53 protein-coding genes, 7 tRNA genes and 1 pseudogene (2 of these 61 running past the window's edge) are annotated in these 56596 nt (G+C 66.3%); 33 read left to right on the top strand and 28 right to left on the bottom strand.

The genetic code is table 11. From position 1 onward, the window contains the following. Window positions 1–809, bottom strand: partial view of a cytochrome bc1 complex diheme cytochrome c subunit gene (gene qcrC, locus ACR81A_RS08240; protein ID WP_202382816.1) — the 5' portion only. Its footprint begins 1 nt before the window's first position; 809 of the gene's 810 nt are visible here — the first part of the coding sequence; its start codon is at window positions 807–809; only part of the stop codon is in view: it crosses the left edge, with 2 bases visible at window positions 1–2. Between the two features lie 16 nt (window positions 810–825). Continuing rightward, window positions 826–1455: an aa3-type cytochrome oxidase subunit III gene (ctaE, locus tag ACR81A_RS08235; protein WP_202382815.1), complete on the bottom strand. Its 630-nt coding sequence runs from the start codon at window positions 1453–1455 to the stop codon at window positions 826–828. Between the two features lie 235 nt (window positions 1456–1690). Between ctaE and trpD the strand changes: the two genes are divergently transcribed. After that, on the top strand, window positions 1691–2755 hold the full coding sequence (gene trpD / locus ACR81A_RS08230; protein WP_440311569.1) for an anthranilate phosphoribosyltransferase: 1065 nt from the start codon (window positions 1691–1693) through the stop codon (window positions 2753–2755). A gap of 79 nt (window positions 2756–2834) precedes the next feature. Here the strand turns inward: trpD and ACR81A_RS08225 are convergent, their stop codons facing one another. The 6 genes from ACR81A_RS08225 to fdxA all read right to left on the bottom strand — a co-directional run bounded on the left by ACR81A_RS08225 (window position 2835) and on the right by fdxA (window position 8431). Next, window positions 2835–3854: a M23 family metallopeptidase gene (locus tag ACR81A_RS08225; protein ID WP_440311568.1), complete on the bottom strand. Its 1020-nt coding sequence runs from the start codon at window positions 3852–3854 to the stop codon at window positions 2835–2837. A gap of 103 nt (window positions 3855–3957) precedes the next feature. After that, the gene (locus ACR81A_RS08220) at window positions 3958–5913 is read right to left on the bottom strand and encodes a BCCT family transporter (RefSeq protein ID WP_237462801.1); all 1956 of its coding nucleotides are present in this window, start codon (window positions 5911–5913) and stop codon (window positions 3958–3960) included. 184 nt (window positions 5914–6097) lie between these two features. Beyond that, window positions 6098–6736 carry a phosphoribosylanthranilate isomerase gene (locus tag ACR81A_RS08215; RefSeq protein ID WP_202382811.1) on the bottom strand — a complete coding sequence of 213 codons (639 nt, stop codon included), beginning with the start codon at window positions 6734–6736 and terminating at the stop codon, window positions 6098–6100. 134 nt (window positions 6737–6870) lie between these two features. Beyond that, complete coding sequence (locus tag ACR81A_RS08210) at window positions 6871–7503, bottom strand: superoxide dismutase (protein WP_202382810.1); 633 nt, start codon at window positions 7501–7503, stop codon at window positions 6871–6873. Window positions 7504–7563: 60 nt separating this feature from the next. Beyond that, the gene (locus ACR81A_RS08205) at window positions 7564–8085 is read right to left on the bottom strand and encodes a flavin reductase family protein (protein ID WP_440311567.1); all 522 of its coding nucleotides are present in this window, start codon (window positions 8083–8085) and stop codon (window positions 7564–7566) included. A gap of 19 nt (window positions 8086–8104) precedes the next feature. Continuing rightward, on the bottom strand, window positions 8105–8431 hold the full coding sequence (gene fdxA, locus ACR81A_RS08200) for a ferredoxin (protein WP_202382808.1): 327 nt from the start codon (window positions 8429–8431) through the stop codon (window positions 8105–8107). Window positions 8432–8508: 77 nt separating this feature from the next. Between fdxA and soxR the strand changes: the two genes are divergently transcribed. After that, window positions 8509–9003, top strand: coding sequence for a redox-sensitive transcriptional activator SoxR (gene soxR, locus ACR81A_RS08195; protein WP_440311566.1), 495 nt, complete (start codon window positions 8509–8511; stop codon window positions 9001–9003). 1 nt (window position 9004) lies between these two features. Here the strand turns inward: soxR and ACR81A_RS08190 are convergent, their stop codons facing one another. Further along, window positions 9005–10513: a SulP family inorganic anion transporter gene (locus ACR81A_RS08190; protein ID WP_440311565.1), complete on the bottom strand. Its 1509-nt coding sequence runs from the start codon at window positions 10511–10513 to the stop codon at window positions 9005–9007. 96 nt (window positions 10514–10609) lie between these two features. Between ACR81A_RS08190 and ACR81A_RS08185 the strand changes: the two genes are divergently transcribed. From ACR81A_RS08185 to ACR81A_RS08175, 3 genes are all read left to right on the top strand, one after another. After that, a complete protein-coding gene (locus ACR81A_RS08185; RefSeq protein WP_440311564.1) occupies window positions 10610–10912 on the top strand; it encodes a hypothetical protein in 303 nt (100 codons plus the stop codon). 144 nt (window positions 10913–11056) lie between these two features. Further along, a complete protein-coding gene (gene chrA / locus ACR81A_RS08180) occupies window positions 11057–12301 on the top strand; it encodes a chromate efflux transporter (RefSeq protein WP_440311563.1) in 1245 nt (414 codons plus the stop codon). 50 nt (window positions 12302–12351) lie between these two features. Next, on the top strand, window positions 12352–12726 hold the full coding sequence (locus tag ACR81A_RS08175; RefSeq protein WP_202382803.1) for an HNH endonuclease: 375 nt from the start codon (window positions 12352–12354) through the stop codon (window positions 12724–12726). On the opposite strand, the gene ACR81A_RS08170 is transcribed toward ACR81A_RS08175, so the two are convergent. The 5 genes from ACR81A_RS08170 to ACR81A_RS08150 all read right to left on the bottom strand — a co-directional run bounded on the left by ACR81A_RS08170 (window position 12695) and on the right by ACR81A_RS08150 (window position 13629). Then, a complete protein-coding gene (locus tag ACR81A_RS08170) occupies window positions 12695–12973 on the bottom strand; it encodes a hypothetical protein (RefSeq protein WP_440311562.1) in 279 nt (92 codons plus the stop codon). The genes ACR81A_RS08175 and ACR81A_RS08170 overlap by 32 nt on opposite strands. Continuing rightward, window positions 12960–13277: a chorismate mutase gene (locus ACR81A_RS08165; RefSeq protein ID WP_440311561.1), complete on the bottom strand. Its 318-nt coding sequence runs from the start codon at window positions 13275–13277 to the stop codon at window positions 12960–12962. The genes ACR81A_RS08170 and ACR81A_RS08165 overlap by 14 nt, the downstream gene beginning before the upstream one ends. Before the next feature lie 59 nt (window positions 13278–13336). Then, window positions 13337–13408: transfer RNA gene (locus tag ACR81A_RS08160), tRNA-Val, on the bottom strand. 24 nt (window positions 13409–13432) lie between these two features. Then, window positions 13433–13503 (bottom strand) — tRNA-Cys (locus ACR81A_RS08155). A 53-nt stretch (window positions 13504–13556) separates the two neighbouring features. Continuing rightward, window positions 13557–13629, bottom strand: a tRNA-Gly gene (locus tag ACR81A_RS08150). 189 nt (window positions 13630–13818) lie between these two features. On the opposite strand from ACR81A_RS08150, the gene ACR81A_RS08145 reads away from it, so the two are divergent. The 4 genes from ACR81A_RS08145 to ACR81A_RS08130 all read left to right on the top strand — a co-directional run bounded on the left by ACR81A_RS08145 (window position 13819) and on the right by ACR81A_RS08130 (window position 15865). Then, the gene (locus ACR81A_RS08145) at window positions 13819–14841 is read left to right on the top strand and encodes a hypothetical protein (RefSeq protein ID WP_440311560.1); all 1023 of its coding nucleotides are present in this window, start codon (window positions 13819–13821) and stop codon (window positions 14839–14841) included. A gap of 103 nt (window positions 14842–14944) precedes the next feature. Beyond that, window positions 14945–15020: transfer RNA gene (locus ACR81A_RS08140), tRNA-Val, on the top strand. A gap of 339 nt (window positions 15021–15359) precedes the next feature. After that, the gene (locus tag ACR81A_RS08135) at window positions 15360–15491 is read left to right on the top strand and encodes a hypothetical protein (RefSeq protein ID WP_440311559.1); all 132 of its coding nucleotides are present in this window, start codon (window positions 15360–15362) and stop codon (window positions 15489–15491) included. Window positions 15492–15574: 83 nt separating this feature from the next. Then, entirely contained in the window at window positions 15575–15865 is a 291-nt protein-coding gene (locus tag ACR81A_RS08130; protein WP_440311558.1) for a putative quinol monooxygenase, read from the top strand. Here ACR81A_RS08130 and ACR81A_RS08125 read toward each other — a convergent pair. Next, a complete protein-coding gene (locus tag ACR81A_RS08125) occupies window positions 15841–17283 on the bottom strand; it encodes a PLP-dependent aminotransferase family protein (protein ID WP_440311557.1) in 1443 nt (480 codons plus the stop codon). The two genes, ACR81A_RS08130 and ACR81A_RS08125, sit on opposite strands and share 25 nt — an antisense overlap. A gap of 145 nt (window positions 17284–17428) precedes the next feature. Between ACR81A_RS08125 and ACR81A_RS08120 the strand changes: the two genes are divergently transcribed. The 5 genes from ACR81A_RS08120 (at window position 17429) to ruvC (ending at window position 22041) form a co-directional block, all read left to right on the top strand. Then, window positions 17429–17902 (top strand): GNAT family N-acetyltransferase, encoded by a 474-nt coding sequence (locus ACR81A_RS08120; protein WP_202382797.1) that lies wholly within the window; start codon window positions 17429–17431, stop codon window positions 17900–17902. Window positions 17903–18034: 132 nt separating this feature from the next. Next, complete coding sequence (gene thrS / locus ACR81A_RS08115; RefSeq protein ID WP_440311556.1) at window positions 18035–20002, top strand: threonine--tRNA ligase; 1968 nt, start codon at window positions 18035–18037, stop codon at window positions 20000–20002. Beyond that, window positions 19990–20553 carry an HIT family protein gene (locus tag ACR81A_RS08110; protein ID WP_440311555.1) on the top strand — a complete coding sequence of 188 codons (564 nt, stop codon included), beginning with the start codon at window positions 19990–19992 and terminating at the stop codon, window positions 20551–20553. Before thrS ends, ACR81A_RS08110 begins: the two co-directional genes overlap by 13 nt. A gap of 101 nt (window positions 20554–20654) precedes the next feature. After that, window positions 20655–21419 carry a YebC/PmpR family DNA-binding transcriptional regulator gene (locus ACR81A_RS08105; RefSeq protein WP_202382795.1) on the top strand — a complete coding sequence of 255 codons (765 nt, stop codon included), beginning with the start codon at window positions 20655–20657 and terminating at the stop codon, window positions 21417–21419. A gap of 28 nt (window positions 21420–21447) precedes the next feature. Continuing rightward, window positions 21448–22041, top strand: coding sequence for a crossover junction endodeoxyribonuclease RuvC (ruvC, locus tag ACR81A_RS08100; protein ID WP_202382794.1), 594 nt, complete (start codon window positions 21448–21450; stop codon window positions 22039–22041). An 18-nt stretch (window positions 22042–22059) separates the two neighbouring features. Here the strand turns inward: ruvC and ACR81A_RS08095 are convergent, their stop codons facing one another. From ACR81A_RS08095 to cmtR, 3 genes are all read right to left on the bottom strand, one after another. Next, a complete protein-coding gene (locus tag ACR81A_RS08095; RefSeq protein ID WP_337248985.1) occupies window positions 22060–22953 on the bottom strand; it encodes a trimeric intracellular cation channel family protein in 894 nt (297 codons plus the stop codon). 4 nt (window positions 22954–22957) lie between these two features. Then, window positions 22958–24799 carry a heavy metal translocating P-type ATPase gene (locus tag ACR81A_RS08090; RefSeq protein ID WP_440311554.1) on the bottom strand — a complete coding sequence of 614 codons (1842 nt, stop codon included), beginning with the start codon at window positions 24797–24799 and terminating at the stop codon, window positions 22958–22960. Window positions 24800–24882: 83 nt separating this feature from the next. Further along, window positions 24883–25245 (bottom strand): Cd(II)/Pb(II)-sensing metalloregulatory transcriptional regulator CmtR, encoded by a 363-nt coding sequence (gene cmtR / locus ACR81A_RS08085; protein WP_440311553.1) that lies wholly within the window; start codon window positions 25243–25245, stop codon window positions 24883–24885. Window positions 25246–25336: 91 nt separating this feature from the next. Between cmtR and recO the strand changes: the two genes are divergently transcribed. From recO to clpX, 14 genes are all read left to right on the top strand, one after another. Beyond that, entirely contained in the window at window positions 25337–26059 is a 723-nt protein-coding gene (gene recO, locus ACR81A_RS08080; RefSeq protein WP_202382791.1) for a DNA repair protein RecO, read from the top strand. Between the two features lie 10 nt (window positions 26060–26069). Continuing rightward, complete coding sequence (locus ACR81A_RS08075) at window positions 26070–26858, top strand: isoprenyl transferase (RefSeq protein WP_440311552.1); 789 nt, start codon at window positions 26070–26072, stop codon at window positions 26856–26858. Between the two features lie 21 nt (window positions 26859–26879). Beyond that, a complete protein-coding gene (gene dusB / locus ACR81A_RS08070) occupies window positions 26880–28067 on the top strand; it encodes a tRNA dihydrouridine synthase DusB (protein ID WP_440311551.1) in 1188 nt (395 codons plus the stop codon). Next, entirely contained in the window at window positions 28060–29316 is a 1257-nt protein-coding gene (locus ACR81A_RS08065; RefSeq protein WP_202382983.1) for a deoxyguanosinetriphosphate triphosphohydrolase, read from the top strand. The genes dusB and ACR81A_RS08065 overlap by 8 nt, the downstream gene beginning before the upstream one ends. A 97-nt stretch (window positions 29317–29413) precedes the next feature. Further along, window positions 29414–31291: a DNA primase gene (dnaG, locus tag ACR81A_RS08060; RefSeq protein ID WP_202382788.1), complete on the top strand. Its 1878-nt coding sequence runs from the start codon at window positions 29414–29416 to the stop codon at window positions 31289–31291. 124 nt (window positions 31292–31415) lie between these two features. Next, complete coding sequence (locus ACR81A_RS08055; RefSeq protein WP_202382787.1) at window positions 31416–32264, top strand: ATP-binding cassette domain-containing protein; 849 nt, start codon at window positions 31416–31418, stop codon at window positions 32262–32264. Between the two features lie 93 nt (window positions 32265–32357). Then, window positions 32358–32430 (top strand) — tRNA-Asn (locus ACR81A_RS08050). A 127-nt stretch (window positions 32431–32557) separates the two neighbouring features. Next, entirely contained in the window at window positions 32558–33103 is a 546-nt protein-coding gene (locus ACR81A_RS08045) for a gamma carbonic anhydrase family protein (protein ID WP_420029101.1), read from the top strand. A 46-nt stretch (window positions 33104–33149) separates the two neighbouring features. Next, window positions 33150–33223, top strand: a tRNA-Gly gene (locus ACR81A_RS08040). 130 nt (window positions 33224–33353) lie between these two features. Further along, window positions 33354–33431: transfer RNA gene (locus tag ACR81A_RS08035), tRNA-Pro, on the top strand. Window positions 33432–33492: 61 nt separating this feature from the next. Beyond that, complete coding sequence (gene tig, locus ACR81A_RS08030; protein WP_202382786.1) at window positions 33493–35007, top strand: trigger factor; 1515 nt, start codon at window positions 33493–33495, stop codon at window positions 35005–35007. Between the two features lie 34 nt (window positions 35008–35041). After that, window positions 35042–35749, top strand: coding sequence for an ATP-dependent Clp protease proteolytic subunit (locus ACR81A_RS08025; RefSeq protein ID WP_420029100.1), 708 nt, complete (start codon window positions 35042–35044; stop codon window positions 35747–35749). Window positions 35750–35776: 27 nt separating this feature from the next. Continuing rightward, window positions 35777–36448, top strand: coding sequence for an ATP-dependent Clp protease proteolytic subunit (locus tag ACR81A_RS08020; RefSeq protein WP_202382784.1), 672 nt, complete (start codon window positions 35777–35779; stop codon window positions 36446–36448). Between the two features lie 113 nt (window positions 36449–36561). Continuing rightward, entirely contained in the window at window positions 36562–37833 is a 1272-nt protein-coding gene (clpX, locus tag ACR81A_RS08015) for an ATP-dependent Clp protease ATP-binding subunit ClpX (protein WP_202382783.1), read from the top strand. A gap of 70 nt (window positions 37834–37903) precedes the next feature. Here clpX and ACR81A_RS08010 read toward each other — a convergent pair whose 3' ends face one another. From ACR81A_RS08010 to ACR81A_RS07970, 9 genes and pseudogenes are all read right to left on the bottom strand, one after another. Continuing rightward, window positions 37904–38446, bottom strand: coding sequence for a hypothetical protein (locus tag ACR81A_RS08010; RefSeq protein WP_202382782.1), 543 nt, complete (start codon window positions 38444–38446; stop codon window positions 37904–37906). A 19-nt stretch (window positions 38447–38465) separates the two neighbouring features. After that, complete coding sequence (locus ACR81A_RS08005) at window positions 38466–38714, bottom strand: Fe-S oxidoreductase (RefSeq protein ID WP_202382781.1); 249 nt, start codon at window positions 38712–38714, stop codon at window positions 38466–38468. 2 nt (window positions 38715–38716) lie between these two features. Next, window positions 38717–41320 (bottom strand): valine--tRNA ligase, encoded by a 2604-nt coding sequence (valS, locus tag ACR81A_RS08000; protein ID WP_202382780.1) that lies wholly within the window; start codon window positions 41318–41320, stop codon window positions 38717–38719. Between the two features lie 149 nt (window positions 41321–41469). Further along, window positions 41470–41955, bottom strand: coding sequence for a GyrI-like domain-containing protein (locus ACR81A_RS07995; RefSeq protein ID WP_440311550.1), 486 nt, complete (start codon window positions 41953–41955; stop codon window positions 41470–41472). Next, window positions 41952–43631 (bottom strand): ATP-binding cassette domain-containing protein, encoded by a 1680-nt coding sequence (locus tag ACR81A_RS07990; protein WP_440311549.1) that lies wholly within the window; start codon window positions 43629–43631, stop codon window positions 41952–41954. Before ACR81A_RS07990 ends, ACR81A_RS07995 begins: the two co-directional genes overlap by 4 nt. A gap of 124 nt (window positions 43632–43755) precedes the next feature. Beyond that, a pseudogene (locus tag ACR81A_RS07985) lies at window positions 43756–44187 on the bottom strand (ATP-binding cassette domain-containing protein); the annotation flags it as partial. A gap of 260 nt (window positions 44188–44447) precedes the next feature. After that, a complete protein-coding gene (locus tag ACR81A_RS07980) occupies window positions 44448–45353 on the bottom strand; it encodes a glycine betaine ABC transporter substrate-binding protein (protein ID WP_202382981.1) in 906 nt (301 codons plus the stop codon). Between the two features lie 92 nt (window positions 45354–45445). Continuing rightward, a complete protein-coding gene (locus ACR81A_RS07975; protein ID WP_337248983.1) occupies window positions 45446–46426 on the bottom strand; it encodes an ABC transporter permease in 981 nt (326 codons plus the stop codon). Next, a complete protein-coding gene (locus tag ACR81A_RS07970) occupies window positions 46423–47778 on the bottom strand; it encodes a quaternary amine ABC transporter ATP-binding protein (RefSeq protein WP_202382775.1) in 1356 nt (451 codons plus the stop codon). Before ACR81A_RS07970 ends, ACR81A_RS07975 begins: the two co-directional genes overlap by 4 nt. Before the next feature lie 651 nt (window positions 47779–48429). Here ACR81A_RS07970 and ileS point away from each other — a divergent pair. The 5 genes from ileS (at window position 48430) to ACR81A_RS07945 (ending at window position 54837) form a co-directional block, all read left to right on the top strand. Next, on the top strand, window positions 48430–51813 hold the full coding sequence (gene ileS / locus ACR81A_RS07965; RefSeq protein ID WP_440311548.1) for an isoleucine--tRNA ligase: 3384 nt from the start codon (window positions 48430–48432) through the stop codon (window positions 51811–51813). After that, window positions 51810–53150: a bifunctional folylpolyglutamate synthase/dihydrofolate synthase gene (locus tag ACR81A_RS07960; protein ID WP_440311547.1), complete on the top strand. Its 1341-nt coding sequence runs from the start codon at window positions 51810–51812 to the stop codon at window positions 53148–53150. Before ileS ends, ACR81A_RS07960 begins: the two co-directional genes overlap by 4 nt. Then, on the top strand, window positions 53147–53623 hold the full coding sequence (locus ACR81A_RS07955) for a DUF4233 domain-containing protein (protein WP_202382769.1): 477 nt from the start codon (window positions 53147–53149) through the stop codon (window positions 53621–53623). Before ACR81A_RS07960 ends, ACR81A_RS07955 begins: the two co-directional genes overlap by 4 nt. 73 nt (window positions 53624–53696) lie before the next feature. Continuing rightward, on the top strand, window positions 53697–54113 hold the full coding sequence (gene ndk / locus ACR81A_RS07950) for a nucleoside-diphosphate kinase (protein WP_202382767.1): 417 nt from the start codon (window positions 53697–53699) through the stop codon (window positions 54111–54113). Window positions 54114–54213: 100 nt separating this feature from the next. Beyond that, window positions 54214–54837: an endonuclease III domain-containing protein gene (locus ACR81A_RS07945; RefSeq protein WP_440311546.1), complete on the top strand. Its 624-nt coding sequence runs from the start codon at window positions 54214–54216 to the stop codon at window positions 54835–54837. On the opposite strand, the gene ilvD is transcribed toward ACR81A_RS07945, so the two are convergent. After that, a protein-coding gene (gene ilvD / locus ACR81A_RS07940) for a dihydroxy-acid dehydratase (protein ID WP_202382765.1) crosses the window boundary here: on the bottom strand, window positions 54834–56596 show its 3' portion. 97 nt of this gene lie beyond the right edge of the window; the window shows 1763 of its 1860 coding nt (coding positions 98–1860); its start codon lies off the right edge, out of view; the stop codon is at window positions 54834–54836. The genes ACR81A_RS07945 and ilvD overlap by 4 nt on opposite strands.

Raw genomic sequence — 56596 nt, 5'->3', positions numbered from 1 at the left:
TAGTTCGACTTCGCGGTGACCCAAACGGTGAGGCCAATGATGGCGCCCAGTCCGATCACCCAGATGAAGAGGCCCTCAGCGACCGGGCCGATCGACCCAAGGGTCAGACCGCCGATAGCGGGCTTCTCCTCGATGTACTTGAGGTACGAGATGATGTCGGCCTTCTGCTGCGGCGTGATGTTCGCATCGCTGAAGACGGGCATGTTCTGCGGGCCCGTGATCATTGCCTCGTAGATGTGCGTGGGGGCAACACCGGTGAGCTTCGGGGCGAACTTGCCCTGCGTCAGGGCGCCACCGGCGGCCGACACGTTGTGGCACATCGCGCAGTTGATGCGGAAGAGTTCGCCGCCCTTCGCGATACCCTCATCGTCGCTGTCTGCCTGAAGGTACTGGGTCTCGGGCAGAGCCGGTCCCGGTGCGAGGGACGCCACGTAGGCAGCCATCTGCAGGGTCTGCTCCTCGGAGAACTGCTGCGGCTTGACCATGCCCTGCGGGCCCTGGAAGGCAAGGGGCATACGGCCGGTGCCAACTTGGAAGTTGACCGATGCCGCACCAACGCCGACAAGCGAGGGGCCATCGGGCGTGCCCTGCGCGCCTGCACCGTGGCAGGTTGCACAGTTCGCCCCGAAGAGCTTCTCGCCGGCCTCGATGGTGGCGGGGGAGTTGAGGTCGATCTCAGCGGTGGCTGAGGTCTGGCTGAAGCCAGCGTACGCAGCTCCGGTCACGAGCAGGCCGACCGCAACGAGGGCTGCGGTAGCGAGCGGGTGTCGGCGTCCGGTCTTGTGGACGTTCTTCTTGGCGCGAGCCATGAGTACTGGCCTCCCCTTAGTAGCCCTGCACGAGTGGCAGGACGTAGATGACGATGAACAGGATGATCCAGACGATGTCGACGAAGTGCCAGTAGTAGGACACGACGACGGCCGTGGTCTCTTCCTTGTGCGTAAAGTTCTTGACCGCGTAGATGCGGCCGATCACGAGAAGGAAGGCGATGAGGCCGAGCGACACGTGGATGCCGTGGAAGCCCGTGGTGAGGTAGAAGGCAGAGCCGTAGGGATCGGACGCAAGGGTGATGCCCTCGGACACGAAGGTGGCGTACTCCCAGGTCTGTCCCGCAACGAAGATCGCACCCATGAAGAAGGTGAGGAAGAACCACTCAACGGTTCCCCACTGTGCGGGGCTCTTGCCGGTGGCGCGAGGCTGGCCGCGCTCTGCGGCGAAGACGCCGGCCTGAGCGGTGAAGGAGGACGCAACCAGAATCAGTGTGTTCACCAGCGCAAAGGTGAAGTTGTGCTTGGCGGTCTGCTCAACCCACAGCTCTGGGTTCATAGCGCGCAGCGTGAAGTAAATCGCGAACAGGCCCGCGAAGAACATGACCTCGCTGCCGAGCCACACGATCGTGCCGACGGCGACGAGATTCGGTCGCTTCACCGAAGGCACGGCTGACTTGGTATTCATAGTGGTCGTTGTCACCCCTCCATTATGGCTGAAAGTTTGGTGTGCGTTTTCACTCGTGACCGGCGCGCCGAACTTTCTGCGAGATTCCTGACAAGCCTACCGCTTCGCGGAGGTGATTGTGGACATCGGGCGGGCGATCCGTGAGTGTGTCGGCCAAATTTGGCGTGTTCTCGTGAGTGTGGGCCTCGGTCCCTGCGTGTCGGAAGCTGGCGCGTCGCCTCGATACAATTGCGGAATGATCGATGAACGCACCTGGCCCACCGTTCTCACCACGCTGCTCGACGGCGAGGATCTCAGCGTTTCCCAAGCTGAATGGGCCATGAGCAATTTCATGACCGGTTCAGCAAGTGGCGCTCAGATCGGCGCATTCCTTGTTGCCCTTCGTTCGAAGGGCGTGACGGTCGACGAGGTGATCGGTTTCCGTGACGCAATCTTGGCGGAGGCGCTGCCGCTCGACCTGCCCGCCATGTCGCTCGACATTGTAGGGACCGGGGGCGATCGCTTCGGTACCGTCAACATCTCGACTATGGCTTCCATTACGGCCGCCGCTGCCGGGGCGCCCGTGGTCAAGCACGGCAACCGCGCGGCGAGCAGTCAGTCGGGGTCCTCTGATGTGCTGAGTGCCCTCGGGATCGATCTCGAGCTTGATGCGGCCGCGGTGTCTCAGACGTTCTCAGGGGTTGGGATCGCATTCGTGCACGCCGCGCGCTTCCTTCCGGGATTCCGGCACGTGGCTCCCGCCCGCGCGGAGCTCGGCATTCCGACGGTGTTCAACTTCCTCGGGCCGCTTTGCAATCCGGTGCGCCCCGAGGCCTCGGCCGTGGGTGTCGCAGATATCGACCGTGTGCCGATCTTCGTGGGTGTGTTCCGCCTGCGCGGTGCCTCAGCTCTTGTGTTCCGAGGCGATGATGGGCTCGACGAACTGACCACGACCGGCCACTCGCGCCTGTGGGAGGTCAGCCGCGGTGGTCTCACGGAGCACGACATTGATCCCCGGGAGCTTGGGATCCCACGATCCCAGATCCAGGATCTCGTCGGCGGCACTCCCGAGGAGAACGCCGCTGTGGTGCACCGGGTGCTGCAGGGTGAGCGAGGCCCGGTGCGCGACATCGTGCTGCTCAACGCAGCCGCAGGCCTCGTGGCCTACGACCTGGCCAACAACCCGGAGTCCGTGGAGCGCGCGCTGCTCGAGCGCCTCAGCGAGAAGCTGAAGGTCGCGGAGGACGCGATCGATTCGGGTCGCGCGGCAGCGAAGCTTGCTGACTGGGCTCGGGTGACGAGCGGCCTCAGCGCTCGGTAATCTCCGGGGCCCAGCGCCCTGAAATGCCGAGAAGGGGGCCCATCGCGTACGCGATGGCCCCCTTCTCTGTGTTGCGCGCTTAGGAGCTCGTGCCAGAGCGGGTCTCAGCGGTCGCCGGCGCGTTCTTCGTGGTCGTCTTCTCGTCGCGGTCCATGCGGCTGTACTTTGCAAGGAACGGCATCGGGTCGGCGGGCTGATCGTCGACGCGCAGCGCCAAGTGCAGGTGCGCGCCGAAGGCCATGCCGGTCGCGCCGACTCGGCCGACGGGGTCGCCCATCATGAGGGTGTCGCCGACCGAGTACGAATGCGAGGCATCCTGCATGTGGCAGTAGCGGCTCGTCACTTCCTTCCCGTCGATCTCATGCTCGAGTTTGAGACCGAAGCCACACCCATCGCTCGCGAAGCCTGCTTCCAGAACCGTGCCGTCTGCGATTGCGTAGATCGGAGTACCCGCTGCGGCGCCAAAGTCTTGCGCGTCGTGGAACTGCTCAACCGGGGCCGTGCGGTACCCAAACGGATCAGTGAGGAGCACGGACTGTTGGAATGGGTAGTTGACGAGCGCTCGTGCGCGATACGCGTAGGTGCCGGCGATGGCCTCGTCGACGTCGACCGCGGTGATCTCTGCGAGTGACGCGGGAATGTCTTCCGGTGACACCTCGGAGAACAGTCGCTGCTGCGTTGCTGCAGCGACGACCTCATCCTCGCTGCCTTGCGTGAGCGGCACGGCGGCGGAGAGCACGAGCCCCCCGACGCTCGCGGCCGCCGCCGCCGCAGCGATTCGGCGCCGAAGTGGGCGACGTGCACGTGGCGCGCTGCCGTCGTCCGCCCTCGCCGAGGAGAGGTCGCGCTCCGGAAGTGGGACGCGCACGTACCCACCGGTGATCGGGCCGTCGTGTTCGACAGGCGGCTCGGGGAGCGTTACCGCGGGTGCCTGCGCGGCGGGACGCGCGGGCTGCTGCTCGAGTGCTTCGGGTGCTTCGGGCTGCGTCGCAACGTGTTGCTGCTGCGGCTCAGTCGGCGCCGCGTTCCATGCGGCCGCTTCGCGCAGGGCGCGACGCGACGGGAACGATTTCGGCGCGGGGGAGGATGAATCGGGCATGCGGACTTTCGATCGGCGGTGCCGTGCGCGGACGCTCGGCAAAGATAACGAACAGGTTACAACCGGGAGCTTGGAAACGCCAGTTCTCGGTGTTCGCTCTCAGCTACTGGGTGTTCGGGTCGGGCTTCTCTTCGTGCTCGGCCGCATTTGGCTGAGTGTCTTCGGGCGCCACGTACGGCTTTTCTCCGACGGTGAGTGAAGCATCGCCGGATGCTGAGTGATCGGGCCGGTCAGGGCCCTTCTCCTGGATCTTGCCCGGCTCGAGGGTCCGTCGCACGTCCTCTGGGGTGAGCTGCTGGATGGGCCCGGTGGTTGCGTCGACGTACCACTCGGTGAGCACCGGATCTGTGCTGTCGAAGCCCGCGCCCGCGCCCTCGTCTGCGGGGACCTCGCTTGTGCCGAACACGAAGTCGTCACCGTACTCGTCGATGCCACGGCGCACACCCTGCGCGATGGCGGCCTGAGCGTACTTGCGGCGAATGATGTAGGGATCCGTGCGGAGGTCTTTCGCCCACGAGAACATGATGCCGATGACCACGAACGCGAACGGGAGCGCCGACACCACCATGAGCGATTGCAGGCCGCCCAGTGTGTTGCGACCGCCCGCAAGAAGGAGAGAAACGGCGATCAAGCTGAGGAGGAGGCCCCAGAGGATTGTCACCCACCGGGAGGGTTCTGGTCGTCCAGCCTGGGACATGGATGCCATGACGATGGATGCGGAGTCTGCGGCGGTCACGAAGAACACGACGACGGCGATCATTGCGACCACGGAGGTCAGCATGCCGAGTGGGAGTCGCTGGAGGAGATGGAACAGTACCTCCTCGCCGGAGTCGCCGGTTTGGAGGTCAACCCCGTTCAGGCTCATGTAGATCGCGGTGCCGCCGTACACGACGAACCAGGCGATGACAATCGCGGAGGGGACGAGCACCACGGTGGTGACGAACTCGCGAAGCGTGCGCCCACGGGAAATCTTTGCGATGAACATCCCCACGAACGGCGTCCACGACACCCACCATGCCCAGTAGTACGTAGTCCAGGAGGAGAGGAAGGTTGCCGTCTCGCCTCCCTGATTCGGGTTGCGGGCGAGCATGAGGCCGAGCTGCTCGAAGAACTCGACGAGCGACGAAGGGAAGAAGTTCAGCAGGAACACGGTCGGCCCCGCGATGAGCACGAAGAGGCCGAGGCTTCCCGTGAGCACCATGTTGAGGTTTGACAGCCGGCGGATGCCGCGCTTCACACCGGAAACAGCTGAGGCGATAAAGAGTGAGGTGAGGATCGCGATCGCCCCCACGAGGAACGTGTTGCCGAGCGGGCCGATCCCGGTGACCATGCGGAAGCCGCTCTCGATCTGCAAGGCCCCGATCCCGAGCGAAACCGCGGTGCCGAAGAGCGTCACGATGATCGCAAAGATGTCGATCGTGCGGCCCAGCGCGCGGTGGGAACTGCCGGGAAACACCGGCTCGAATAGCGCAGAAATCAGTGGGGCGCGGCCGCGACGATACGCGCTGTACGCGATCGCGCCACCGACCAATGCGTAGAACGCCCACGCAATGGGGCCCCAGTGCAGGATCGTCTGGGCGAGTGCGGGAAGCGCAGCGTCGGCGGTTCCACCCTGTTCGGTGAGGCCTGGCGGCGGGGAGAGGAAGTAGGTGAGCGGTTCGAGCGGCCCGTAGAACAGGAGACCGATTCCGAGACCCGCGGCGAAGAGCATCGAGATCCACGATGCGGTCGAGAACTCGGGCTCTTCGTCGTCAGCGCCGAGCCGGATGCCGCCGGTGCGGCCGTAGCCGACGACGAGCATGAAGAGCACGACGGTGATGGCAAGCGCCCCGAAGAGCCAGCTGAAGTTCGCGGTGACCCATGCCAAGGATGCCGCGCCCACCTCGGCGAGGTTGTCGGGCGCGATGAACGCCCACGCGATCACTCCCACGGTGAGGGTCAGCGTGACGATGAGCACCACCCAGTTGGTGGGGAATCGCATCCCTGTCTGCTCGACGCCGATGCCCGGCAGGAGGCCGGGGTGGGGGAGCGGGGGTGGGGTGGGAACCGTGATCTTCATGGTTCGTTTCCCCGTAGGGTTCGACTTCGGCATGGTTCTCAGCCTCCGAGCGTTGCTTTGAACAGCGGCCGGGTTCTGGCCACTGTCCTACGCTAGCGAGGGCTGGGCTATTCTGACCAGGGGTTTCGCGCGAAGTCTTTCACCGTGTTGGTGTGAAAGGAGCTTGGACCGGGGGTTTCTTCCGTTATGCGTTCGTGACCTGGCTCTGGCGCGCCGCAGCGATGAACTGCCTGATGAGCTCGGGATCCTTGAGCCCAGGTGCCGACTCGACGCCGCTCGACACGTCGACTCCGCCGGGGTGTGCTGCGCGAATCGCCGCCGCCACATTTTCGGGTGCGAGCCCACCTGCGAGGACCCAGCTGGCGCCAAGGCGCTGGGGATCCAGCTGCGAGAGGTCCCACGTTTCGCCCGAGCCGGGCACGGCGCCGTCAACAAGGAGGCGCTCCTCCCCAAACTCTCCGGCGCGGAGCTCCGGGAAGTGCGCGAGCGACGCCGCGCGCCACACGCGAGGGATCACCCGCTGGGCCGCGGCAATGTCTGTGTGTGAGTATCGGCCGTGCAACTGGAGTACGTCGAAACCGAGATCGCGAGCAAGCTCCGCAGCCTCGCGCGCGGGCGTACGGCTCACCACGAGTACCGTGTCGATCCCGGTCGCGTGCGTGCTCGCTGCTGCCCGTGCCGCAGCAATAACGGCGAGCGCTTCTTCCGGCCTGGCGTTCCGAGGACTTCCCTCGCTCATCACCACGCCGACCGCATCGGCGCCGAGGCTCGCGGCGAGTGCGCCGTGCGCAGCGTCGCGGAGTCCACAGATCTTCACGTACATGGCGCTCCTCGGGCTTGGCGGCGGGCCCAGTCGAGCCCCCGGCCGCCCAGTGTACTGCGTTGAGCCCGGTGCGAACTGGTGTCGCACCGGGCTCAACCGCGCGCGTGCCGCCCCCGACACGCCCGCTGCGGGGTTTAGCGGCTCTGCGCCGTGATGAGCCCCGCGGTCTGCGTGCGCGCGGCAGCGAAGCGGCGTGCAACGTCCTCCCAGTTGACGACGTTCCAGAACGCCTTCACGTAGTCAGCACGGACGTTCTGGTAGTCGAGGTAGTACGCGTGCTCCCACACGTCGAGCTGCAGCAGCGGGGTGACGCCGAGGGGTGCGTTGCCCTGCTGGTCGAAGAGCTGGAACACCACCGGGCGAGCGCCGACGGAGTCCCATGCGAGCACCGACCAGCCGGAACCCTGGACGCCCATCGCGGTCGCCTCGAAGTGTGCGCGGAACGCCTCGATCGAGCCGAAGTTGCTGCCAATCGCCTCGGCGAGCTCTCCCGTGGGATCGCCGCCGCCGTTCGGAGACATGTTCTCCCAGAACACGCTGTGGTTGATGTGGCCACCGAGGTTGAACGCGAGGTCCTTTTCAAGCTTGTTCACCGCGGCGAGGTTGCCGCTCTCACGCGCCTCAGCAAGCTGCGCGAGAGCGGTGTTCGCGCCAGTGACGTAGGCCTGGTGGTGCTTCGAGTGGTGCAGCTCCATAATGCGCCCTGAAATGTGAGGTGCAAGTGCGGAGTAGTCGTAGGGCAGGTCGGGCAGGGTGTACTCGGTCATGGCCGGGTCCTTTCGATATGCGGAGGGTGAAGGTGCTGGCTCGATGCCCGCGGTGCGGAGCTAGAGCGCCGGGCCGAGCGCGTGGAACGCGCGGTCGCGGTAGATCAGTGGAGCTGCGGGTGCGCCCAGGTGCACGTCGAGCACCTGGGCGACGACAAGCGTCGACGCGCCCACTGCAACAGACTGGAGCGTGCGGCAGCGGAACGCCGCGCGCGTGTTCGGGAGGAACGGTTCGCCGGTGGGAAGGGTTTCCCAGCCCTGTTCTGTCGTGAAGCGTTCCGTGCCGCTCACCGCAAACAGCTGCGCCATTTCGAGCTGCGGCTCGTCGAGCAGATGCACCACATAGCTCGATGCTTGGAGGATGCCGCCGGCGCTCCCCGTTGCGCGAGTCACGGAGAAGGCGAGCGCTGCGGGATCGAGTCCCACCGAGGCGACGCTTGACGCGGTGAGGCCCACCGGTCCCTCGGGAGTCTGCGCGGTGATGAGCGCGATCCCGGCGGGGTGGGTGCGGAAGGCATCCTTGAGGCCGGCCGCGAGCGTTTCCGCGGTCGCAGCCGTTTCGGTGAGTGTTGCGGTGTTCATGTGCGCTCCTCTACAGCGGCTAGACGGTCGCGGCTTGCGGCGGCAGCGCGGCGATGATCGGGTGATCGAAGTTGTACATGCCGACTTTGGCCGCGCCACCGGGGGAGCCGATCTCGTCGAAGAACTCGACGTTGGCCTTGTAATAGTCGGACCACTCGCTCGGCAGATCGTCTTCGTAGTAGATCGCTTCGACGGGGCAGACGGGCTCGCAGGCGCCGCAGTCCACGCACTCATCCGGGTGGATGTAGAGCATGCGTTCGCCCTCGTAGATACAGTCCACGGGGCACTCGTCGATGCACGCGCGATCTTTGACGTCGACACAGGGGAGCGCAATCACGTAGGTCATGCGTGCAGTATGTTTCGCTTCGACATACCCACAACCGTAAAACCTCAAGTATGGTTGAGGTCAAGGAGGAGGTTGGGTTGAGTGAAGAATCTGCGGTGCCGAACGAGAAAACAACGTCGCCGGTGGGGCAACACGTCCCTGAAGAACTCCTCACGGTTGGCGAAATGAGCCGCCGCACGGGCGTCGCGGTGTCTGCCCTGCACTACTACGAACAGCTTGGACTTATCGCTTCGAGGCGCACCGCCGGAAACCAGCGGCGGTACCCCCGCTACATGCTTCGCCGTGTCGCGCTCGTGTCGGTGGCCAAGCGGCTCGGGATCCCACTCTCGGATGTGCAAGAGAGCTTTGCCGACGTGCCGCTTGAAACACCGCCCAGCCACGAGGACTGGCAGCGCGCCTCGCGGCGGTGGAAGAAGACGCTGGAGCAGCGCCGCAAGGGAATCGAGGAGCTCGAACGCGAGCTCACCGGTTGCATTGGGTGTGGCTGCCTCTCGATGAAGGCGTGCCGGCTCCTCAACCCCGATGATGAGCTCGGAGACAGCGGGGCTGGTGCCCTGCGCATTCGGGTCTAGCTCAGGATCCGCCGAGAGTGCCGCTCAGCCGCCCGTGCATGGCGCTCGTGCGAGCGTTCATTCCGGTGAGTTCGACGCTGATGCCTCTTCGTGCGTACCGGGTCTCGATCGCATCGATGGCGGCGACTGTCGAGGCGTCCCAGACGTGCGCGTCGCTGAGGTTGATGACCACTCGCGCGGGGTCTGCGCCGTAGGCAAAGCGGGTGGTCAGCTCGTTGCTCGACGCGAAGAAGAGCTCGCCGCGCACCGAATAATGTGCGGTCGCTTCGTCAGCCTCACCAGTGACTGTTCGGGTCACCTCCACCACGCTCGACACGCGGCGCACGAAAAGAACAGACGCCGCCACGACGCCCACGCCAACGCCAATGGCGAGGTTGTGGGTGAGCAGCACCGCCGCCACCGTGAGGACCATGACGGCCGTTTCGCTGCGCGGCAGGCGGCGGAGCGTCGCCGGGGTGATCGAGTGCCAGTCAAACGTGGCCACGGACACCGCGATCATGACGGCGACAAGAGCTGCCATCGGGATCGCAGCCACCACGTCCCCCAGCACGAGGACGAGGACGAGCAGGAACACGCCGGCAAGGAAAGTTGAGACGCGGGTGCGAGCGCCGGAGGCTTTGACATTCATCATGGTCTGTCCGACGACGGCGCAACCGCCCATGCCGCCGAAGCAGCCCGACATCAGATTGGCGACACCCTGCCCCCACGCCTCGCGTGTGCGACTCGTGCGCGTGTCAGTGATCTCGTCAACCAGTTGCGCGGTCATGAGCGATTCGAGGAGCCCCACGCAGGCCATTCCGAGTGCTGCCGGCCCGATGATCGCGAGTGTCTCCAGGTTCATCGGAACCGTCGGGAAGAAGAACTCCGGCAAGCTCTGGGGCAGTTCACCCTGATCGCCGACGGTGGGAACTGAGATCCCAATCGAAACAACCGCGAGGGTGACGAGCACAATCGCAATGAGCGGCGCGGGCACCGCTCGCGTGAAGCGGGGGAGCACTGCGAGCACGACCAATCCGCCCACCACGAGCGGGTACACCGCGAACGGGACATCAATCAGATGTGGCAGCTGCGCACCAAGCACGAGGAGTGCCAGCGCGTTGACAAAGCCCACCATCACACTGCGTGGAATGAAACGCATGAAACGCGCGACGCCGAGCACCGCGAGCACGATCTGCAGGACCCCAGCGAGCAGCACCGTTGCAACGAAGTACTCAATGCCGTGATCACGCATGACCGGCGCGATCACGAGCGCGACTGCTCCGGTTGCTGCGGTAATCATTGCCGGGCGTCCCCCAACGAATGCGATCGTGACCGCCATGATGCAGGAAGAGAAAAGCCCCATGCGTGGATCGACTCCCGCGATCACCGAGAACGCGATCGCCTCCGGGATCAGCGCCAGTGCAACGACCAGACCCGCGAGCGCCTCGCGCGTGAGGATGCGTGGGGATCGCAGTGCCGCACCCACGGTCATGGGGCGCGAGGAAGCGAGCTGCGCGGAGTGGCTCGGCATGCACGGTCCTTTCAAATGGCGGTGTCGCGCCGTGTGTGCGCAGAGGGGCAGCGTATCGGAGGCGCGGGCCTGCGCGCCACGTGGGAGACTTGCCGCATGCGTGTCGAGGTGCTCACTATTCCAGATTGCCCAAACGGCGAGCTTGCCGTGCAGCGCACTCGCGCCGCGCTCGCCGAACTCGGAGCGGACCCGGCGACGCTGCGCGTCACCACACTGACGAGTGACGCTGCAGCGGCGAATGCCCCGTTCTCAGGGTCGCCCACCATCCTGCGAGACGGGGTCGACCTCTTCGCGGGGACGCGGGCGTCGACGCTTGCGTGTCGCGTCTATCCTTCGGACGCGGGGCCGAGCGGGGCGCCGACCGTCCCGGAGATCGTGGCTGCCCTCCGCGCCCACTAGCTTGTCGACGCGCACGTCATCAAGTGTTTGCTTGAGGTGGGCGGCGCCGGGCACGAAGCTTGTTGGATGGCCCGGCTTCCTCCTCACTTGACCCCGAGAGCTGCGGCGGGGTCGCCGGCGCCCTCTGCGGGTGCGCTGGGGGAGGTGTTTCGTGCGTTTCTCCGCCTCGGCCTCACATCGTTTGGTGGCCCCGTAGCGCACCTGGGGTACTTCCGGGAGGAGTTCGTAGCGCGACGCCGCTGGCTGAGCGATGCGGCGTACGCGGAGCTGCTCGCGCTCTGCCAGTTTGTGCCGGGGCCGGCCTCAAGCCAACTCGGGATCGCGATTGGCCTGCACCGAGCGGGCGCACTCGGCGGTCTCCTTGCCTGGCTCGGCTTCACGCTGCCGTCGGCGGTGCTGTTGGTCGGGCTTGCGGCGATGGGCACCGCACTTCCTTCGACGCAGGCCGTTCGCGGCGCACTGCTGGGCCTCCTGGCGGTGGCCGTCGTAGTGGTCGCGCATGCGGTCTGGGGGATGGCACGCAGCCTCGCGCCTGACAGCCAGCGTCGCGTGATCGCGCTCGTCGGCATGGTGCTCGCACTCTTGGCTCCGGGTGCGCTCGGCCAGGTGCTCGCGATTGCCTGCGGGGCAGCCGCCGGTCTTCTGTGGCTCCGCGATCGAGGAACATCGCGCGCGGCGGAGCGTGAAGATACGCGGAGCGCGGAGGCCGCCCCGGTTCTCCCCGCCGAGCGGACCAGCTGGGCTCCCACACCGATTCCGGGGATCTGGGCAGTAACGCTTCTGTGCGGTCTGCTTGTGCTGCTGCCGCTGGCGGCGCTCATCTGGCCCAGTATCTGGCTCGGGATCGCGGATGCGTTCACGCGTGCAGGCGCGCTGGTGTTTGGCGGCGGGCACGTCGTGCTGCCGCTGCTCGGCGCTGAACCTGTTGTGGCGGCCGGCGTTGATCCCGAGCAGTTCATGGCGGGGTATGCCGCAGCGCAGGCAGTGCCCGGGCCGCTCTTCACTTTCGCGGCGGGGCTCGGGTTTGAGCTTGGCACGAACGCGGGGCTGGGGTGGGGTGCACTGGGAGCTGCCGCCCTTGCGATGGTGGCAGTGTTCCTGCCCGGGGTGCTGTGGCTGCTCGCGGCGCTGTCGGTGTGGGAGCGCTTGCGGGCGAGCACTCGCGCGCAGGCTGCACTGCGGGGCACCAACGCAGCAGTGGTCGGCATCCTTGCGGCAGCGCTCGTGACTCCCGTCGTGCCCGCAGGGCTGACCGGTTGGGTATCACTCGGCATCGCGCTGCTCGCGATCATTCTTCTTCTCTGGCGCCGACCCGCGTGGCAGGTCGTGCTTGCCGGCGCCACTGTCGGAGCGCTTCTCGCCGCAGCAGGCCTGCCGCTCGGGTGGTGAGCCCGCGTGCCGGGGTGAAACCGCGCCGCGAGTGTGCCTAGGATGAAGGGGTGCCTCCGCGTCGCAAGTTTCCTGTGTCGAGTTCGGCGAAGACCCGCGCCCGCTACGCCAAGCGGCGGCAGCGGCGCCTCTCGCGTGTAGTGAATGATCTGTCCGCTGCCGAGTGGGGTGAACTCCGTGCAGCTTGGGGCGGTTGTGCCTACTGCGGCGTCACGGAGTCAGCGCTGCAGAAAGACTGTATTCAGCCGATCTCGCGCGGCGGCCGCTACACCCTCGAGAACGTGGTTCCTGCCTGCGCGTCCTGCAACGCGAGTAAGCACACCAATGAGGTCACCGCGTGGCTGCGCAAGAAGAAGCTCGATGAGCGCACCTTCCTGCAGCGCTACTCGGAGATCATGTCTGGCTTGGCGGAGCCGGGGGAGTAGTCGAAAAGAGGCCCGCCTGAGGCGGGTCACCCGGGGACGGCGCCTCCGCCGGGAGCTCACGCTGGATCTCACGGATCTCCGCTGCGCGCGCAGCTTCCGGGTGGAACACATTGTCGAACGCGCTCACCGTGCCTGAGAGTACGGATCCGTCCCGAGTACGGCGACTGCGATCGATGCGCCAGACCGTGACGAGCAGTGCGATGACGCTCGCGGCGATGAGCACGGTGATCACTTCACTCTGTGTCACGAAGGCTCCCAGTGCGTCTGCGATGATCGTCAAGCTCAAACTCGATGAAGCCGGCGATGAGTGCGCGGTACGCGCCCTCAACAACATCTGGTGCCGCGCCCGCTCCCTCGGCGAGGTCGCGCACGCGTGCGATGACCCGCTGGGCCCGGTCCGGTGCGCGAACATCGCTCTCGGTGGACTTCAACCTGCCTGCCGCGACCACCCAACGCTGTCGTTCGGCGATCAACGAAACAATCTTTTGGTCGATCGCGTCAATGTGCGCGCGTACGTCCGGGAGTGTCAGCTCAGCCGAGGTGTGGTCCATGCTGGCAAGGGTAGCTGGAAAACAAGAAAGCCCCCGGTGAAAACCGGGGGCTTGTTCTGTGCGCGATACTGGGATCGAACCAGTGACCTCTTCCGTGTCAGGGAAGCGCGCTACCGCTGCGCCAATCGCGCCTAAAAGGCTATTGAATTATAGCGAGGTGGCGACGGGATTCGAACCCGTGTATACGGCTTTGCAGGCCGCTGCCTCGCCTCTCGGCCACGCCACCGTATGGTGTTGCCACCTATTCAAATAAGCAATCAAGTAAATACTGACTACCAGAGCGGATGACGAGACTCGAACTCGCGACCCTCACCTTGGCAAGGTGATGCGCTACCAACTGCGCTACATCCGCATGTTCACGGTGTTTGTTTCTGTGTTGCTGCCGTGTACTTGTATGACTATACGGGGGTTTTGCGGGGGTGCGCAAATTGGGCCCGTATGCCCGGGCGCGCCGCGGCTCTACGTAAGGGATCTCGGGGGTTTCTCGTCATTTTCGGCATTCTTGGACCCGGGCCGCTACCTCGGCGGTTACTGTGGACACATGGTGAAGGCACAGCGTTCTGGTCTCAGGCGCGGCCTGTGCCTCGTTGCTGTTCTGCTCGTTGCGCTCGGCCTGATCCTGGCGGTCACCTTCCGTCAGCAGGTGAAGGACCATTTCGCGGCGGTCTCGTTCGATCCCGATCCGAGCGTGGAGCGTGTGCTGCTCGATCTCGATCTCACGGATACGGGGGAGCGCGTCTTTCTGGCGACGCATCCCACTATTGATGGAAGTCAGCACTTCAATACGCAGTGCGCGGGCGTGGACCACTCCGAGCAGGGGCACGTGCTCGGGTGTTACACCCATGATCAGATCCATCTCTTTGACGTCACGGATGATCGCCTCTCTGGCGTCGTGGAGGTGACGGCCGCGCACGAGCTCTTGCATGCCACCTTCGCGCGCATGGGAGATGGGGATCGCTCGGCGCTCAGCGCAAAGCTCCGGCAGGAGTACGACCGCCGTGCTGGGGATGATCCCGCGCTGAAGGAGCGCATGTCGGTGTACGAGCACCTGTCCGAAGCCTCCTTTGTGAACGAGCTGCACTCGGTGTTGGGCACTGAGGTGCGCGAGCTGCCAGATTGGCTCGAAGAGCACTATGCACAGTGGTTCGTTGACCGAGCCGACATTGTTGATGCGTTCGCCACCTACCACGCAGTGTTCGTGGACCTCCAGCAGCAGGCGGACGAGCTCCGCGCGGAGATGGAGACGCTCCGTGCTGATGTGGAGGCGCGGAAGAAGGACTACGTGTCCGCGGTCGAGCAGTTCAACGCCGACGCGGCGGAGTTCAGTGCGCGCAATGACCGCTATGAATTCTCGGGCGACCCCGCGGGCTTCGATCAGGTGCGCGGTGAGCTTGAGTGGCGACGGGGTGACCTTGAGTCGACTCGAGCGGGCATCCAAGCAGATGTGGATCGCTACAACGCGCTGCGGGATCAGCTCACTGCGCTCAGTGAGGTGAGCACTGAGCTCGACGACCAGCTGAATAGCGACCTCGCTCCCGTGACGACACGCCCGGATCAGGAGTGAGGGATCCCCGAGATTACGCGGGAAACGGCGGGGTCGCGCGGCACTCGCGAGAAGCCGTGTAATATCGATCAGGTTGATGCAAATCCGCAAGGAAATGCGAAACGGGCGATTGGCGCAGTTGGTAGCGCGCTTCCTTCACACGGAAGAGGTCATCAGTTCGAGTCTGGTATCGCCCACCAAAATGCCTGACGGGAACATGTCACATCAGTAGATGTTGGATGTTCCCGTTTTGCTTTTCTGGGGCCTCGTGCGTTCCTGGGGTTTCTCTTGGTGCCGGTGAGCCTGCAGAAAGCAGTACCCCCGGAGACATGCTCTCGCAGAGACCTTCCGGGGTCTTCGCTCGGCGCGGTACTACAGGAGGTGCGACGGTGACCGGGGGCTGCACGCATGCGTCCCAGCTCGCCAAGGTGCTCTTAGTCGAACGGTTGGCACCTTACCTCCGAGCGGCGAACGGCGACTTCGCTGAAGCGGTCCGGCGTCGAGTAGCACAGTTGCGTCGCGGGGAGACCTCGGGTCGCGTGATCGCCGAACTCAATCTCGGCTTCTGGAGGTTCCTGCTCGCGAAGCGCTATGAAGAGACGCTGTGGACCGGCACCCTCCGCCACGCCTTTCCGCATCTGCTGCCGCTCATTGCTGCTCGGCCGCACTGACCGTCCAACTCCAACTTGCCGAGTCGTCGAATGGCTGACTCGGGTGTTCGCTGAATCAGGCGGCGCCTGGAATGATGGCGAGCATGCTGAAGATGATCGCTCAGGACTTCATTCGGGAAGACGCCGTACACATTGTGCTCCCGTTCTACGAAGAGCTCGTTGAGCTGACGCGGCGCGAGCCGCTCAACATCTCCTACGAGCTGTACGTTGACGAGACTGATCCTGGACACTTCGTTTTCGTCGAAGAATGGCCCGATCGCGCCGCCCTCGACGCGCACTGCGCTACCGAACACTTCCGGCGGCTCGTCCCGCTGATCGACGCGCACCAGCGTGCCGCGAACACCTACCTTCAGATGCGCCCAGCGTTCGGGTAGCCCGGCTCGACTGCAGAAGGCTCGTGCATGAGCGACCTCTCGGAGAAGAGCGCGCCGAGCCTGCGGGCACCCTCCGCGAACTGCGCTGGAGTGCCCGCACCAAACGAGAACCGCAGGTGTGGGGCAGGCGGTTCGTCAACGAAGAAGTGTCGGCCGTTGCCTACGAGGACCCCGTTGTCTTCCGCCGCCGCGCACACCGCATCGGTATCTGTGCCGAAGGGGAGCCGCGCCCAGACGTGCAGCCCGCCGCGCGGGGGAGCCGCGATGCGGGCCTGCGGAAGCGACTCGCGTAGTGCGGCCAGCAGAGCATCACGCCGCATCGCAAGCGACTGCGCGAGGCGAGAGAGATGGCGTGGCCACGCACTCGAGGTGAGGAGGCTGAGCGCGACCTCCTGGATGAGCGGCGCGACGCCGAGATCCTCCGCGGTGCGCGACGCGCGCAGGCGTGCCGCCGCGGGACCGCGCGCGACGAGCGCGCCGAGCCTGAGCCCTGGCGATGCTGGTTTCGACAGGGTGAGCACTGAGACGACATGCCCATCCAGTGCCGCGGTGAAGAGCGGAGGCGGTGTCTGCGCCTCGATGCCCAAATGCCGCGCCCAATCGTCCTCGATGATGAACGCGCTGTACTGAGCGGCGAGCTCGAGCACGCGGGCGCGACGCTCGGCGCTGAGGGTTGCGCCCGTGGGGTTTGCGAATCCCGGCTGCAGATAGATGAGCCGCGCACGGCTCCGCCGGAGCTCCTCTTCTAGGCGGTCAACGAGAATCCCGTTTGCATCGGTGGGGACGGGGGCGAGCCGCAGCCCCGCGCTCTGGGCCGCGATGAGGGCGCCGGGATAGCTCGGACTCTCGGTGATGAGTGTGGCACCCGGCTCGGAGAGCGTGCGCATGGCGAAAACGAGCGCCTGCTGGCCACCCGGCGTGACGATCACCTCGTTCGGGTCGGCGCGATACGGCGCAGCGAGGACGCGACGGAGCTCGGGTGATCCCGTCGGTGGCGTCATCGCCCAGGACCGCGCCTGCTTCGCGGCGCGAGAGGCGAGCCTGTGCAACTCTTCTGCGGGAAGCAGCTCGGGCGCGAGATACCCCCAGGACAGCGGCAGGTGATCGGCGCTGCCGTATCCGCCCAGACGCGCGGCTCGATCGGGATCCACGCGTGCACTGCCGAGCGCCTGGTTCTGCCAGGAGAAGTTTGGTTCGCGCGTTTCGCCCACTCCAACCGCGAACGTGCCGCGGCCGGGCTCTGCGCGGACCAGGCCCAGCGCGCTGAGTTCGGCGAGCGCAGCAGACACGGTCGCTGCACTGGCGCTGAATTCCTGCGAGAGCGCTCGAACTCCAGGCAGCCGGGTCTCTGGTGCGAGACCTGCGATGCGCGGACGCAGGCGCGCAGCAATCTCGGCAGCTCTGTTATCCTGAATCATGAAGCTAGTCAATAACGTTACTCAGTTTTGTGCAACTGCGTTACGCCCCGCGCGAGGGCCGCCGGTGCCAGCGATCCCAATCTCGGATCATCTCCCCACCCCGAGCCGCGCCGTGCTCATCCACCAGATATATGAAGGACCAGCTTTGTCGAATCACTCGCACACCACCGTTCGTTTTCTCGCTCCCGCTGACGAGCCGCGCTGGCGCGCGCTCTTCCGCGCGTACCGCGAGTTCTACCGCCTCCCCGAATCGGAGGAGGTGGTGTCCCGCGCGTGGGGGTGGATGATGGACCCCCGCCACGAGTGCAACGCCCTTGTTGCCGAGGCCGACGGCGAAGTGCTCGGCTTCGCGCACCACCGACGGTTCTCTGCGCCCTACACCGGGACCACCCACCTCTTCCTGGACGACCTCTTTACCGATCCGGCCGTCCGTGGTCGCGGCGTGGGCCGTGCGCTCATCACTCGCCTGCGTGAAATGGCTGCCGCGGAGGGGCGGGCCGGGGTGCAGTGGGTTACCGCGGCAGATAACCACCAGGCGCAGGCCCTCTACAACACGCTCGCCACGCCCGCGAGCTGGATCACCTACGATGCCGAGCCGCTTCCCCGAGCGGCGGAGTAGTCGTCGACACGTTGCCTGACGGGTCGCGTGTCACGCCGTGTGCGGGGCGCGCGACCCGGGTGCATGCGTTCCCCGGATCCTGCGCGATAGAATTGCCGGGTCCGGTTTCTCTTTTCGAAGGAGTGTGCCCACGTGGCCGATGGCTTCTCCCTGTTCACTGATCGTTCCATTGTCGCAATGCGCGTCAATGGCGAGCTGCGCGACCTCGCGACCGAGGTTGCGGAGACGGACACGGTGGAGCCCGTCGCAATCGACACGGAAGACGGGCTGAACATCCTCCGCCACTCGGCGGCACACGTGCTCGCCCAGGCCGTGCAGCGCATCAATCCGGAGACCACCCTCGGCATTGGCCCGCCCATCACCGATGGGTTCTACTACGACTTCGATCCGGCTGAGCCCTTCACCCCCGAGGATCTGAAGGCGATCTCTAGCGAGATGCAGAAGATCGTGAAGCAGGGCCAGCGCTTCGTTCGCCGTGTGGTGACCGAGGATGAGGCCCGCGCCGAGCTCGCGAACGAGCCCTACAAGCTCGAGCTCATTGGCCTCAAGGGCGGTGCCGATTCGGGCAGCGACAACGAGAGCGTCGAGGTGGGTGGCGCCGAGCTGACCATCTACGACAACGTCGACCCGAAGACCGGTGAGGTCTGCTGGAAGGACCTCTGCCGCGGCCCGCACGTGCCGAACACACGCATGCTGGGGAATGGTTGGGCCTTGATGCGCAGCGCTGGTGCGTACTGGCGTGGCAGCGAGGCGAACCCGATGCTGCAGCGCATCTACGGCACTGCGTGGCCCACGAAGGATGAGCTGCGCGCGTACCAGACTCGCCTGGAGGAGGCCGCGAAGCGCGACCATCGCAAGCTGGGCGTCGAGCTCGACCTCTTCTCGTTCCCCGACGAAATCGGCTCGGGGCTCGCGGTGTTCCACCCGAAGGGCGGCATCATCCGCCACGAGATCGAGAACTTCATGCGCTCGGAGCTGCTGAAGAACGGCTACGAGGTGGTGAACAGCCCCCACATCACGAAGGGCTCCCTCTTCGAGACCAGCCAGCACATCAACTGGTACAAGGACGGCATGTTCCCGGCGATGCACCTCGACGAGGTCGTCGACGCCGAGGGCAACGTGACGAAGCAGGGTCAGGACTACTACCTGAAGCCCATGAACTGCCCGTTCCACAACCTCATCTTCCGCGCCCGCTCGCGCAGCTACCGCGAGCTGCCGCTGCGCCTCGCGGAGTTCGGCACGGTCTACCGGTACGAGAAGAGCGGCACGCTCTCCGGCCTTACCCGCGTGCGCGGACTCACGCAGGATGATGCGCACATCTACGTCACAGACGAGCAGGTGAAGGACGAGATCAAGACCCAGCTCGAGTTCGTCTTCGACACGCTGCGCGCCTACGGCCTGAACGACTTCTACCTCGAGCTCTCTACCCGGGATCCCGAGAAGTCGGTCGGTACCGAGGAGCAGTGGGCCGAGGCTGAGCAGACGCTGCGCGAGGTCGGCGAAGAATCGGGCCTCGAGCTGGTCGCCGATCCCGGTGGGGCGGCGTTCTATGGTCCGAAGATTTCCGTGCAAGCGCGCGACGCCATTGGGCGCACCTGGCAGCTCTCCACCGTGCAGCTCGACTTCAACCAGCCCGAGCTGTTTGAACTCGAGTACGCGGCAGCCGATGGCACGCGCAAGCAGCCCGTCATGATCCACCGTGCACTGCTCGGCTCCGTTGAGCGCTTCTTCGCGATCCTGCTTGAGCATTACGCTGGCGCGTTCCCCGTGTGGCTCTCGCCCACGCAGGTGGTCGGCATCCCCGTCGCGGAGCAGTACGGCGAATACCTCGACGGTGTGATCGCGGAACTGCGTAAGCGCGGCGTGCGTGCCGAGGTCGATCACTCTGACGACCGGATGCCGAAGAAGATTCGCACCCACACGAAGGGCAAGATCCCGTTCCAGCTGATCGCTGGTGAAGAGGATCGCGCCGCGGGCGCCGTGTCGTTCCGCTTCCGCGACGGCACGCAGCTGAACGGTGTGCCGGTCGCCGAGGCAATCGAGCGGATCGTGGGCTCGATCGAGTCGCATGAGCAGGTGTCGACGGCGTGGACCGCGTAGAAGACCTTTCGACCACCGCAGCGGTGGGCACCCCGGACGAGATGGATCGTCTGTGGGTGCCCCACCGCATGGTGTACGTAAAGGATCACCACCAGCCGACGCAACACGATTGCCCGTTCTGCGAGGCGCCCGAAAAGGGTGATGAGGACGCGCTTATCGTTGCGCGGGGCGAAACCGCGTACGTGATCCTGAATCTGTTTCCGTACAACAACGGGCACATGCTCGTGTGCCCGTACCGGCACATCGCGAGCTACGACGAGGCTACGCCCGCCGAGGTGGCGGAGATTGGCGCGCTCACGCAGCGCGCCATGCGTGTTGCCCGCGAGGTCATGGGCTGCGACGGTTTCAACCTCGGCATGAACCAGGGTGCGATCGCGGGGGCCGGCGTCGCCGCCCACCTGCACCAGCACATCGTGCCGCGATGGGCGTCGGATGCAAACTTCTTCCCGATTATCGCGAAGACCAAGGCGCTGCCCCAGCTGCTGGGCGAGGTCCGAGAGAAGCTCGCCACGGCGTGGGCAGACCCTCCGGACGGAGTGCAGCCCGAGTAGCGACACGCGGATCGGGCGGACGCAATGGCGGTGGGAATCGAATGGTTCTCGGCCGCGCTCGCACAGATTTCAACAGACTGACACACGGAAGGAGTCCGATCATGTCCGGACACTCCAAATGGGCAACCACAAAGCACAAGAAGGCGATCCTTGATTCGCGTCGCGCGAAGGCTTTCGCGAAGTACATCAAGGTAATTGAGGTTGCGGCCCGTATCGGCGGCCCGGACCTCGCGGGCAACCCTGCCCTCGCCGATGCGGTGCACAAAGCCAAGAAGAACTCCGTTCCCGGCGACAACATCGATCGCGCGATCAAGCGCGGTGCCGGGCTCGATGGCGATGCCGTTGAGTACACGACGATCATGTACGAAGGCTATGGCCCCAACGGTGTCGCGCTGATGATCGAGTGCCTGACCGACAACAAGAACCGCGCTGCCGCAGAGGTGCGCACCGCGCTGAACCGAAACGGCGGCACGCTTGCTGACCCCGGTTCCGTTGCGTACAACTTCGCGCGCAAGGGCGTCATTTCTGTTCCCGCGGAGGGGACGACTGAGGATGACGTACTGATGGCCGTGCTCGAGGCCGGCGCCGAGGAGGTCACCCCCGCGCCGAACGGCGAGTCTTTCGAGGTGCTCACCGAGCCGTCAGAATTGGTTGCCGCCCGCACCGCGCTCGTTGACGCGGGAATCGACTACGACTCGGCCGACGCTGAGTTCGTGCCGAGTCTCAAGGTGGAGATCGACGCCGATACGGCACGCAAGGTCTTCCGCCTTATCGACGCGCTCGAAGACAGCGACGATGTGCAGAACGTGTTCTCGAACTTCGACCTGACCCCCGAGGTGCAGGCCGAGCTCGCAGAAGACGAGTAGCACCATCTCATCAGCGGCGCCCCGACCCATGCGCATCATCGGAATCGACCCCGGCCTCACCCGCTGCGGCGTCGGCATCGTGACCGCAGGGACGGGGCGCCGCGTTGAGTTTTCGCACGTTGAGGTACTGGGCAGCCCCGCTGGCGCCAGCCTGCCTGCACGCTTGCACCAGATCGGCTCAGGGATCCGACGGCTGCTCGATGGAGAGCGCCCCGATGGGATCGCACTCGAGCGTGTCTTTGCGCAAAGCAACGTCGCGAGCGTCATGGGCGTCGCGCAGATCAGCGGGGTCGTCATGTACCTGGCTGAAGAGCGTGGGATCCCGGTGGCGCTCTACACCCCGAACGAAGTGAAGTCTCAGGTGACCGGCTACGGCGCTGCCGACAAGGCGCAGGTCACCACGATGGTCACCCGACTGCTCGGCCTCGCGGCACCGCCGAAGCCCGCCGACGCGGCTGACGCGCTCGCCCTCGCCATTACTCACGCCTGGCACCTGGGGCGTGGTGGCGCGGCCGACCGCCAAGGGAAGGGCGTTGCGCCGGCGGGGGAGACCCCGGCCCAGCGCGCGTGGCGCGAGGCCGAGGCGAAACTCGGTCGTCGGCGAAGCGGGCCCCGCGCGTAGCCTCCGAGCGAGGAACAGCTACTCGCGTCGGTCTTCCGGCGGGCACTCCCGCGGGTCTTCGCCCGGGCCGGGACGCATGTCCCACAGCGGGTCTGGCTTCACCTCTGGGCTTGCTCCCGTGGAGTGTGAGCGCGCGGCCCCGCTCGCGGTTCCGAAGTCATCGACCTCGCCAAGATCGGTCACATCCGCGAGGTGCGAGAGATCGATGGGCAGCGTGATCGCGCCGGTCGTGAGCGCCTCTTCGATGACCTGCTCCACCTGGCGCTGTCGGCGCAGTTGGATTCGGCTGAGCGCGCGCTGCTCGGGAAGACTCCACCCGAAGCGCACGGCGAGCAACCGCAGGATCGCTGTGACGATGACACACACAACGCCCGCAACCATCACGGGAACCCCGAGGGCGAGGAGCACCGCGAGCGTCGCGACGCCGACGAGACTTGCGACCGCGTAGAGCGAGCCGACGTGCATGAGAGCGATCGGAATGTTGAGCATCACGTCACGGAGCACGCCGCCACCCACCGCGGAGACGGTGCCGATGAAGAGCGCCGGGATCACGGGCATTCCCATGGCGAGCGCCTTTGTCGTGCCGATCGCGCCGAACATCCCGATGCTCAGCGCGTCGAGCACGGTGATCACCGGGTCGACCTTCTGGAGGAGGCGCGGCAGCAGCATGCCGACGAACGCCGCGAGCGTTGCGACGACCAGATACAGGTTTTCGGAGAACGCGGCGGGGGTGACGCCGAGCAGAATGTCGCGGAGGAAGCCGCCGCCGATGCCCGACGCGATGCCGATGATCGCTACGCCGAGGAGATCAATGCGCTTGAAGCCTGCGGCGAACAGCGCACCCTGCAGACTGCCCACGCCGACCGCGATGAGGTCGATGGGGAGCGGGGTACGGAACGTCTCGTCAAGCACACACCTATTCTCCTGCATCCCCCGGGATGGCGCCTGCTGAGCCTCCCAGCCGCGCTGCGCGGAGTCCGTTCGCGATCACCACGACCTCAGCGATCTCGTGCACCAGCACGACTCCGCCGAGGCTGAGTACGCCACTCAGAGCGAGCGGGACAAGAACGGCAATGATCCCAATCGAGAGGACGATGTTCTGTGTCATGATGCCGCGGCTCCGCTTGGCGTGCGCGAGCATTATCGGGATCGCCGAAAGCGTGTGCCCGGCGAGAGCCACATCCGCCGCTTCAACGGCCGCGGCCGAGCCCGCAGTCCCCAGCGCGATACCGACGGTCGCCGTCGCGAGTGCGGGGGCGTCGTTCATGCCGTCACCCACCATCGCGGTCGGCGCGTCTTCGCTCAGTGTGCGAACCGCGGCTGCCTTGTCGGCGGGGAGCTGTTCCGCCCGCACATCGGTGATGCCGGCCGCGTCGCCCAGTGCGCGGGCGGTACGCGCGTTGTCGCCAGTCAGCATGAGGGTGCGCAGGCCTTGCGCGGTGAGCTGTCGTACGGTGCGCGCAGCGTCCGCTCGAAGTTCGTCGCGCACCCCGATCACGCCTACCGGGGCGCCCGCACGCTCGACCACGACTACGGTCATCCCGTCGGCGGCGAGCTCGTCCGTGCGTTCCGCGAGCGCACCGGGGGAGATCCAACGGCTGCTGCCGACGCGGACTGCGACCCCATCGACCATGCCTGCAACGCCGTGCCCAGGATGCTCGCGCACTGCCGTGGCCGGGAGCGCATGTGGCACTGCGGCTGCGAATGCCGCCGCGAGCGGGTGTCCGCTGTCGCGCTCCACCGCAGCCGCCCACGACAGCACCTGTTCTGGAACTCTGCCCTCGGCCGCGTGACAGGCGACGATGCGCGGGGTTCCGGCGGTGAGCGTTCCGGTCTTGTCGAATGCGATCGTGCGAATCCCACCCAGCCGTTCGAACGCGGAGCCGGAAGTCACCACGATGCCGAGCCGGGCGAGCGCGCCAATGGCGCTGATCACGGTGACGGGGACCGAGATGGCGAGGGCGCAGGGGGAAGCAGCAACCAGCACGATGAGTGCTCGCTCGAGCCACGCTCGTGGATCGTCTGACCAGAGTCCCAGAATTGCCACCACCGCGGCCAGCCCGAGAATTGTTGGAACGAGGGGGCGCGCAATGCGATCGGCCAGCCGTGCGCGTTCACCCTTCTGGGCTTGTGCTTCACGCACCAGCGTGACCGTGTGGGTGAGGGAACTGTCGCTTCCCGGCGCGGTTGCGGTGAGACGCAGTGCACCGCTGTTGTTCAGGCTGCCCGCAAGCAGGGCGTCACCCGGCCCGACGGCCACCGGGATGGACTCGCCCGTCACTGCTGAAGCGTCGACGGTGGAGTTGCCTGACTCGATGACCGCGTCCGTGGGCACCCGGTCGCCTGCTCTGAGCAATATGAGGTCGCCGACGCGCAGCTGGGCAACAGGCACTTCGCGCGCCTCGCCTGCCGCGACAATGTACGTCGTTTCGGGGAGCAATGTGAGGAGTGTGTAGACCCCGTCGCGTGCGTGACGCATCGCGCGGTGCTCAAGTGCCTCCGCGAATGCGAAGAGAAAAGCAAGCATGGCGGCCTCTGCGAGCTGCCCGAGCGCGATCGCCCCAACCGCGGCGATGGTCATGAGGAGCCCGATAGTGAGGACTCCGCTGCCCAGCTTCCGGAGTGCGCGCGGCGTGAACGTCGAGCCACCAAGCGCGACCGCGACGAGGAAGGCTGCCTCCGATGCGATCTTGAATCCAAGGAACTCGATTGCCACGCCAACAATCAGCGTGAGCCCGGCCGCGAGCGGCACGAGCATCGTGGGATCACGCCACCAGCTGGGCTGTATGGGCGATCGTGGCTTCTTCTCTGCTGTGGGTGAGGGAGTGCAGCAGTCCTCGCTCACGCGTTCGTTCCGGTCTGCGTCTCACAGCCCGGCACCGAACACGTGGGGTCAATGCAGGGGACGCGCTCATCGACGTTCAGTGTGACCTCGACCAGCGCCCGGAATGCGGCAGCGAGGTGCGGGTCAGCGAGTTCATACCGCGTCTTTCGTCCCTCCGGTGTCGCGGTGACAATGCCGCACCCGCGGAGGCAGGTGAGGTGGTTGGAGACATTCGTGCGCGTGATGTCCAGCGCGCGGGCAAGCTCGGCCGGGTATCCGGGGTGTTCGAGGAGAGCGAGCAAAATTCGAGAACGCGTGGGGTCGGCCATGGCGCGGCCCAGGCGATTCATCGCGTCGACACGATCAGGAATGGTCAGCATGTGATGACCATACAGTGAACGCTGACCAATTGCGAGCCTGTGGGGCCTGGCGTACGGCGCGAGTGTCAGCGGGGTGCGCGATACTGGGGGAGTGCCCCTCTATCGTGAACAAGGTGTGGTGCTTCGCACGCACAAGCTCGGCGAAGCCGACCGCATCGTCACGTTCCTGACCCGTGGTCGCGGCGTGCTGCGCGCCGTCGCGAAGGGGGTGCGACGCACGTCGTCGAAGTTCGGCGCGCGGCTTGAGCCGTTCATGGTGGCCGACCTCCAGTGCTTCGAGGGCCGAACACTCGACACGATTACGCAGGCCGAGACTGTGGGAGCCTACGGGCCAGCAATCAGCGCAGATTACGAGCGATACCGCGCGGGAAGCGCGATGGTCGAGGCCGCCGAAAAACTCGCGGAGGGCGAGCCGACGCAGGCGTTCTACACGCTCCTGGTGGGCGCGCTCCGCACGCTTGCGGCGGGCAAGATCCCAAGCGAACTCGTGCGCGATGGATACCTGCTCCGCGCGCTCGCGCAGGCCGGTTGGACCCCGGGGTTTGTGGACTGCGTGCGCTGCGGGGCCCCTGGCCCGCACACCGCGGTCGTCGTGCAACTCGGCGGCGTGGTGTGTGAGGAATGCCGCCCGCCGGGCGCGCCCCGCCTGGACCCCGGCAGCATCACGCTCTTGCAGGCGCTCCTCGCGGGCGACTGGGAGACAGCGCTGGCCGCCTCCGAGCGCGAGCGCGGCCAGGCGGCAGGCATCGTCGCGGCGTACACGCAGTGGCACCTCGAGCGTGGCCTGCGCTCCTTCTCCACACCGCGGCTTTAGAATCGGAACCATGTTCTCTGCCCCCGACGCACTCGTACCGGTTGATTGGACAGGGGCCGAGCCGCCCCGCTTCGCGGGCCCCGCCCCGAAGCACGTTGCCATCGTGATGGACGGCAACGGACGCTGGGCGAATCAGCGCGGCCTGTCCCGCGTTGAGGGGCACCGCATGGGCGAGCAGGTGCTGCTCGACGTGGTGGCTGGCGCGATCCAGGCGGGGGTGACACACCTCAGCGTCTACGCGTTCTCCACGGAGAACTGGCGGCGCTCGCCCGATGAGGTCCGCTTCCTGATGGGCTTCAACCGAGACGTGCTGCGCCGCCGTCGCGCCCAGCTCCACTCTTGGAATGTGCGCATGCGCTGGGCCGGGCGCAAGCCCAAGCTCTGGGGGTCGGTGATCAGCGAGCTGCGCGCATCCGAGCGGGAAACCGCAAACAACACCGGCCTCACTCTCACGATGTGCGTGAACTATGGCGGACGCAACGAGCTCGTGGACGCGGTACGCGCCATCGCCGCGGACGTCGAGAGCGGCCGGCTCACCCCGGGCGGCATCACGGAGCGCACCCTCGAACGCCACCTGTATGTGCCGGAGCTGCCCGACGTGGACCTCTTCCTGCGCAGCTCGGGCGAACAGCGCACCAGCAACTTCATGCTCTGGCAGTCCGCCTACGCGGAGATGGTATTCCTCGACACCCTGTGGCCGGATTTCAGCCGCGAGGAGCTGTGGCGCGCGATCCAGATCTATCATGCGCGGGATCGGCGCTTCGGTGGGGCTGTGGATACGCCGACTGCGGACTCCTGAACGTGAGAGAATAGGCAGGATATGACTGCCCAGACCCTTCCCGACTCCCGGCTTCGCATCGGGCCGCTCACGCTCGACGTGCCCGTGGTGCTCGCCCCGATGGCCGGAATCACGAACACCGCCTTCCGGCGCCTGTGCCGCGAGTACGGCGCTGGCCTGTACGTGAGCGAGATGATCACCAGCCGTGCGCTCGTCGAGCGCACGCCCGCGTCGCTGCGTCTCATCAAGCATCACGAGAGCGAGACGCCGCGCTCCATCCAGCTCTACGGGGTCGACCCGAAGACGGTGTCTGAAGCGGTGCGCTTCCTGGTGGATCAGGACCTCGCGGATCACATCGATCTGAACTTTGGCTGCCCTGTGCCGAAGGTGACGCGCAAGGGCGGCGGCTCCGCGCTGCCATGGAAGCGCGACCTGTTCGAGGCCATCGTCACCGGCGCGGTGAAGGCGGCGGGCGATATCCCGCTGACGATCAAGATGCGCAAGGGCATCGATCAGGATCACCTCACGTACCTGGATGCCGCGCGCGCGGCGGAGGGGGCTGGCGTTGCCGCGATCGCCCTGCACGGTCGCACGACGAACGAGTTCTACTCGGGCGAGGCCGACTGGTCGTCGATCGCGACCCTCAAGGAGACGATTACGAGTGTGCCGATCCTCGGCAACGGTGACATCTGGTCCGCGGAAGACGCGATTCGGATGGTGCGCGAGACCGGTTGCGACGGCGTGGTGGTCGGGCGCGGCTGCCTCGGTCGCCCGTGGCTCTTCGGGGATCTCGCCGCGGCGTTCCGCGCCGAGGCTGGCGAGCTCAGCTGGGACGAAGCGGAGGCCGCGATCGCGAAACCGCCGCTCGGCTTCGTGATGGAGGCGATGCGCCGCCATACCGAACTGCTCATCGAATTCTTCGACGGCGAGGAGGATCGTGCCTGCCGCGATATTCGCAAGCACGTCGCCTGGTACTACAAGGGCTACGGCGTGGGAGGCGACACACGCCGCGCACTCGCGACGGTCGAGTCACTTGCGCAGATGGATGAGATCTTCGCGACGATGGACGCCGCGATGCCGTACCCCGGTGAGGGTGCGGAGGGGCAGCGCGGCAGAGCGGGTTCGCCGAAGCGCGTGCACCTGCCCGATGGCTGGCTGAAGAGCCGCACGAGCGAGGGTATTGACTTTGCAGACCTTGCTGAGGCTGAGCGGGACGATTCGGGTGGCTGAGGCGCTGCCCGAGGGGTACAGCGCTGAGGACGCAGAGCGCTTCGCACCGGAGACCCACGGTGGCGCACGTTCCGATTTTGCGCGGGATCGTGCGCGTGTGCTGCATTCGAGCGCCTGGCGCCGCTTGGCGGCAAAGACGCAGGTGCTCAGTCCCACCGCGGGAATCGATTTCGCGCGGAATCGGCTGACGCACTCGCTCGAGGTCGCGCAGATTGGCCGTGAGCTTGCTGTTGCGCTCGGGCTCGCGCAAGACGTCGTAGATACCGCGTGCCTCGCGCACGATCTGGGCCACCCACCGTTTGGGCACAATGGGGAGAAAGCCCTGAACGCTTGGGCGGCCGACGCGGGCGGCTTCGAGGGCAATGCGCAGACGCTGCGCCTGCTCACCCGACTCGAGCCGAAGCGCTTCGCAGCTGATGGCTCGAGCCTGGGGCTGAACCTCACCCGTGCCACCCTCGACGCGAGCTGCAAGTACCCGTGGAGCCTCGCTGAGGCTGAGCCGGGCAGCGTGAAGTTCGGCTACTTCGCGGATGACGAGCCCGTGTTCGCCTGGCTGCGCCAGGGCGCTCCGGCTCGGGTGAAGTGTGCCGAGGCGCAGGTCATGGATCTCTCGGACGATATTGCGTACTCCGTGCATGACTTTGAGGACGCCGTCGTGAGCGAGTACATCGATCCTGAGATCCTCACCGCGCGCTCGGGGCACGACTCGCTCATTCGCGCTGTCTCAGAGTGGGCCGGTGGGTCGTTCTCGAGTGATGAGCTCGGCGCGGCGTACGACCGCATCGCGGAGACCGACACCTGGCTGACTCGGTGGGACGGCTCGCGTGGCCACCAAGCGCAGCTGAAGAACTTCACGAGCGACATGATTGGCCGCTTCGCCCGCGCATCAATCACGGCGACTCTCGCGGAGGCCGATGGTCGGCCGCTCGCCCGCTACGGCTCCGGCGTCGTCGTGCCTGCCGAGATCCGCGCCGAGATTGCCGTCCTCAAGGGCATCGTGGCGGCCTTCGTGATGGCGAGTGGGCGCCGCCAGCCGACGTATCGCCGCCAGCGTGATCTGCTCACCGAGCTGCTCGAAGCGCTGTGGGCGGCGGGGGAGCGTTCGCTCGAGCCCGCGTTCGCGGCTGACTTCCGAGCCGCGACCGACGAGGCGGGGGCGCGACGCGCGGTCGTCGACCAGGTGGCGTCGCTCACGGATCAGGCCGCGATCGCCTGGCACAAGGAACATTGCGACATTCCCCTCGTGTGACGCGCCGAAAGGCGCGAGCTCAGTGAAGTGGGCCCCGCGCGCTCCGCCTGTGGAGATCGTCGGTGCCGGTGCCGTTCGCGGCACTAAGCTGGCGGGTATGGCAGGCAGGATCCGCGCGAGCGACATTGAGGAAGTGAAGCGGCGCACGAACCTCGGCGATCTCGTGGGCGACTACGTCACGCTCAAGAACGCGGGGATCGACTCGATGAAGGGGCTGTGCCCGTTCCACGACGAGCGCAGCCCGTCGTTTCACGTGCGCCCCGCGCTTGGGTACTACCACTGCTTCGGCTGCGGTGAGTCTGGCGACGCCTTCACTTTCCTGCAGCGCATGGACCATCTCACCTTCGCCGAGTCGGTTGAACGTCTTGCCGCGCGCATTCACTACGTGCTCACCTACGAGGAGGGCAACTTCCAACGGGAGGACGGCCCGAATCGTGCGCGCCTGCTCGCCGCGAATCAGGCCGCCGCGGCCTTCTACGTCGCGCAACTAGCGACCGAGGAGGGTGCCGCTGGACGCGCATTCCTCGAGCAGCGCGGCTTCGACCCCGCGGCCGCCGAGCGATTCGGCGTCGGCTACGCGCCGCGCGGCTGGAACGGCGTGACCGATCACCTGAAGGCGCAGGGCTTCACACCCGCCGAGCTTGCCCAGGCTGGCCTGGTGTCGGAAGGCCAGCGAGGCGTCTACGACCGCTTTCGCGGTCGCGTGGTGTGGCCCATTCGAGACACGAGTGGGCAGACGATCGGCTTCGGCGCGCGCAAGCTGTACGAGGACGACAACGGACCGAAGTACCTGAACACCCCGGAGACGCCGGTCTACCACAAGTCGCAGGTGCTCTACGGGCTTGACCTCGCGAAGCGCGCGATCTCCCGCGGCAAGCGTGCCGTCGTGGTGGAGGGCTACACCGACGTGATGGCCTGCCACCTGGCCGGAATCGACACGGCGGTTGCCACCTGTGGCACCGCGTTCGGGAAAGAGCACATCTCGGTGCTGCGCCGCATCATGGGCGATGACACCGCCGCCGAGGTGGTCTTCACATTTGACCCCGACGAGGCCGGCCAGAAGGCCGCGCTGCGCGCGTTCAGCGAGGAGAAGCGCTTCACCGCGCAGACGTATGTCGCGGTGGCACCCGATGGCTACGATCCCTGCGACCTGCGACTGCACCGCGGGGATGAAGCGGTGCGAGAGCTCTTCACCCGAAAGCAGCCGCTGTTCGAATTCGCGCTCCGCCAGGCGGTCTCGCGCTTCGACCTGAACTCAGTGGAGGGCCGCGTCTCTGCGCTCCGCGCCGCCGCGCCGATCGTCGCGGAAATCAAGGATCCCTCGCTGCGCCCGGGGTACGCGCGGGAGCTCGCGCGCATGCTCGGTGTCGAGCTCGCCGAGGTGCAGCATGCGGTGCGCACATCCGAGCGCGGCGGACGCGGCGCAGCCTCGCAGGCTGGCCCCGACCGTGGCCCGGAACCGGACTACTCGGGCAACCTGGGCGGCGCGCCCGCCGCGCCCGTACTGGGTATCGCAGCGCTCCGAAATCTCCCGACGACGCGACTCGAGCGGGATGCGCTGATGGCGATGTTGCAGCAGGGCGACGCAATCGGCGCGGAGCTGCTGCAGCAGGCCGCGACCGCGCAGGTGAACGAACCAAACCTGCGCATCGTGCGCGATGCCATCGCCTCGGCGCTCCCCGCGCTCGGCACGCCCGAGTGGCTCGAGACCGTGTCCGCCGCCACGCCCGAGACGCATCGCGGGCTGTTCCGTGAGTTGACGGTGTTGCCGATGCCGGAGCGCCGGGCCGAGCACCTACCGGTGTACGCGCGGGACGTTGTGGTGTCGCTCCTCGACCGAGATCTGGTAGGGCTGAAGCAGGAGCTCCTGGCGCGCATGCAGCGCATCGGCGACTCCTCCGACCCGGGCTCACGACGCCTGCAGGAGCAGCTCGTTGCGCTTGAAGCGGCGCGCCGAGGCCTCCGCGAAGAGTAAACACGTCGGGCGCGCAACGCCAGCGTGCATGCGCCGTCCCCTAGGCTTGCGCACACGGACCCTTGGTGCACGTTGCCTCGGCGTCCGGGTGTACCCCTTCCGCCCACCCCGAGGAGACTAGCCCGTGGCTCATCCCAACCTCGACGCGGCCCCTGCGATCCGCGTTTCCGATATCTCGCTCTCGTACCCGGCGCACGCCGGCGGCAAAGAGTTTGAGGCCGTTGAGGGCGTGAGCTTCGAGGTGGGGCGTGGCGAGGTGATGGCTTTGCTCGGCGAAAGTGGCTCGGGCAAGTCGACGATCGCGCGCTTTCTGGCGGGTCGAGCGCTCGACGCGGGGGAGAAGTCCTCACGTATGAAGCTCACGGGCGGCGCGGCCACCGTGCTTGACGTCCCCATGCGCCGCCTCGGCCGTCGGAGCCGCAGCCGACTGACGGCCTACGTTGGGCATCTGGCGCAGGACGCCGGTGCGACCCTCACCCCGGAGCTCAACGTCGGCGACATCCTCTTCGAGCCGATCGCCGAGCGAAGCCGGGATTTCGACCGGGAGGCGCTTGGCGAACTGGTCGCCGAGATGATGGACATCGTCGCGCTGCCGCTCGCGAAGCTGCAGGAATACCCGTACGAGCTCTCAAAGGGGCAGCGCCAGCGTGTCGCGGTGATGCGCTCACTCATGCTGAACCCGCCCGTTCTCGTAGCTGACGAGCCCACCCTCGGTGTCGACGCGAACAATCGCCCACGCATCGTCGAGCTGCTCCGCTGGTATCGGGAGCGCACCAGCGCAACGATGCTGCTGATCAGCCACGACATTGGGATGCTCGAGGCGCTGGTGCAGGACGTCCTGGTGATGCAGCAGGGACGACTTGTTGGTCACGGCGACATCAACGAGATCTTCCGCACCGCGGATCACGGCTACGTGCAAAAGCTCGCTCAGGCGCTGCGTGCCACCGCCTACGACGAGATTGCCGAGGAGTAGCCCTGCGCGGCGCGCCCGGCTTCCCGCCCGTGGTGGCCCGATTTGCATCCCGTTTCACCGCCTTGGTACGATAATCAGGTTGCAACGCAATGATCCCCTGTAGCTCAGTTGGCAGAGCGCTTGACTGTTAATCAGGATGTCGCTGGTTCGAGCCCAGCCGGGGGAGCGATAAGGCCCTCACCGTTTGGTGGGGGCCTTTTGCGATCTTCAAGGAGGCAGACGTGAGTGAAGTAGGCACGCCAGAGGGGCAGCGCGACGGAGCGGTGGGAGTACCGAACGGTTCGCATGGCCTCGTGATCCCACTCGATCCGCAGCGTTTCCCGCACGTTGCGTCAAGCGCGTGGCTCGCCCCCGGGGCCGTGGTGGTGGGCGACGTGACCCTCGGTGAAGATGTCAGTGTCTGGTACAACGCGGTGCTACGTGGGGACTCGGATGCGGTGCGTGTGGGGCCGCGGAGCAACCTCCAGGACGGCGTTGTGGTGCACACTCAGTCCGGCGATCCCGCGCTGATTGGCGCCGATGTCTCGGTGGGGCACAACGCAATCATCCATGGCGCGACCGTCGAAGATGGGTGTTTGATCGGCATGGGGGCGACGGTGCTGAGTGGCGCCACGATCGGATCGGGATCGCTCATCGCCGCGGGCGCGCTCGTACCGCAGGGGGTGACGGTCCCGCCCCACACGCTCTTCGCAGGTGTTCCGGGCCGCGTGGTGCGTGAGCTGAGGCCCGAGGAACGCGCCGGCGTGCGCGAAAACGCGGAGATTTACCTGCGGCACACGGCGCATCACGCGGCCGCGACACGCGAACTCGGAGCGGGAAATCGCGACGCGGAACACTGATGCACTATGCTCAGTGAGGTGCTTCGGCACTCGGCGCACGCGCCACGGGGATGTAGCTCAATGGTAGAGCCTCAGTCTTCCAAACTGATTACGCGGGTTCGATTCCCGTCATCCCCTCCAATTGAAACCCCCGCCTCGCGCGGGGGTTTCGTGTTTTGCGGCGCGGAGTGCGCCACGCAGCTGGTTTCGGATAGACTTGCTCGGGTTGCGCGCGTAACGCGTGTTCCGGCTGTGAAACCCACGTGGTTTTCGGGGCGTAGCTCAGCTTGGCTAGAGCGCCCGCTTTGGGAGCGGGAGGTCGCAGGTTCGAATCCTGTCGCCCCGACCAGGGTCATCCGACCCGACACAGGCTGATATGCAGCACGATTTTCGATCATTGAGAGGCCAAATTGCCGAAGACGACAGCTGAGAAGCTCACTCCGACCCGCGCCAAGCTGAGCGTGGAGGTCACGCTCGACGAGCTGGAGCCGTACCTCAAGCAGGCGTACAAGACCATCTCCGAGCAGGTCTCGATCCCCGGCTTCCGCAAGGGCAAGGTTCCCGCGCCGATCATTGATCAGCGCGTCGGCCGCGAGGCGGTCATCCAGGAGGCAGTGAACCACTCACTCGACGATTTCTACCAGGCCGCCCTCGCTGAGTCGGATGAGCGCCCCATGGGCCGCCCGACCGCTGACGTGGCAAGCTGGCCCGATGCGAAGGACCCGAAGAGCACGCTCGGTCTCGTATTCGAGGTCGAGGTTCGCCCCGAGTTCACGCTGCCCAACTACGACGGCATCACGCTGACCGTGGACAACGCTGAGGTTGATGAGGCTGCGGTCGACGCTGAGCTCCTCAAGCTCCGCGAGCGCTTCGGCACCCTCGTCACGGTGGATCGCCCCGCCAAGACCGGTGACTTCGTTGAGCTGGACCTCGTTGCGACCGTTGACGGCGAAGAGGTCGACCAGGCGCAGGGCGTCTCCTACGAGGTCGGCGCAGGCAACCTGCTCGAGGGCACCGATGAGGCAGTTGAGACCCTCACCGCAGGTGAGTCGACGACGTTCTCCTCGCAGCTGCTCGGCGGCGAGCACGAGGGCCGCGACGCTGAGGTGTCGCTGACGCTCACCGCGGTCAAGGAGCGCGAGCTGCCCGAGGCTGACGACGAGTTCGCACAGCTTGCGAGCGAGTTCGACACGATCGCTGAGCTCCGCGAGAGCCTCAAGGACCAGGCCGCACGCGCCAGCGTGTTCGCGCAGGGCCAGCAGGCGCGCGATCTCTTCACCGAGACCCTCATCGAGCAGGCCGGCATCCCCGTGTCGGAGGAGCTCGTCGAGGAGGAGGTGCACCGTCACCTCGAGGGTGAGGGCCGTCTCGAGGACGACGAGCACCGCGCAGAGGTCCGCGTCTCCTCGGAGAAGCAGATCCAGCTCCAGCTCCTGCTCGACGCAATCGTCGAGGCAGAAGAGGTCACCCCGACCCAGAACGAGCTCTCGCAGTACATCTTCCAGTCGGCTCAGCAGTACGGCATGGAGCCCACCCAGTTCCTCCAGGCGATCAGCCAGGGCAACCAGATGGGCGTCATCCTTGGCGAGGTCACCCGTAACAAGGCGCTCGCGATTGCGCTCGCGAAGGCCAACGTCGTGGACCAGAACGGCAAGGCTGTCGATCTGAGCGAGTTCACCGCGGTGGACACCGAGGACGAGGGTGCTGAGGACGAGGCTGAGGCAACCGAGGCCGCGGCCGAGGAGAAGCCCGCCAAGAAGGCGCCCGCGAAGAAGGCTGCTGCGAAGAAGGCACCGAAGGCTGAGGCCGACGACGCTGAGGTGAGCGATGAGGAGGCCGCGAAGAAGGCCGCACGCTCCGCCGCTGCGAAGAAGGCTGCCGCCACTCGCGCCGCGAAGAAGGCTGCTGCCGAGGCTGCCGAGTAATCGACTGCTTCGAGCACGGAAGCCCCGCACCCATCTGGGTGCGGGGCTTCCGCCGTTTTCGCGCAGGGCGCTCGCACATGCGCCTAGGGCGAACAACGGCGCGAGCGGGCGCGCAACTCGGTACGCTCGAATCACGACCCAACGATTGGAGCGCCGAATGGCAGAACAGACGCCACCGAACAGCGTGTTCGAACGCCTGCTGAAGGATCGCATCATCTGGCTCGGATCTGAAGTTCGCGACGAGAACGCGAACGAGATCTGCGCGAAGATCCTGCTCCTGGCAGCTGAGGATCCGGAAGCGGATATCTACCTCTACATCAACTCGCCCGGCGGTTCGATCACCGCTGGTATGGCGATCTACGACACGATGTCCTTCGTGCCGAACGACATCGTCACCGTGGGCATCGGCATGGCGGCCTCGATGGGCCAGTTCCTGCTGACGGCTGGCACCAAGGGCAAGCGATACATCACGCCGAACGCCCGCGTGCTGCTCCACCAGCCCCACGGCGGCTTCGGTGGCACCGCGAGCGACATTCAGACGCAGGCACAGCTCATCACCTCGATGAAGAACCGCCTCGCCGAGATCACCGCTGCGCAGACCGGCAAGACGGTTGAGCAGATCAACGAGGACGGAGACCGGGATCGCTGGTTCTCCGCACAGGAAGCACTTGAGTACGGCTTCGTCGACTTCATTCGCGACTCCGCGTCTGATGTCATCGGCGGCGGCGGAACGAAGCGCTAGAGCATGGGACAGGAAACGAGCCTTTCGATGATGACCTCACACATGCCGCAGGCCGGCGGTTCCGGCCTCATGATGCCGGAGTCGCGCTACGTGCTGCCCTCGTTCGAGGAGCGCACCGCGTACGGCTACAAGCGCCAGGACCCCTACGCCAAGCTGTTCGAGGATCGCATCATCTTCCTCGGTGTGCAGGTGGACGACGCCTCGGCCGATGACGTGATGGCGCAGCTCCTCGTCCTGGAAAGCCAGGATCCCGAGCGCGACATCACGATGTACATCAACTCGCCCGGTGGCTCGTTCACCGCGATGACGGCGATCTACGACACGATGCAGTACATCCGTCCGCATGTGCAGACGGTCTGCCTCGGCCAGGCTGCTTCGGCCGCCGCTGTGCTGCTCGCCGGTGGCACCCCGGGCAAGCGCCTCGCGCTGCCGAACGCGCGTGTGCTGATCCACCAGCCCTCCACGGGCCAGGCGGGTCACGGCCAGGCCTCGGACATCGAGATCCAGGCCCGCGAGATCATGCGGATGCGTGAGTGGCTCGAGGAGACGCTCTCGAAGCACTCGAAGCGTTCGATCGAAGAGGTCCACCGCGATATCGACCGCGACAAGATCCTCAGCGCTCAGGAAGCGCTCGAGTACGGTCTGGTCGACCAGGTGCTCACGAGCCGGAAGAACCCGCAGCCGGTCCTTCCGCAGTAAGCCACTCGGGCCCCGGGGAGTGCCCCGGGGCCCGCGGCGTGCCGTCCGCCAATGTCGGAGGTGCCCGCTATTCTCGATGGTGTTCCCCCGACCGAGTGTGAAGGAGCCTCAGCATGGCGAAGATCGGCGAAAGCAGCGAGCTGCTCAAGTGCTCCTTCTGCGGAAAGTCGCAGAAGCAAGTCCAACAGCTCATCGCTGGGCCGCAGATCTACATCTGTGATGAGTGCGTTGCGCTCTGCAACGAGATCATCGAGGAGCGCCTCGCGGAGACGCAGACGAGCGAGGCAAGTGACTTCACTCTGCACAAGCCCCGCGAAATCTCAGACTTCCTCGACGAGTACGTCATCGGGCAAGACCGTGCAAAGCAGTCGCTTGCGGTCGCGGTGTACAACCACTACAAGCGGGTGCGCGCTGCTGCGGCCCTCACGAGCGCTGACGCGATCTCTGATCAAGTTGAGATCGAAAAGTCGAATATTCTGCTGATCGGCCCGACCGGTTGCGGCAAGACCTACCTGGCGCAGTCGCTCGCACGTCAACTCGGTGTGCCCTTCGCGGTTGCCGATGCCACGGCACTCACGGAGGCCGGCTACGTCGGCGAGGACGTCGAGAACATCCTTCTGAAACTTCTTCAGGCCGCGGACTTCGATGTCCAGCGAGCTGAAACCGGCATTATTTACATTGACGAGATCGACAAGATCTCGCGCAAGGCCGAAAACCCCTCGATTACGCGCGACGTCTCGGGCGAGGGCGTGCAGCAGGCCCTGCTCAAGATCCTTGAAGGCACCGTTGCCTCGATTCCGCCGCAGGGCGGCCGGAAGCATCCGAACCAGGAGTTCCTGCAGCTGGACACTACGAACGTGCTGTTCATCGTCGCGGGCGCGTTTGCGGGTCTCGAAGAGATCATCGGTTCGCGTCTCGGCAAGGGGGGCATCGGCTTCGGCGCTCCCGTGTCTGCTCGTCGCGATGAAGAGAACCTCTTTGCCAAGGTTGAGCCCGAGGACCTGCACAAGTTCGGCCTCATCCCCGAGTTCATTGGGCGTCTCCCCGTCGTTGCGACGGTTGATCCGCTCGACGTCCCCGCACTCACCCGGATTCTCACCGAGCCTCGCAACGCGTTGGTGAAGCAGTATCAGCGCATGTTCGAGCTTGATGGCGTGAGCCTCGAGTTCGAGGAGGCCGCGCTCGAGGCGATTGCCGAGCAGGCCGTCGAGCGAAAGACGGGAGCGCGCGGACTCCGCTCGATCCTGGAGCGGGTGCTCGGCTCCGTCATGTTCGAGGTTCCCTCGAGCGACGAGGTCACGAAGGTGATCGTGACGCGCGAGTCAGTGCTCGGCGAATCTGGCCCGCGTGTGCTGCAGGCGCGTGGGGGTCGCGAAAGCGCCTAGCCTCGCTCCGCGCGGGCACGAGTTCCCAGGCCATCGAACTCCCCGGACACGGAGCTTCGGCCGGTACGTTCTACGGTGCCAGCTCGATGTCATAGGAGAGCAGCACCTGGCCGTCCTCCTGGGGGATCGTGATGCCGAGCGCGCTCACCCCCGCACCGGTGAGCTGCGCGCTGACGCCACCCTCTGCGGTTCCCGTGGTCTCGGCGGCAGTGAAGCCGTTTGTTGCAATGATCTCGTTCCAGAGCGCGTCCGCGACAGTCGTGTCCGCGGCGCGGAGCACGACGAACCATGCGGTGTCTGAGCGAGCGCCGGCGTCATCCACAATCGCACCGTCGGGGAGACGGAACTGTTCAGCCGGGAACGAATCGGGAAGCGTGGTGCTCTTCGGGAGTTCTGCCGAGGTGTCGCGCTCCGGCCAGCTCTCGCCGTCGCCGCCCTTCCCCTCGGAAGAGTCGCCCTCTTTGCCCTTGGCACCTGCGACGCTCTCGGGAATCGTGTTGCCCGTGTCTGCGCCCGGCTCCGGTGCGCACGCGGTCAACGGGAGCGCCAGAAGCGTCGCTGCGCAGACCGCGAACAGCAGCCGTTGCGGCCGTGGGTTGCGCCATTCACGCATCAGTTCCTCCGTGCCCCGACTAGCCGAGCCAGTCGTCATCATCGTCGTCTTCGGATTCGCGCTGCGCAGTCTGCACACCGCCGCTCGCATCGAGTGACACCACGAGCAACTCGTCGAGCGCGCACTGGGGACGCCCTTCAAGCCAGGTGAGGGTCCACGAGCCGGATCCGGGGTGCGCGGCCTCGGCGGCCGTGATTGCGTCGTGCAGTTCCGGGGGCACGCCGCGGTGCGGCGGTTCGCCCACCTGCCAGCGTGCCCCCAGCTGCATGACTAGCCCTCCGCCTGCTCGAGCTGGATCTCGGCGACCGTAACCGCCTCGACCTCGGCCGCCTCGATGCGCAGCTCGGTGATGCGGCCCACGGCCGCAAGGTCAGCGGCGGCGCGCTGCAGGCGATCCCGATCTGCTGCGGGGGCGTGCACCACCGCGAGCGTGACCGGGGTCTTCTGCGAGGCCTTCGCCGCTGTCTTCGCGCCGCGCACGCCAATCAGTGCGCCACCCACGAGCGCGAGGAGTGCCGCATCCGCGTCGTCTCCCGCGAGCGCCTGGGCTTCAGCCGCAACGGGCCACTGCGCCTGGTGCACGGAACCCTCGCCGAACCACGACCAGACCTCCTCGGTCGCGTAGGGGAGGAATGGCGCGAAGAGGCGCACGAACACCGACAGTGCGGCACGCAGCGCAGTCACGGCCGACGCGCGGGGCTGGCCGGTGCCGTCATCGCCCGCCGCGCCGTGCGCGCGCTCCTTGACGAGCTCGAGGTAGTCGTCGCAGAACGTCCAGAAGTACGACTCCGTGAGCTCAAGCGCCCGTGCGTGGTCGTAGTTCTCGAACGCGCGCGTCGCGTCCTCGATCACGTTCGCGAGGCCTGCGAGCATCGCTCGGTCGAGGGGCTCGGTCACCGTGCCGACGCCGCTCGTATCGAAGCCGAGGGTGAACTTCGCCGCGTTGAGCAGCTTGATCGCCAGACGGCGGCCAATCTTGATCTGCGTGGGGTTCTGCGGGTCGAACGACGCATCCGTGCCGAGCTTCGCCGAGGCAGCCCAGTAGCGCACCGCATCCGAGCCGTGCTGCTCGAGCATACCGGCGGGCGTCACGACGTTGCCCTTTGACTTCGACATCTTCTTGCGGTCGGGATCCAGGATCCAGCCCGAGATACCGGCGTTCTTCCACGGCAGCTGCCCGGCTTCGAGCTCGGAGCGCAGCAGCGTCGAGAAGAGCCAGGTGCGAATGATGTCCTGGCCCTGCGGGCGCAGGCTATAGGGGTACACGAGGTCAAACAGCTCGGGATCGCGCTCCCAGCCGCCCGCGAGCTGCGGGGTGAGCGAGGAGGTCGCCCAGGTGTCCATCACGTCGACCTCGCCCTGGAAGCCACCGGCCACGCCGCGCTGTGCCTCGGTGAACCCTGCGGGCACATCGCTCGAGGGATCGACGGGCAGCTGCTCTGTCGTGGGCAGGATCGGCTGATCGAAGACAGGATTGCCGTCGGCATCAAGCGGGTACCAGACCGGGATCGGCACACCGAAGAAGCGCTGGCGCGAGATGAGCCAATCACCCGACAGGCCCTCGACCCAGTTCTCGTAGCGCACCCGCATGAAGTCGGGGTGCCACTCGAGCTCCTTGCCGTGCGCGAGGAGGCGCTCGCGGAGCGACTCGTCGCGTGCGCCGTTCTTGATGTACCACTGGCGCGTGGAAACGATCTCGAGGGGCTTGTCACCCTTCTCGAAGAACTTCACGGGGTGCGTGATCTTGCGGATCTCGCCCGTCAGCTCGCCGGACGCCTGCAGCAGCTCGACCATTGTCTGCTTGGCGCTGAACACGGTCTTGCCGGCGATCTGCGCGTACGCCTCGCGGCCAGCCTCCGAGGTGATTGCCTCCGGCGCCTCGCTGATCACGCGGCCATCGAAGCCGAGGATCGCGCGGTTCGGGAGGTCGAGCTCGCGCCACCAGATCACATCGGTCACATCGCCGAAGGTGCAGATCATCGCGATACCGGTGCCCTTGTCCTGCTTCGCGAGGTGGTGCGCAACAATCGGCACCTCAACGTCGAAGATGGGGGTGCGCACGGTGGTGCCGAAGAGCGGCTGGAAACGCTCGTCGTCGGGGTGGGCGACGAGCGCCACGCACGCTGCGAGCAGCTCGGGGCGGGTGGTGTCGATGAGAATGTCGCCCGAGCCATCGGACTTGTGGAACGCGAGCGTGTGGTACGCACTCGGCTGTTCGCGATCCTCAAGCTCAGCCTGGGCGACCGCGGTGCGGAAGGTGATGTCCCACAGGGTCGGCGCCTGTGCCTGGTACGCCTCGCCGCGCTCAATGTTGCGGAGGAACGCGAGCTGCGAGGCGCGCAGCGAGTCGGCCCCGATCGTGCGGTAGCTCTGCGACCAGTCGACCGACAGGCCGAGCGTGCGCCACAGGTCCTCGAACTGCTTCTCGTCCTCAACAGTCAGGCGCTCGCACAGCTCAATGAAATTGCGGCGCGAGATTGGCTGCTGGTCGGCAGCCTTGATGCTCTTGCCTTCGCCACCATCGTGCGGGGGCACGAAGTCCGCCACATAGGGGAGCGAGGGATCGCAGCGCACGCCATAGTAGTTCTGCACGCGGCGCTCGGTGGGCAGGCCGTTGTCGTCCCAGCCCATGGGGTAGAACACGCGCTTGCCCTGCATACGCTGATACCTCGCAACGGTATCGGTGTGCGTGTACGAGAACACGTGGCCGACGTGCAGGGAGCCCGAAGCCGTGGGCGGGGGAGTGTCGATGCTGTAGACGCTGTCAGCAGTGGCGCCCTCGCGGGGGAACGCGTAGGTCCCAGACTCTTCCCATACCGGGCCCCACTTCGCTTCGAGGCCTTCGAGTGCCGGCTTGTCGGGGATCGCGCTCATACCAGGGGGCTCCGTTCTCGACGCGCGGCGAGGTGTCTCGCACGGTCGGGCTCGATGTGGGCGGCACCGCGTCGTCGGGCTGCGTGCGTGTCACCGCAAACGCCCTGGTGCCTGATGGTTTACGGCACCTAGTCTACCCGGCCAGCAGCTCAGGCCAGGTGCACCCCAAGCAGTGTTTCATTCAGTGCGGGATCGCCACCCGGTTCGGGCTCGGTCAGGTACTGCTCCCATGCGACTCCGGAGGGGGTGTGGCCGGCCTCGGCGATCCACTCGAAGAGGAACGCGTACGCATCGGTGAGGCCGTTGTAGTCGCCGCGTACGAGGAGTGTTGCGACGGTGCCCGCAGGCAGGGTCTCGCCGTGGACCTCGCCGTCACCGTCCGGGGTGAACGGTGCGGCCACCGGCACTGCGACCGAGAGATCGATCGTGGTGCCGGGTTCGCCATGCACCACCCCGAGCGGTGCACCGCCCGGCGCGAGCCCCGCCGAGTCGAGCGTGGCAAAGATCAGCGGGAACGCGCGGTCGTAGAGGCCGGGTATCGCGTCCATGTGCACGGTTTCGCGCACCGCCGCGAGGTGTTGTGCGTCGCGTTCGGAGAGGGTCGGGGAATCAAAGCGAGAGTCTTCGGTGCTCATGGCAGCATTGTGCCAGCCGCGTGGTTGCCGGGGAACGGGCGGGAGCGGGCCGTGGCCGAGCTGTGACCTGCGGCTTGGCCGGGTGGCCTGTTTCGAGCCGCGAGCAGGATGGCTTCCTCAATGTTGGCGGGTGCATCCGTCAGTTCCGCCGCGACTCGACCTTCGGCGAGGATCACGAGGCGATCGCACTGCGCCGCCTCTTGCATGTAGTGCGTGCTGACGAGGATTCCGGTGCCAGCATCAGCGCGGCGATGCAGCTCCTTCCAGAGGCGAGTGCGCGAGAGTGCGTCCATACCGGGGGTGGGCTCGTCAAGTACGAGGAGCTCAGGCTCATGCAGTGACGCGGCAGCGCACGCGAGGAGCCGGCGGGTGCCGAGTGGCAGCTCGGTGACAGGTGTGGTGCCCCATTGTGCGGCCCAGGTCGCCAGCGGGTCTGGGATCGGGCAGCCCTGCACGGACGCGACGAACTGCAGGTTGGCGGTCGCAGAGAGGAGGGGGTACATCCCGAGGCCTTGCGCGACATAACCGAGGCTTCGGCGGCGCGGGAGGCTGGGCGGGCCGCCACAGAGGGTCACCTCACCCGCGCTCGGGGTCTCAAGCCCCAACAACACGCGCAAGAGGGTGGTTTTGCCTGCGCCGTTGCCGCCCAACAGGCCGACGATTTCGCCGGGTGCGACGGAGAGCGACACCCCGTCGAGCGCGGTGAAGCTGCCGAACCGCTGCACGATGCCGCGCACCTCGACGAGCAGCGATCCGTCGCGTTCCACGACCGGCGCGGGGATGAGCTGCGGCACGGCGACGACGCCCTTTCCTCGGGCGGCCGCGCGGTCTTCCGCGCTCAGGAGCAGCGCGATGCTCGCGTTCTCGAGGTCCGGTTGTGCTCGCCGAAAGCCTGCCGGGGGTGGGACGCTCGCCTCGCGGGTCCAGCGGTAGATTGAATGACCGCGCCGCCAGGTATCGTTCTCGAGCTCCGCGCCTCGCGGGAGCGACGAGGGGGCTGTGGCCTCCCAGAGCGCCCCGGGAGCACGCGCAATCACATCGGTCGCTGTGCCCTCAGCGAGTACCCGGCTGTCAGCCAGAAAGTGCAGCTGCGAGGCGCGCTCCGCCTCGTCCAGGTAGCTTGTGGCGAACACCACGGTCGCGCCTTCGGCTGCGACGCGCTCGATGAGCGCCCAGAGTTCCGACCGGCTGAGCGGATCGACACCGGTCGTCGGCTCATCGAGCAGCACCAGGCTCGGCTCGTGCAGGGTGGCGAGGATGACGCCGAGCTTCCGACGCATGCCGCCGGAAAGGGCGCCCGCAAGCCGGTCGCGCACCTGTTGCAGGCCGGCGCGCTCAAGCAGTATCTCCTCGCGGGCACGGGCGGTGGAGGCGGGGATCCGATACGTGTGCGCGACGAACTCGAGGTTTTCGGCAACCGACAGCGAGCGCCACACACCGGCGTCCGCCGGCTGTACGCCAATGTCTGCTCGGTGCGAAGGGAGGCCACGGAACTGACCACTCGTGAGTGGCAGCCGCCCGGAGAGTGCGCGCAAAAGGGTGGACTTGCCTGCACCGTCCCCGCCGATCACTGCGGAGATCGTCGCTGGCTGAAACATGCCGGTGAAGTCGGTGAGCGCGTGCTGCTCGCCGAAGCGCACCGTCGCGTTGTCTGCGTGGACGATCACGGCCGACATCAGCGAGCTCCGCCGTGCGTGAGGGAGTGGCGCATGAGCTGACGAGCGCGAAGCCGCCCGGTCGCGAGGTGAGGGACGCTGAGAGTGCCGCGATTCCCGCCGCATCCAGATGATTCGTTGGCTCGTCAAGGAGGAGGAGCTCGGCGTCGCCGCCGAGAACGCAGGCGAGCCGGACGCGGTACCGCTGGCCCACCGATAGCTCGGCCAGGGGGCGTGCGAACTCCGTCTCCGCACCGAGCGCCTCGAGCATCTTCGTCACACGACGCTCCGCGTCCCACGCGTCGAGTCGCACCGCGTCCTCGGGCGCCGCAGCGTAGCGCCCTGCGGTGTCAGGAGCGCTTCGCCCTGAGGCCGAGCGCAACGGCTCGTGCGCTGCGGCGAGCGCGGAGAGGAGCGTAGATTTGCCGCGACCGTTCTCGCCGACGATGGCGAGGCGGCTGCTCGTGCTGATTGTCAGCGTGAGATCGCTGAGCAGGGTGCGTCCACCACGGCGCCGCGTGACGTTGTGCGCAGTGATGCGGGTGCTGACGTGAGGGGTCGACGAATTGCGGGTCATGGTGGTCCTTCTGCGGTACGCGCCGTCCCCACACAACGCACCGTGCAGAAACGGGTGCGCAGGACAGCGCTTCGGGCGTCGAAAACTTCATCCGCGAAACTCAGCTGGGCCGATGCGGAAGAGGACACCCTTAGATGAAGAAGAACACGCGCATAGTTGCAACCTACGCGACGGCGGCCCGCCCCACCAGGGGACGAGCCGCCGTCGACTTGCGTGACTGCGGTGGGCGGGATCGCTGGATCCCGTCCACGCGAGTCAGGCTACTTCGTCAGTTCCGTGCTGAATGCATCGGGGAACTTCCCGAGCCATTCGGTGATCGCCTCGGGCTCCTTGCCCTTGCCGTACTCATTCACGACGAGGTCTTCGAGCGCGCCGTACTCTGCGTCGTCGAGCTCGATGCCCTCGATCAGCTCAGCAGCGTCCGGGTACTTCTCGGAGAAACCCTTCGTGGCGAGGAAGTGCAGTGCCTCGGGCTCACCCATCGCCTGCTTGGGATCCTTGAGGTCCTTTACCGGGAACGCGTCGTTCGCCCAGAACGGGCGCCAGAGCGTCACCACGACGTCTTCCTTGCGATCGATCTTGTCCTTCAGCGTCGCGAGCATGGTTGCGGTGGACGACGTCACGAGCTCGTACTCCGAGTCAAGCCCGTACTCGGGCATCACCACGGTCTGGGTCTGCTCGGTGAGACCCGCGCTCGGCTCGATACCGATGATCTTGCCGTCGAAACGCGAGGCATTCCCCTTCAGGTCCTCGATCGAGTCGATATCCACGTAGTCGGGAACCGCGAGCGTGAGCACTGCGTTGTCGTAGTACGCGCCGAGATCCTCGATGTCGTCGCCGTACTTCTCCATGTACTTCGTGTGTGTCTTCTCCGACCACGCCGAGGGGTAGATGTCGATGTCGCCCGAGGCTAGACCGGTGTACAGGACGGCTGCCTCAGTGAGCTCTTCCATCTTCACCTCGTAGCCCAGCTGCTCAAGCTGGTTCTCGAGGAGGTATGCAGTGCTCAGACCATCGGTCCACGACGGGAGGAACCCGAGGGTGATGGTCTTGTCTGCGTCGCCGCCGGCGTCGGAGCCGCCGTTCCCATTCGAGCTGCAGCCCGTGAGCGCAAGTGCTGCGGCTGCGCCGAGCGCGACTACTCCGGTGAGGGTGCGCTTGTTCATCTTCATCGTGCGTCTTCCTTTCTGCCCGCGCAGAGCGCGGATCGTCTGGAGTTCGAGGCCGAGGCCTCGGGGTCGTGCAGGTTTGTGTGCTGTTAGGCGGGGGAGGCCGCCGGACGCGGCGCTGCGGGTGTTGCGGATGCGGCAGCCTTTCCGGTCGAGCTCACGCCCCGCTTCCGGCGAAGCGTTGCCCGCAGCGAAGCCGGGTACTGGCTAGGCGTTCCGAGCGAGGCGGTCACGCGATCGAGGAACACTGCGAGGAGCACCACGCTGAGTCCAGCCTCAACGCCCTGGCTGACGTTGAGCGTGGAGATCGACGCAATGACTTCCTTGCCAAGCCCGTTCGCGCCGGCCATACCAGCGACCACGGCCATCGAGAGGGCGAGCATGATCACCTGGTTGATGCCCGCCATAATCGTCGGCATGGCAAGGGGCAGCTGGATCCCGCGCAGGATCGCTCCGGGAGTCGCACCGAAGGCGTAGCCCGCTTCGACGGTCTCACTGTCCACGCCGCGAATTCCGAGCTCGGTGAAGCGGACGCCCGGCGGCAGTGCGAAGATTACCGTGGCGAATACGCCCGGCGCGAAGCCGATCGTGAAGAAGATCACGGCGGGGATCAGGTACACAAAGGCCGGCATGGTCTGCATGAAGTCGAGCACAGGCTTCAGCACTGCGCTGACACGATCGTTCCGCGCGGCCCAAATGCCGAGCGGGACCGCGAGCGCAACCGCGACGAGCGTCGCGATGAGCACGAGCGCGAGCGTGTACATCGCGTTCTCCCACTGATCCATCGCGACGATGAGAAGCAGCGTGATGATCGTGCCGAGCCCGAACCGCCACGAGCGCACGGTCCACCCGATCAGGGCGAAAATCACGATGAGCAGCAGGAACGGCACCGCGAGCAGGCCGTCCGACAGAGTTTCGACCAGCCAGCTCATCACGAAGCCGACAACGTCAAGGAAGCCCTTGAAAGCGACCTTGATCCAGTCGAGCGCCGCTTCGGCCCACTCGCCAACGGGCAGGCGGAACCACTCGGGTGCCGCACTCAGAGCAATCGAAGTGGTGGTGAGGGTCACAGTGCCTCCTCCGTTCGGGGTGCGAGTGACTCGGCCGCGCTTTCGGCGAGGGTCTCGGTGATTGTGGCCGATGGCACGGTCAGCGTGGGCTCGATGATCGGGATTTCCGTGGTGACGGGCGGGAGGTCCGTGAGCGCTGCGAGCAGCGTGACGCGCGGCACAACCCCGATGAGGCGATCCTCATCGTCGATCACGGCAACGGGCAGTGGGCTCTCCACTGCGAGCTCGAACAGCTCGGAGATCACCTGATCGGCACGCACCACCGAGGGGGTGGGGCGCAGCACAGCGGTGAGGTCGGTGCCACCCTCGCGCACCTGACGCAGCACGTCCTTGTCGCGAACGACGCCGAGCAAGGTACGCGCGCCGGTCGTCACGAAGCAGGCGGAAGTCTGCAGATCGCGCATCGTGCGCAGTGCCGTGCGGGGACCGGCCGAACCGGGAACCACCGCGCGCGGCGGTTCCATGACATCGCCGGCGGTGAGCACACGCGCCCGGTCGACGTCCTGCACAAACTGCGCGACGTAGTCGTTCGCCGGGTCGGTGAGGATGTCGTTCGGGGTGCCCACCTGGACGATGCGTCCGTCGCGCATCACCGCGATGCGGTCGCCGAGGAACATGGCCTCGTTCAGATCATGGGTGATAAACACGATCGTCTTCTTGAGCTCCTGCTGCAGCTCCACGAGCTGCTCCTGCATCTCGCGCCGAATCAGCGGGTCGAGCGCGGAGAAAGCCTCGTCCATCAGCAGAATGTCGGTGTCTGTGGCGAACGCGCGCGCAATGCCGACGCGCTGCTGCATGCCGCCGGAGAGCTCTCCGGGCAGCCGCTCCTCCCAGCCAGCAAGACCAACACGCTCGAGCCAGTGACTGGCCCGTTCCCGGCGTTCGGCGAGCCCGACGCCCTGGAGCTCGAGTCCGTACGCCACGTTGTCGAGCACACTGCGGTGGGGGAGTAGGGCGAAGTGCTGAAACACCATCGACATGCGGTCGCGTCGGAGCGCGCGGAGATCGGCAGGCGCGAGACCCGCGACCTCGGTGCCGAAGACGCGGATGGAACCGTCGGTCGTGTCGTTGAGGCCGTTCAGCATGCGGATGAGGGTCGACTTGCCCGAGCCGGAGAGCCCCATGACGACGAAGATTTCGCCGGGCTTGACGTCGAAGGTTGCGTCGATGACCGCGGCCGTTCCCTGGCTGCGGAGCTCCTCGCGGCTCGCGCCGCGCTGAAGACGCTTCACGACCTCGCGCGGGCGACGGCCAAAGACTTTGTATGCGTGTGCCACTTCGATGGCGGGTGGCGTTCCCGTAGGTTCCCCCGGGGTGCCCGCCGAAGCGGACTGTTCAGTTGTTCGGGTCACTCAGTACTCCTCGAATAATCTCTTGGCACGGACTCAGAGGGTCGCCGACGGAGTCGCTGCAGAAGCGCTTCGTCGAAGGCGCTGTGGAGCGGGCGGCCACTCGATGGCCAGATCTCTATTGCGGGGCGGAATTTGACGGGCGCCACATTGCTCGTGCAGTTCGTCGACTCTCGACGATGCTCCTGACGGCAGGGCGGCGCGCCAGTGCCAAATCGCACTCAACGCTGCCTTCGACGCTAACAATGGATTGCGTGTATGCGCAAGGGATCGCGGTGCGTGATCGTGGAGATATCCCTGCTCAAGTTCGGGCTGATCAGGTGTTTCATCTTTCTTCGGTTGTTATGTTTTCGTTACCTATGGGGTTGTTTTGGGGAGCGTGGTGCATCGAAACGCGCTGTTCGCCGGGCGTTCAGGGTATGCGCGGTGTGCTGCGCTACACTGGCTTCACTGACTGCGATCCGGCGATCACCGGGGAGTCTTCGGAAGAACGGCGCGTCCTCGGATGCGCTCAGTAGAGCCGAACGGGAACGGCCCGTTACAGCCGAACGAAGTGGGAGCCCAGATGTTTGGGCGACAAGCGGGGTGGTACCGCGGGCCGAAGGGCTCGTCCCGGCAGAGCGATGATCGATGTCCGGACCACGAAGGAACTTCATGCCGTACCCCCAGCAGCCCACCGGTCCCGCAGAGGCGGGCAACGCCTCCGGCGCCGCGTTCGGCGTCGCGCCCTCGCCGAGTTTCCCCGAGCTTGAGGAGCGGGTGCTCGAGTTTTGGCGGCGCGACGACACCTTCCAGGAGTCCATTCGTCAGCGTGAGGGCGCGGAGGAGTGGGTCTTCAACGACGGTCCGCCCTTCGCAAATGGGCTGCCGCACTACGGTCACCTGCTCACGGGGTACGCCAAGGACGTGTTCCCGCGCTTCCAGACGATGCGGGGCAAGAAAGTCGAGCGCCGCTTCGGCTGGGACACCCACGGACTCCCCGCTGAGCTTGAGGCGATGAAGCAGCTCGGCATCACCGAGAAGGCCGAGATCGAGGAGATGGGCGTCGCGGCGTTCAACGCCGAAGCGCGCTCCTCGGTGCTGCGCTACGTCGATGAGTGGGAGGACTACGTCACCCGCCAGGCGCGCTGGGTCGACTTTGAGCACGGCTACAAGACGCTCAACCTGGGCTACATGGAGAGCGTCATCTGGGCGTTCAAGCAGCTCTACGACAAGGGCCTCGCGTACGAGGGTTCGCGGATCCTGCCGTATTGCTGGCGCGATGAGACGCCGCTCTCGAACCACGAGTTGCGCATGGACGATGACGTCTATCAGATGCGCCAGGATCCCTCGGTGACGGTGACGTTCCCGCTCGAGGGTGATCGTGCGAACGCGCTCGGCCTCAGCGGAGTGCGCGCCCTCGCCTGGACCACCACGCCGTGGACGCTTCCCACGAACCTCGCCCTCGCGGTCGGCCCGGCAATTAGCTACGCGGTCGTGCCCGCGGGTCCGAACGGGGCTGCCGACGGCGGTGCCGCGGGCGAAACTGAGTACCTGCTCGCGATCGACCTGGTTGCTGCGCACGCGAAGGAACTTGGCTACGAGTCCCCTGACGCGGCGCGCGAAGCCGTCGCTCGCACCGTTCTCGGTGCCGAGCTCGCCGGGGTGCGCTACGCGCGCCTCTTCGACTTCTACGCGGACGCCGAGGTATGGGGAACGGGCGAGGCCTGGCAGATCCTGGTCGATGACTACGTGTCGACGAGCGACGGTACGGGCATCGTGCACCAGGCTCCCGCCTACGGCGAGGATGACCAGCGCATCGCCACCGCGGCCGGCATCCCCACCATCGTGAGCGTGGACGACGGCGGTCGGTTCCTGAACTCCGTTCCGGACGTAGCCGGTGAGTTGTGGATGGACGCCAACCGGCCGCTCATCCGCCAGCTGCGCGAGCGCGGCCGCCTCCTCCGCGAGGCGAGCTACGAGCACTCGTACCCGCACTGCTGGCGCTGCCGGAACCCACTGATCTACAAGGCGGTGTCGAGTTGGTTCGTGCGCGTCACCGACATCAAGGAGCGCATGCTCGAGACGAACGAGGACATCACCTGGGTCCCCGCAAACGTCAAGCATGGCCAGTTCGGCAAGTGGCTCGAGGGTGCCCGTGACTGGTCGATCAGCCGCAACCGCTTCTGGGGCAGCCCGATCCCGGTCTGGAAGAGCGACAACCCCGACTTCCCGCGCGTCGACGTGTACGGATCGGTCGCGGAGCTCGAGGCCGATTTTGGCGAACTGCCGCGCAATGCGGATGGCGAGATCGATCTGCACCGGCCGTACATTGACGAGCTGACCCGCGCGAACCCGGATGATCCGAGTGGTCAGTCGACCATGCGCCGCATCGAGGACGTGCTGGACGTGTGGTTCGACTCCGCATCGATGCCGTTCGCACAGGCGCACTACCCGTTCGAGAACCAGGAATGGTTCGATACACATCAGCCGGCGGACTTTATCGTCGAGTACATCGGGCAGACCCGCGGCTGGTTCTACGTGCAGCATGTGCTTGCCACGGCGCTTTTCGATCGCCCCGCATTCACGAACGTGATCAGTCACGGCATTGTGCTCGGCTCCGACGGCAACAAGATGTCGAAGTCGCTGCAGAACTACCCCGACGTGAACGAGGTGTTCAACCGCGACGGTTCGGACGCGATGCGCTGGTTCCTCATGGCGTCGCCCGTGGTGCGCGGCGGCAACCTCGTGGTCACCGAAGAGGGAATCCGCGAGGGGGTGCGTCAGTTCATCCTGCCGCTCTGGAACAGCTGGTACTTCTTCAGCCTGTACGCGAACGCCGATGGCGTGACCGCGAGCCGCCGCACCGGCTCCACTGATCCGCTCGACCGCTACATCCTGGCGAAGACCGGCGACCTCGTTCGCGAGGTTGGCGCGCACCTCGACGGACTCGACACCACCTCCGCCGCCGAGGCGCTCCGTGCCTTCGCGGAGGTGCTGACGAACTGGTATGTGCGCCGCTCGCGCGACCGCTTCTGGGAGGGCGTGCACGGCGAGAACGGGAAGCCCGAGAACGCTCAGGCATTCGACACGCTGTACACCGTTCTCGAGACGGTCGCGCGGGTCGCGGCACCGCTCGCACCGCTCGTGACCGAAGAGCTGTGGCGTGGCCTCACGGGCGGGCGCTCAGTGCACCTGACCGAGTGGCCGGATGCAGCCGATTTCCCTGCCGATCCCGAGCTCGTCGCTGCGATGGACGAGGTGCGCCAGATCACCTCGCAAGCGCTCGCGCTGCGGAAGGCCCGTCGCTTGCGCGTCCGGTTGCCGCTCGCTGAGCTCACCGTCGTCACGGCGCGCCCGGCAGCGCTCGAGCCGTTCGCTGCGATCCTGCGCGAGGAGCTCAACGTCAAGAACGTGCAACTGATCGAGCAGACCGAGACCAGCGCAGCCGACCACGGTGTCGTGCAGACGCTTGCGGTGAACGCGCGTGCCGCGGGCCCGCGCCTCGGCAAGCAGGTACAGCAGGCCATCAAGGCGGCAAAGTCCGGCGACTGGGCCGAGGAGAACGGTGTGGTTGTTGCGGGCGGCATCGCGCTCGAGCCGCACGAGTACGAGCTCACGCTGCGCGTGGGTGACGGTTCCGAAGAGGGCCCCGCGCTGGGGCTCATCCCCGGCGGCGGTTTCGTGCTCCTCGAGACCGAGACCACACCGGAGCTTGAAGCTGAGGGGGTCGCGCGCGACGCGATTCGAGCCGTGCAGGAGGCGCGCAAGCAGGCGGGACTCGATGTGAGCGATCGCATCGTGCTCGCACTGAACGCCGAGCCCGCGCACGCCGTGGCGCTGCAGACGCATTCCGCCCTCATCGCTGCGGAGACGCTTGCGGTCGGCATCGCTGTCCAGGAAGCGATCGGGATCGACGCGATCATCGACGACATCCAGTCGCCAGGAGGCGGCGTCTTCATTACCGGAGCGAAGGCGATCGGGGTGGAGAAGGCACCGCTCGTCATCACGATCGACACGACCGGGCTCGACGCGCCCGACACGGAGGGCACGCGATGAGCACCGCAGAAGCTGTGTACGAGGCGCTGCTTGAGCGCGTGGGGGAGGCGAACCCCCGCCCGCGCATCGAGCCGGTGCGCAGGCTTGCCGAGCTCGCTGGTTCGCCGCAGCTCTCGTTCCCCGTGATCCAGGTCGCCGGTACGAACGGCAAGACCTCGACGAGCCGCGCGATCGAATCGCTGCTGCGCGCGCACGGGCTGCGCACGGGCCTGTTTACGAGCCCGCACCTCGTTGATTTCACCGAGCGATTCCAACTCGATGGGGAGCCGATCGACGGGGAAGTGCTCGCGTCCGCGTGGCAGGAGCTGCAGGCGCCCCTCGCGCTGGTGGACGCCGAGCTCGCCTCGGCTGGCCACGGTCCGATCACCTTCTTTGAGGCGCTCGCCGTGCTCGCGTTCACCGCGTTTGCGGACGCCCCCGTCGACGTCGCCGTGATCGAGGTGGGCATGGGAGGCGAGTGGGACGCGACGAACATTGTCAACGCGCAGGTCGCGGTGTTCACTCCGATCGATCTTGACCACACCGCGATCCTGGGCTCGGATATTGAGACGATTGCGCGCACGAAGGCCGGCATTGTGAAGCCTGGAAGCTTCGTGGTGTCCGCAGAGCAGGACCCGGCAGCGGTAGAGGAACTGCGGGCCGCGGCCGAGCGCCTCGAAACGCCTTTCGCGCTCGCGGGTCGCGACTTCGCGCTCACTGACGATCGCCTCGCAGTTGGCGGACGCATGATCACGGTCTCCGGCATCGCCGGTGTCACCTATGCGCCCACGTTTGTGCCGCTCTTCGGGCACCACCAGGCGCAGAACGCGGCGCTCGCGATGGTGGCGGTCGAGGCGTTCTTCGGCGCCGAGCGGGGAATCTCGGAGGAGGTGCTCGAGGAGGGCTTTGGTCAGCTCACTTCACCCGGGCGCCTCCAGCTCATTGGTACCGAACCGGTGGTCTACGTCGATGCGGCGCACAATCCGCACGGTGCAGAGGCGCTCGCACGGGCCGTGGCAGAGTCGTTTAGTTTCGATGAGCTCGCCCTCGTCGTCGGCGTGCTCGAGGAGAAGGACGCCGCGGGTGTTCTTGCTGCCCTGGCGCCGATCGCGCACCGCGTCACGCTCACCCCCGTTGACTCGCCGCGGAGCACCGGCGTCGCCGAGCTCGCGCGCATCGCCGGTGACGAGGTTCCCGACACCCCCGTGGAGATCGCGGAGTCGCTGCCCGAAGCGCTCGACGAAGCACGCGCATGGGCGGGGCGCTCGCCGGGGCGCGGAGTGCTCGTCGTTGGATCAGTCGTACTCGCGGGTGAGGCGATTGCCTTCGCACGCGCCGAAGGATGGAGTGCCGCATGAGCCGCGATCCGTACACGTCCGGGGGCGCAGAGACGCCGGACGAGCCCGAACTCAAGCTGTCGCCCTCCGAGACGGTTGCGCACAACTCGGCAATGCGAATCTCGGGCGCGCGGCGCGGCGGCACCTCCACGCAGAAGGCACTCGCCTCGATCGTGCTCGGCTTTGAGTTGATCGTCGTGGTGCTCATCGGGCTGACGCTTTTCGGGCTCGGCACCCTCGAACCCCGCGAGCTGGGCCTGTACATCGGCGGTGGCCTCGCAGTGGTCATCATCGCCGGCCTCGCGACGGTGCGCTTTGGTCGCGTTGGCATCACGATCGGGTGGATCGTCCACGCACTCATGCTGGCCACCGCCTTCATCCTGCCGATGGCGCTCATCGTCGGCCTGCTCTTCACCGCGCTGTGGATCTACTGCATGGTCAAGGGCAGCCAGATGGACCGCGATCGCGCCGCATGGATCGCCGCGCAAGAGTAGCGCGCCGTCCACCACTAGACTGGTGCGCCGAGCGCACGAGACTCACCGAAACACCCCGATACAAGGAGCGTGCATGTCCGCAGAAGAAACTCTCATCCTGGTCAAGCCCGACGGCGTGGCCCGTGGTCTGACGGGGGAGATCCTCCGCCGCGTCGAGGCGAAGGGCTACCGGATCACCGATCTGCGGATGCTCACCGCCAGCCGCGAGCTGCTCGCTGAGCACTACGAGGAGCACGAGGGCAAGCCGTTCTTCGAGCCGCTGCTCGAGTTCATGTCCTCCGGCCCCGTCGTCGCCGTGCGCGCCGAGGGCAACCGCGTGATCGAGGGTTTCCGCTCGCTCGCCGGTGCCACCGATCCGACCGCTGCGGCCCCCGGCACAATCCGTGGTGACCTTGGACGGGACTGGGGCGTTGCCGTGCAGCAGAACCTCGTGCACGGATCGGACTCGACCCTCTCCGCCGAGCGCGAGCTCGGCCTCTGGTTCGCGTAACTCGCGCTTCGCGTGCGGCGGTTCGGCCCGATGGGTCGGGCCGCCGCTTCGTATGTGTGCCGTGCCGATCGCGTCGGCGCGCGCTCGCTAGGCTGAGGTGATGCTCGATCTCCGCCGCGTCGCCGACCGCCTCACCCGTGCACTCGGCCGGCAAGACTGGTGGCCCGCGGAGAGTGCGTTCGAGATGATGCTCGGCGCGGTGCTCGTGCAGAACACGCGGTGGCACAACGTCACGCTCGCGATGGCATTGCTTCGCGAGGCAGGACTCCTCGATCCCGATCGCTGGAATGAGGTCTCTGACCAGCAGGTACTCGCCGCGATACACTCTTGCGGCTTCCACCGCGCCAAGCTGCGTGCCATTCGTGGACTTGCCGACTGGATGCGTGAGGTGGGCGACGCCGAGCTGAGGCAGCCGTCGCGCCCCGATCCTGAGCTGCGTGCCGAGCTCCGGTCGCTTGCGGGCGTGGGTGAGGAGACCGCGGACGCGATTCTGCTCTACGCCTTCGACCGGCCGACGTTCATCTACGACGCGTACGCCCGCCGCATGTTCGACGCGCTCACCGGCGCAGAACTGCGCTCATACGCCGCCGCGCGACGCGCACACGAGGCCTGCGTGGCCCGCGCCGGGTTTACGCTCGACGAACTGCAACAGCTCCACGCGCTGATCGATGAGTTTGGGAAACTCGTCGCGAGCGGCGCGCGGAGCTGGGCAGAACTTCGTTAGAACGTGTCGGGGATCACGCGAACGGCTCCCTTGTCGGCCGACTGCGCGAATGCGGCGTATGCACGCAGCGCATCAGTGATCGGGCGTACCCGGTTCTTCGGGCGGTAGCCACCCGCAGCCTCAAGGGCTGCGCGGCGGCGATCCAACTCGTCCTGCGGGACGTCCAGCGTGAGTGCGCGCGTGGGGATGTCGATCGAGATGATGTCGCCATCTTCGACCAGCGCGATCACGCCACCGCTCGCTGCTTCCGGCGAAATGTGACCAATCGATAGTCCCGAGGTGCCGCCTGAGAACCGCCCGTCTGTGATGAGCGCGCACGCCTTCCCGAGACCGCGCCCCTTCAGGAACGAGGTCGGGTAGAGCATCTCCTGCATGCCCGGGCCGCCCTTCGGGCCCTCATAGCGAATCACGACGACGTCGCCCTCACCCACCTGCTTATTGAGAATCTTCTCGACAGCCTCGTCCTGCGATTCGCAGACTACGGCCGGGCCCGAGAACGTCCAGATGGACTCGTCCACGCCGGCGGTCTTCACGACCGCACCATCCACGGCAATGTTTCCGCGCAGCACGGCGAGCCCGCCATCCTTCGAGTAGGCGTGCTCAACGGAGTGGATGCACCCGTTCTCCTGATCGAGATCGAGCTCTCGCCAGCGCTCCGACTGCGAGAACGCGGTGGACGAGCGCACGCCGCCGGGTGCCGCGTGGAAGAGCTCGAACGCCTCATCGCTCGCCTGCCCCCCGCGCACATCCCACTCGTCGAGCCACTCGCCCAGGGTCTTCGCGTGCACGGTGTGTACGTTCTCGTCGAGCATGCCGCCGCGGCGCAGTTCGCCGAGCAGCGCGGGGATGCCGCCTGCGCGGTGCACATCCTCCATGTAATAGGTCTTGCCGTTGGCCACGTTCGGGGCAACCTTCGCGAGGCATGGGACCCGGCGCGATACTGCGTCAATCTCGGTGAGCCCGAAGTCGACCCCCGCCTCGTGCGCCGCTGCGAGCAAGTGCAGAATCGTGTTGGTCGATCCGCCCATGGCGATGTCGAGCGCCATGGCGTTCTCGAACGCGGCGGGCGTGGCGATGTTGCGCGGCAGCACGCTCGCGTCGTCATCGTCGTAGTAGCGGCGGGTGATGTCGACCACCGTCTTGCCCGCGTTTTCGTAGAGCGCCTTGCGGGCGGTGTGTGTTGCGAGGGTCGAGCCATTGCCCGGCAGCGAGAGCCCGATCGCTTCGGTGAGGCAGTTCATCGAGTTCGCGGTGAACATGCCGGAGCACGAGCCGCAGGTCGGGCAGGCCGACTCCTCGATTTTCTGGATGTCCTCGTCCGACACGTTCTCGTTGACGGCCTCGGAGATCGCATCAACGAGATCGAGCGTGCGGACCATGCCGTTCGCGAGCACGGCGCGGCCCGACTCCATGGGGCCGCCGGAGACGAACACGGTCGGGATGTTCAAGCGGAGGGCCGCGAGCAGCATGCCGGGCGTGATTTTGTCGCAGTTCGAGATGCAGATAAGGGCGTCGGCGCAGTGCGCGTTCACCATGTATTCGACGGAGTCTGCGATGAGATCGCGCGAAGGCAGCGAGTACAGCATGCCGCCGTGGCCCATGGCGATACCGTCGTCGACCGCGATCGTGTTGAACTCGCGCGGGATCCCACCGGCCTCCGTGATCGCGTCCGACACAATGCGACCGACGGGCGCGAGGTGCGTGTGGCCGGGTACGAACTCAGTGAATGAGTTCGCCACGGCGATGATCGGCTTGCGCC

The organism is Leucobacter chromiireducens (genome assembly GCF_051993095.1).
Taxonomy (GTDB): domain Bacteria; phylum Actinomycetota; class Actinomycetes; order Actinomycetales; family Microbacteriaceae; genus Leucobacter; species Leucobacter chromiireducens.
This window is presented reverse-complemented; position numbering and strand designations above follow the sequence as displayed.

Coding starts and splice junctions, on each gene's coding strand:
- ctaE (WP_202382815.1), bottom strand. CDS start 1,455: ATGAATACCAAGTCAGCCGTGCCTTCGGTGAAGCGACCGAATCTCGTC.
- trpD (WP_440311569.1), top strand. CDS start 1,691: ATGATCGATGAACGCACCTGGCCCACCGTTCTCACCACGCTGCTCGAC.
- ACR81A_RS08225 (WP_440311568.1), bottom strand. CDS start 3,854: ATGCCCGATTCATCCTCCCCCGCGCCGAAATCGTTCCCGTCGCGTCGC.
- ACR81A_RS08220 (WP_237462801.1), bottom strand. CDS start 5,913: ATGAAGATCACGGTTCCCACCCCACCCCCGCTCCCCCACCCCGGCCTC.
- ACR81A_RS08215 (WP_202382811.1), bottom strand. CDS start 6,736: ATGTACGTGAAGATCTGTGGACTCCGCGACGCTGCGCACGGCGCACTC.
- ACR81A_RS08210 (WP_202382810.1), bottom strand. CDS start 7,503: ATGACCGAGTACACCCTGCCCGACCTGCCCTACGACTACTCCGCACTT.
- ACR81A_RS08205 (WP_440311567.1), bottom strand. CDS start 8,085: ATGAACACCGCAACACTCACCGAAACGGCTGCGACCGCGGAAACGCTC.
- fdxA (WP_202382808.1), bottom strand. CDS start 8,431: ATGACCTACGTGATTGCGCTCCCCTGTGTCGACGTCAAAGATCGCGCG.
- ACR81A_RS08190 (WP_440311565.1), bottom strand. CDS start 10,513: ATGCCGAGCCACTCCGCGCAGCTCGCTTCCTCGCGCCCCATGACCGTG.
- ACR81A_RS08185 (WP_440311564.1), top strand. CDS start 10,610: ATGCGTGTCGAGGTGCTCACTATTCCAGATTGCCCAAACGGCGAGCTT.
- ACR81A_RS08165 (WP_440311561.1), bottom strand. CDS start 13,277: ATGGACCACACCTCGGCTGAGCTGACACTCCCGGACGTACGCGCGCAC.
- ACR81A_RS08145 (WP_440311560.1), top strand. CDS start 13,819: ATGGTGAAGGCACAGCGTTCTGGTCTCAGGCGCGGCCTGTGCCTCGTT.
- ACR81A_RS08130 (WP_440311558.1), top strand. CDS start 15,575: ATGCTGAAGATGATCGCTCAGGACTTCATTCGGGAAGACGCCGTACAC.
- ACR81A_RS08125 (WP_440311557.1), bottom strand. CDS start 17,283: ATGATTCAGGATAACAGAGCTGCCGAGATTGCTGCGCGCCTGCGTCCG.
- ACR81A_RS08105 (WP_202382795.1), top strand. CDS start 20,655: ATGTCCGGACACTCCAAATGGGCAACCACAAAGCACAAGAAGGCGATC.
- ruvC (WP_202382794.1), top strand. CDS start 21,448: ATGCGCATCATCGGAATCGACCCCGGCCTCACCCGCTGCGGCGTCGGC.
- ACR81A_RS08090 (WP_440311554.1), bottom strand. CDS start 24,799: ATGCTCGTGCCGCTCGCGGCCGGGCTCACGCTGATTGTTGGCGTGGCA.
- cmtR (WP_440311553.1), bottom strand. CDS start 25,245: ATGCTGACCATTCCTGATCGTGTCGACGCGATGAATCGCCTGGGCCGC.
- ACR81A_RS08075 (WP_440311552.1), top strand. CDS start 26,070: ATGTTCTCTGCCCCCGACGCACTCGTACCGGTTGATTGGACAGGGGCC.
- dusB (WP_440311551.1), top strand. CDS start 26,880: ATGACTGCCCAGACCCTTCCCGACTCCCGGCTTCGCATCGGGCCGCTC.
- dnaG (WP_202382788.1), top strand. CDS start 29,414: ATGGCAGGCAGGATCCGCGCGAGCGACATTGAGGAAGTGAAGCGGCGC.
- ACR81A_RS08020 (WP_202382784.1), top strand. CDS start 35,777: ATGATGACCTCACACATGCCGCAGGCCGGCGGTTCCGGCCTCATGATG.
- clpX (WP_202382783.1), top strand. CDS start 36,562: ATGGCGAAGATCGGCGAAAGCAGCGAGCTGCTCAAGTGCTCCTTCTGC.
- ACR81A_RS08010 (WP_202382782.1), bottom strand. CDS start 38,446: ATGCGTGAATGGCGCAACCCACGGCCGCAACGGCTGCTGTTCGCGGTC.
- ACR81A_RS08005 (WP_202382781.1), bottom strand. CDS start 38,714: ATGCAGCTGGGGGCACGCTGGCAGGTGGGCGAACCGCCGCACCGCGGC.
- valS (WP_202382780.1), bottom strand. CDS start 41,320: ATGAGCGCGATCCCCGACAAGCCGGCACTCGAAGGCCTCGAAGCGAAG.
- ACR81A_RS07995 (WP_440311550.1), bottom strand. CDS start 41,955: ATGAGCACCGAAGACTCTCGCTTTGATTCCCCGACCCTCTCCGAACGC.
- ACR81A_RS07990 (WP_440311549.1), bottom strand. CDS start 43,631: ATGTCGGCCGTGATCGTCCACGCAGACAACGCGACGGTGCGCTTCGGC.
- ACR81A_RS07980 (WP_202382981.1), bottom strand. CDS start 45,353: ATGAACAAGCGCACCCTCACCGGAGTAGTCGCGCTCGGCGCAGCCGCA.
- ileS (WP_440311548.1), top strand. CDS start 48,430: ATGCCGTACCCCCAGCAGCCCACCGGTCCCGCAGAGGCGGGCAACGCC.
- ACR81A_RS07960 (WP_440311547.1), top strand. CDS start 51,810: ATGAGCACCGCAGAAGCTGTGTACGAGGCGCTGCTTGAGCGCGTGGGG.
- ACR81A_RS07955 (WP_202382769.1), top strand. CDS start 53,147: ATGAGCCGCGATCCGTACACGTCCGGGGGCGCAGAGACGCCGGACGAG.
- ndk (WP_202382767.1), top strand. CDS start 53,697: ATGTCCGCAGAAGAAACTCTCATCCTGGTCAAGCCCGACGGCGTGGCC.
- ACR81A_RS07945 (WP_440311546.1), top strand. CDS start 54,214: ATGCTCGATCTCCGCCGCGTCGCCGACCGCCTCACCCGTGCACTCGGC.